This is a genomic window from Streptomyces sp. NPDC048291 (assembly GCF_043201715.1).
Classification (GTDB): Bacteria; Actinomycetota; Actinomycetes; order Streptomycetales; family Streptomycetaceae; genus Streptomyces.
In genome coordinates this window covers 340,495-398,165 of the sequence record NZ_JBICZC010000006.1, presented here as the reverse complement: position 1 = coordinate 398,165, position 57,671 = coordinate 340,495, and the positions used below count along the sequence as shown (strand labels likewise).

Sequence of the window (57,671 nt, the reverse complement as noted above, 5' to 3'; positions counted from 1 at the left end):
CGCGGCGCAGCTCCGCTACCAGGTCGACGCGAGCCGCTCCGCCGACGTCGAGCGGACCCTGGCCTGGCTGCGGAACCTGCCCCGCACCTGCGGGCAGTTCACCGCGCAGACGACCGCGGCCGGGACCGAGGCGGTCCAGATCGCCGACGCCGGGCTGTCGCAGGACCTCGGCGACGCCCGCCAGGGACTCCGGATGACCCTCACCTCGCAGCCCTCCGCCGCCGACGAGCCCACCACCCTCACCCTCGACATCGCCGTCGTCCGCGTCGGCGACGACGCGATCGTCCTCACCGCCGGCGCCCTCGGCACCCTCCCCGACGACACCACCGAGCAGGCCCTCGACATCGGCGTCCAACGCCTCGCCCAGGTACGGGAGAAGGGGCGGGCGCAGGCCTGACCGGCTAGCTCCGGGTCTCGTACGGGTCCGACGGCTGCCGCACCGTCCGCGCCGACGTCGCGTCCAGCGCGGGCGGCCACGCCGCGTCCGAGCCCAGCTTGCCCCTGGGGTGCCAGGTGCCGGTGACGGTGACCCAGGTGTCGGTGGGCGGCGCGTCCGCGCCCCGGATCTCGACCTTGCTGGTGGTCGCGTCGGCGGCGCAGCACGTGACCATCAGGCGGGTCAGGTACCAGGTGCCGCCGGAGCCCCGCGTCACGAAGCCCGTCATCCGGACGGTACGGCCGGTCAGCGAGCGCCCGCTGTCGTAGATCGCCCGCGAGCTGAACCCGGCGAGGGTCAGCTCCACCGGGTTCCCGGCCGGCAGCGCCGGGAACCTCCCGACCCCCTGCGCCGCCCGTTGCGCCGCCTCCCGCCCCGCGCTGTACGAACCCAGGGCCGGGGGAGGGAAGAGGAGCAGGGCGAGGGCGGGGAGGGTGAGCAGCCAGGCGATACGGGGGCCGGCGGCACCGTGATGGCCGTGGTCGTGGTCGTGGCCGTCGTCGTCCTCGTGGTCGTGGCCGTCGTCGTCGGGAGCGTCCTCGTGTTCGTCGGCCGGTGTGCGGCCTCCCCTGCCGCGCAGGAGCGCCGTCGTCACGCCCAGCAGGGTCAGGGCGATGCCGGAGGCGATCAGGCAGGGGCGCAGCGCCGCCTGCACGTACCTGAGATACAGGTCGCTGAAGAGCGTGATCCGCAGGACCGCCACGCCGACCAGGCAGAGCAGGACGGGTCCGCCGTAGCGCCTCACAGCAGCCACCACCCCACCAGGACACTGGACGACAACGCCACCAGCCAGGTCGCCGAGGAGAAGCGGAGCGCGAAGCCCCTGCCGAAGGTGCCCGCCTGGAGGGCGATCAGCTTCAGGTCGACCATCGGGCCCACCACCATGAAGGCCAGCCGGGCCGTCGCCGGGAACGCGCTGAGCGAGGCGGCGACGAAGGCATCGGCCTCGCTGCACACGCACAGCACGACGGCGAGCAGCGCGAGGAGGGGTACGGCGGTCCACGCGGAGCCGGTGAAGACGTCGAGGACCGATCTGGGCACCGCGATGTTGAAGGTCGCCGCGGCCGCCGCGCCCAGGACGAGGAAGCCCCCGGCGTGCAGGAAGTCGTGCTGGAGGCCGGTGAGGAAGGCGCGGGGGCCGGTGGCGGGGGAACCGGTGGCACGGGGGCCGTGGGCGGGGCGGGGCGGGCGCAGCCAGTCGTCGCGGCCGAACCGGGCCCACAGCCAGCCCATCACCACCGCCGTGCCGAGGGAGGCGAGCAGCCGGGCCAGCACCATCTTCGGCTGGCCGGGGAACGCGATCGAGGTCGCCACCAGCACGACCGGGTTGATCGCGGGGGCGGAGAGCAGGAAGGCGAGGGCGGCGGCCGGGGCGACCCCGCGGCGCATCAGGCTGTCGGCCACGGGCACGGACGCGCACTCGCAGCCGGGGAGGACTACGCCGGCGGCCCCCGCCACGGGGACGGCGAGGGCCTGGTTGCGGGGGAGGAGGCGGGTGAACACCCGTTCCGGGACGAAGGCGGAGATCGCCGCGGAGACGACGGTGCCGAGGAGGAGGAAGGGGACGCCCTGGACGGCGACCGCCGTGAACACGGTCCACCAGGCGGCGACGGGCGGGGTGTAGAGGTCGAGGGCGAGGGTCGGGCCCAGGACGGAGACGACGGTCGCGATGGCGAGAAGGGCGGTGCCGCCGAGGACGACGTGGACGACGGCCCGGGTCAGGAGACGCAGGCCGTCGGCTACTGTCCGTTGGTTTTGCACTCGGGGGACGCTAGTTTCCTGGGCTGTCGCTTTGCACAGAGATTGCTGTGTGCCGGGTGCGGGCCGGTGGGGACTGGTCGCGCCCACGCGGCGGAGCCGCACATCGAATACAGCCCCGCGCCCCTAAAGAAGGGCCGCTTCAGCCCCGCCCACGAAAGTGTGAACGGGCTTCAGGTCACGCAGCTGGTCGCCGGAGGCGGCTGCCGGGTCGCGGTCCCAGACCGTGAAGTCCGCCCAGCGGCCCGGGGTCAGGGTGCCGCGGAGGTGGGACTCTCCGGTGAGGCGGGCCGCCTGGGTGGTGTGGAGGGTGAGTGCCTCCTCGTAACCGATCGCGTGCTCGGGGCCCTTCACGCCGATGACCGTCTGCCGCGTCGTCATGCCCCACACCGAGCGCATCGCGCCGAACTGGCCGACCGGGAAGTCGGAGCCCGCGCTGACCTGGGCGCCCAGGTCGAGCCAGCCGCGGGCCGGGAAGAGGCGGGCGACCCGTTCGGGGCCCCAGAAGCCCTCCTCGACCTCGGCGGTGTCGTGCAGCAGCGGCTGCTGGATGGTGACCGGGATGCCCAACGCAACGGCGCGGGCGCGCTGTTCGGGGCCGGCCAGGCCGCCGTGCTCCATCACCAGCGTGCCGGCGGGCAGACCGGGGTTGCGGTCGAGGACGCGCTCGTAGACGTCGAGCAGGACCCGGACCGCCCGGTCGCCGTAGGCGTGCGTGCCGACCCGCCAGCCGCGCCGGACCACCGCCTCGATGGCCTCGACCAGGGCGTCCGGCTCCCAGATCAGCATTCCGGAGAAGGAGTGGTCGCAGGCGTACGGCTCCTCGGTGGCACCGGCCTCCAGGCCGCCGTCGAGGCCGAACTTCACGCCCCACACCGACAGCCGGGGGTCGGAGGTGTCGCGCCACTCCTCCATGGTGTCGAGCAGGTCCTCCACCTGGGCCGCGCTGGTCATGCCGAGCGCGGAGATCAGCGCGCGCACCCTGGTGTGCAGGGCGCCGGCCTCCCGGGCGGCCCGGAGCACCCGGTAGTCCTCGGGAGTCACCGCGCAGTCCCGGACGGTGCCGACGCCGGTGGCGGCGTAGTCACGGGAGGCGATCCGGAGGCCTTCGACGCGCTGGGCCCGGTCGGGGGCCGGGACCAGGTGTTCGACGAGGTGGAGGGCGTTGTCGATGAGCCGGCCGTCCAGTCTGCCCTCGGCGTCGCGGCCGATGGTGCCGCCGGGCGGCACGGGGGTGTCCTCGGTGATGCCCGCGAGGCGCAGCGCGTAGCCGTTGACGACGTCGTTGTGGCCGCCGCGCTTGACCAGGACGGGGTGCCGGTCGGTGGCCGTGTCGAGTTCGGCCGCGGTGGGCATGCGGCGCTCGGCCAGGTTCAGCTCCTGCCAGTTGGTGGTGGTGCGGATCCACTCGCCCTCGGGGGTGACCGCGGCCCGCTGCCGGATCAGGTCGAGGAACTCGGGGATGGTGCGGGCCCGGTGGACCGGGACGTCCTGGGCGCCGAGCGCGGCGAAGACCAGGTGGGTGTGGGTGTCGTCGAAGGCGGGCAGCACGGTGGCGCCGGGCAGGTCACGGACCTCGGTCCCGGCGGTCACCAGGTGGTCGAGGCCGTGCGGGTCGGCGGACACGGCCGTGATCCGGTCGCCGCGCACCGCCAGGGCCCGTTGCGGGGCCCGGCCGGGCACCAGGGTGTGCACCGCGCCGGCGCGGATCAGCAGGTCGGCTCCGTGGTCGGTCGTCGTCATCGTCTTCTTCTCCCTCAGCCCGCGGCTTCTCGAAGGTTTCGTGTGTCGCTGACGAGACCGTTCTAGAAGCCGATCGCCGGTTCACCGCCATACCGAGGGAGTGGATGCAGGAAACACGCCACGCCCGCCGCCCGCCATACGGATCATGCGACAGGCGGCGGGCGGCGGGCAGGCGGCGGAACGGAAGGGGACCCCGGGCCCCCTACAGCGGCGGCTGCGCCGGGGCCGGTCCCAGGGTGGTGGTGCCCGGGGCCGTACGGTGGCCGAGGCCGGTGCGGTACGCGTCCAGGGCCGCCTCCACCCGGCCGGTGCGGCGCAGCAGGTCGCCGAGCATGCGGCACAGGTCCGCCAGGTCGCCGGCCGCGCCCGCCCGCTCCAGCAGGCTCAGCGCCCGTACGTAGTGCTCCTCGGCCGCCTCCGTGTCCCTGGCGTCCTCGGCGATGATGCCGAGCAGCCGGTGCGCGGCGGCCGAGTGGACCGCGCCGCGCTCGGAGGAGAAGTCGCCGAGCACGTCGTGGAGGAGTTCGGCGGCCTCGTCCGACTTGCCCCGGCGGTGCAGGACGTCGGCCAGCTCGACCGCCGCCTGGCTGCGGTACAGGGCGGCACGGGTCTCGGACAGCATCGCCAGGGCCTCCCGCAACTCCCCTTCCGCACGCTCCAGTTCGCCGTTCTGCGCGTAGACGTAGCCGCGCATCCAGTGGCAGTTGGCGAGTTCGGTGCGGAGCTGGAGCTGGCGATACAGCTCGGCCGCCTTGGCCAGGGAGGCGTCGGCGTCGGCGACCCGGCCCTCGGCCAGCAGGGTACGGGCGACGGACCGGTGCATCCGGGCGATCAGCGCGGGGTCGCCGGCCTGCGGGGCGAGGGCGAGGGCGAGTTCGGCGGCCTGGGCGGCACGGGCGTGGGCGCCCATGTCCATGTACGGGCCGATGGCGGAGGCGTAGAGGAGCAGGAGGGCGTCCGGGTCGTGCAGGCCGCTGCGGTTGAGTTCGTCGAGCGTGGTCTCGAGGAGGTAGACGGCGTACCGGAGTTCGCCGGCGAGGTAGTGGCTGACCGCCCGCCCGCGGATCGCCGGGACCCGCACCGGCAGCGGTTCGTCGGCCGTCCACAGCTCGGCCCGTTCGAAGAACTCCCTGGCCTGCCCGAGCTCTCCGGTGTCCAGGGCGCACTCGCCCATCCCGAGCAGCGCGGTGGCCTGCTCGACCGCGAGCCCGTGCGCCTCGGCCTCCGCGAAGAGGTCCGCGTACTGGGCGGCGGCGGCCTCGGCCGCGCCGGTGGCCAGGGTGCGCTGCGCCTCGGTGAGCCGTAGCCTCAGGTCGGTGGCGATGTGGGCGGGGCGCCCGCTGGCCAGCTCCTCGTAGCCCACGCCGAGCCGGCCCGCGATGTGCCGCAGCGCCTCGTCGGAGGCCCGTACCCGCCCGGCCTCCAGCGTGGAGATGTAGGCGGGCGTGTAGGCCGGTTCGGCCAACTGTCGCTGGGTCAGCCCCCGTTCGGTGCGCAGTTGCTGCACCCGTCGCCCGATGGTCTCCGGGTCGTCCCGTTCCTGCATCTCGTCATTACCCCCAACTCCCCCTGGACCCCTTGCCGTTGCGCTCTGCCAACCCCTAGGTTAAACCGCGAATTAAACGTGCTTAACCCGCCCCTGTTGTTGCGAGGTCGCCGTGCTCGGACGCACATCCGCACGCCCCACCGCACGCGCCCGGTCCCGGGTCCGCTCGATCGGGTGGACCCCCACCGCGCGGAGTGTCGCGGCAGCGGTGATCGCCGTGGCCGCGCTCATCACCGCGGCGAACGCCGGCCCGGCCCGGGCGACGGACAACTCCCCCGATTCCCCCGCCGCGGCGACCGCGACCGCGCAGCACACGAGCGGCCACTAGCCGCTCCACCGGCCACGCGGTTCCGGACCCCCGCCCCACGACCGCCCGACCCCCACCCCACGACCGCCCCCGGCGAGACCCTCCCCCGGTCTCGCCGGGGGCTTTCCGCTGTGGACGGACGTTGATCAGTTCCGCGAATTGCCGCCCCCTGTTTGACAGAAAGCCCTTCCATTGAACTCTCAACTTGCCACTCTTGGTCAGCACCCGGATGTCATGTCCGGGACGAAAAGACCGTACCAACGGACCGTGCCCCCGCACATCCGAACCCCCGAACACGGAACTTCCGAACCCGGAACGTCCGCCCCCTCGAACCCCCGAACCCCCCGAACCCCCCGGACCCCCGAATTCCGGACCGTCGACTGGAGCCCCCGATGTCCCGAACCAGGACCCGCCGTCTCGGCCGAGCCGCCGCCGTCGCGGGCAGCGCAGCCGCGCTCACCCTCGCCCTCCCCTTCACCGCCTCCGCCGGCGTGCTCCAGAACCTCCCGGAGAACGCGACCACGTACGAGAAGAACTTCGAGCCGCTGTACGACTACGACACCGACAGCTGCTACCCGGCCGCCGCCATCGACCCGGACGGCAACCTCAACGGCGGCCTCAAGCCGACCGGTTCGGTCACCGGCAGCTGCCGCACCGGCCACCTCGACCACGCCAACACCTACTCGCGGACCAAGTGCAACAACGGCTGGTGCGGGACCATCTACGCCAGCTACTTCGAGAAGGACGAGGCCTCCCCCGGCATCGGCCACCGCCACGACTGGGAGTGCATCGTCGTCTGGGTCAAGCAGGGCGACTCCACCCCGTCGTACCTGTCCGCCTCCCAGCACGGCGACTTCGAGACCGAGGCCGTCGCCGACGTGCCGATGAGCAGCCAGCGCGTCCAGGTCGTCTACCACAAGGACGGCCTGAGCACCCACGACTTCCGGTTCGCCAAGTGGGGCGAGACCCCGGAGAACGACGACGGCGCCTGGCACCAGGAGAACCTGCTCACCTGGGAGAACATGGCGTCCAACCTGCGCACCGTCCTGAACGCCTCCGACTGGGGCGACGCCAACTTCCCGCTCCAGGACGCCAAGTTCGACGACCACCTCAACAAGGCCAAGCCGAGCGCGATCACGTTCGACCCGTACGCCTGAGCCGGACGACACCCCGCGGCCGGCCCGGAGTCTCCCCGCCCCCGGGTCGGCCGCCCCGGCCTTTCACCGCACGTCAACGCATGGTTCACCCCGTAACTCGACACCCTCGATGAAGTGTTCACGCCACATCTGAGGCGACAGACCGTCACAGCCACCGACCCAGCTGGCACTTCACGACCGGAAACGGCAGTCCGCTTGCTCGTTTCGGCCACATGCGCAAGCCGCGCGTTAGGCCGCGTGTGCACTGACCAAAGATCATCCCGGCGCTTCGTTCACCGCCTCCACACAAGGGATGCACAGTGCACACACGAGCACGAAGACCACTCATAGCGATCCTGACCCTGGCTCTGATAGCCATCGCGGGCGTGGTACCGGCCTGGGCTCTCCCGGCCGGCCCCGCCGCCGTGTCCGCGGCTGCCCCGGCCAAGGTCCGGACGGCCGCGGACCTGCCCAAGCCACCCAAGGCCATGACGCTGGCCGAGCGGCGAAAGCAGGTGAAGCAGTCCCGGGACGACCTGTCGCCGATGGGGAAGTTCCGGTCCGCCCACGGCAAGGGCCTGGGAAAGCCGTCCCGTAAGCCGCACGCCCGGCCGAAGCAGCTCCCGAAGCAGGGGCCCGCCGCCAAGAGTCCCTCGGCCGGGAGCCGGGCAACGACCCTGGCCGCCGCGGCCACCGCCGACCCGGCCTGGGTGTCCTCCACCGCCGTCGCGTATCCGGATTACCTGACGATCGGCGGACATCTGCAGTTCGCCGCCGGCACCACCGCCTCCTCGTACTCCGGGCTGTGGATGTACCTCGTGGACGAGGGCGGCAACATCGTCTACCAGCACGAGGTCAAGAAGGCCACCGACAATCCGGTGGGCGACACCCCGGACAACGGCGCCTGGTGCTACGGCTGGTGGCCGAGCAACTCCTACCCGGCCGACCAGTGCTTCTGGTGGGTCTCCAACCACCTCGGCGGTCTTCTCCAGGACGGCAAGAAGTACTACGCCTGGATCTTCATGACGGGTGCGGACGGCACCTACAGCCCGAAGGGGACCACCTCCCCGCCGGTGACGGCCTTCTACACACCGGGCATTCCCGGCGCGCAGGCGGGCATCTGCTCCTGCTACGGGCAGGCCCACCGCGCCGACCCGGTCAACACAGCCACCGGCATGTTCTACGAGCAGCTCACCGACGCCAGGATGGTCGGCGTCGGCACCCAGGTGTCCCTGGACCGCACCTACCGCTCCGACTCCACCACGACGGGACTGCTCGGCCGCGGCTGGGCGACACCGTTCGACTCGAAGCTGACGGTCTCCTCCGGCTCGGTGACCTACCAGGCCGACGACGGAGCGAGCTTCGTCTTCACACAGGCCAGTGACGGCACGTACACCACACCGGCCGCGTCCACGGTGAAGCTCGCCAAGAGCGGTAGCACCTACACACTCACCACCCCGGACCAGACCAAACGCACGTTCAGCGGTTCCGGTCAGCTGACATCCGTGGTCGACAAGGCCGGCCAGGGCCTGACCCTGACCTACAGCTCCGGCAAGCTCTCCTCGGTCAAGGACGCGGCGGGCCGTTCCACCGGCTTCACGTTCAACACCGACGGCCTGCTCAGCAGGGTCGACCTTCCCGACACCACGTGGGTCTCCTACGGCTACGACGGCGGCCTGCTGACCTCGGTCACGGATCCGGCGGGCAGGACCTCCCACTACGCCTACAACACGGACAAGAGGTTGTCCTCCTACACCGACCCGGCGAACGGCACGGTCTCCAACACGTACTACCCGGACGGGCGGATCAAGACCCAGACCGACCAGAACAACAAGACCACCAACTTCACCTGGGACGACACGGACGACAGCAGCCGCGAGTCGTACACCACCGCGCCCGACGGGGGCGTGTGGACCGACTTGTACTCCGGCAACGTGCTGATGCAGAGCATCGACCCCTACGGCAAGACCGTCTCGTACGACTACGACCAGAAGCTGCGGCCGGTCGACATCACCGACCAGCGGGGCAACACCACGTCGATGACGTACGACAGCGCCGGGCACGTGCTCTCCCGGAGCTCCCCCAGCTCGCTCGGGTACTCCGAGAGCTGGAGCTACGACAGCGCGGGCAACGTCAAGAGCCACACCGACGGCCGCACCTACACGACCTCGTACGGCTACAACACGTCCAACCAGCTGACCTCCAGCACCGACCCGCTGAGCGGGAAGACGTCGTACACGTACACGGCGCAGGGCGCCCTGCACACCGTCACCTCCCCGCGGGGGAACCAGACGACGTACGACTACGACAGCGCCGGCAACCGGACGTCGGTGACCACTCCGCTGAGTGAGAAGACCACCTTCACCTACGACGCCGCGGGCCGCGTCCTGACCATGACCAGCCCACGCGGCAACGTCACCGACGGCCACCCGGACTGGTACACCACCCACTACACCTACGACGGACGCGGTCTGCTGAAGACTGTCACCGACCCGTTGGGCCACACCACCGGCTACGAGTACAACGGCGCCGAACAGCTCACGTCCATCAAGGACAACCAGGGCAACGTCACCGGCTACGAGTACGACGACGCCGGCAACCTCACCAAGACCACGGACGCGCTCAAAAAGTCGATCATCCGGACCTACGACACGTACGGCAACGTCACCTCGGAGACCGACCCGCTCCAGAACAAGACGGTCTGGAACTACGACAAGCTCGGCCGGCTGAGCAGCACCGTCTCCGCACGCGGCAACCTGCCCGGCGCCGACCCGGCCGCCTACACGACGAGTTACGAGTACGACGACGCCGGCAACCGCACCAAGGTCACGGACCCGACCGGCGCCTACGTGACCACCGAGTACGACGCCGTGAACCGGCCCGTCAAGGTCACCGACGCGCTGAAGAAGTCGACCCTCTACGAGTACGACGCCGACGACAACGTCACCAAGGTCACCGACCCGTACACCAAGACCGTCGTCTCGGCCTACGACAAGAACAACCGGCTCCACACCACCACCGACCAGCTGACCAAGACCACCACCTACGAGTACGACGCCGACGGCAACATGCTCAGCACCACCTCCCCGCTGGGCAACAAGCAGAGCTGGACCTACGACGCCGACGGCCGCCTCGCCTCGACCACCGAACCCCGCGGCAACGCAGCCGGTGCCACAGCGGACAACTACACGACCTGGTACGACTACGACGCCAACGGCAACCCGCAGACCGTATGGAACATATCCGGTCAGACCGACACCACCTACGACGCGAACGGGCACCTCGCATGGCAGCGTGACCCGGACGGCGCCACCGCTTCCTACTACTACGACGACCTCGACCGGCTGCACCGGCTGGACGCCGTCGGCCAGGGCACCACGCTGTACGAGTACGACGAGGTCGGCGACCTCAAGACGCGCACCGACGCGAACAACCACGTCACCGCCTACGGATATGACGACGACCACCGTCTCAACTCGGTCACCGATCCGCTGAACCGGAAGACCACCTACTCCTACGACCCCGACGGCAACCAGAACGGCACGACCACCCCGCGCGGCACCACCACTCTCACCTACGACGCCCGCAACCTGCTCAGCAAGACCGACTACTCCGACTCCACCCCTGACGTCAGCTACGGCTACGACGCCGTCGGCCGGCTCACCTCCCGCGTCAACAGCTCCCTCACCGAGGACTTCGGCTACGACTTCGTCGGCCGGCTCACCAAGAACCGCGGCTTCTCATACACCTACGACGCCGCCGGCCACATGCTCAGCCGCACCCTCGGCGACGGCAACACCATCGGCTACACCTACGACGACGACGGCCGCACCAAGACCATGACGGCCGACTCCAAGACCACCGGCTACGCCTACGACCCGGCGGGCAACCTCACCACCACCACCCTGCCCAACACCGAGACCGAGACCCGCGCCTACGACTTCGGCGGACACCTGACCGGGGTCACCTCCGCGAAAGCCGGCACCACCGTCACCAGCACCTCCCTCAGCCTGTCCCCCGGCGGCCTCCCGATCCACGTGAACGTCTCGCGCGCGGGCGTCGGCACCGGCGGCTGGGACCAGACCTACGACGACGCCGGCCGCCTGACCTCCGGCTGCGCCCCGCAACCCACCGACGTGGGCTGCCCCGCCGCCCGCGCCACCGCCTACACCTACGACAAGGTGGGCAACCGGCTCACCTCGACCCTCGGCACCACCAGCACCAGCTACAACTACGACGCGGCCGACGAGCTGATGTCCAGCACGACCGGCTCCACGACCACCGCCTACGCCTACGACACCGAGGGCAACCAGACCAAGGCCGGCGCCGACACCTACACCTACGACCTCGCCGGACAGATCTCCGCCGCCACCATCGCCGGCACCGGCTACACCTACACCCACGACGGTGCCGGCAACCAGCTCACCACCAGCAAGTCAGGCACCGTCCAGGGCCGCCTCGACTGGGACCTCAGCGCCTCGGTCCCCCAGCTGGCCACCGAGTACGACAGCGCCGGAGCGATCAAGCAGTCCTACCGTTACGACCCCCTGGGCCAGCCCGCCGCCACCGAGACCACGTCGGGCGCTCTCTTCTACTACCACCACGACATCCAGGGCTCCCCGGTCGACGTCACCGGCAGCACCGGCACCCTCTACCAGCGCTGGACCTACGACCCCTACGGCACCCGCACCCTCAACACCGTCACCACCGGCGCCCCCGCCAGCACACCCGGCTACACCGGCGCCCGCTACGAGACCACCACCGGCAACCTCGACCTCCACGCCCGCCAGTACACCACCACAACAGGCCGCTTCAACCGCCCGGACCCGGTGACTCCGGGCCTCGACAGCGCCTACACCTCGGCCTACGCCTACGCCAACGACGCACCCACTCTCTACACCGACCCCAGCGGGCTGACTCCTCGTGACCCCGACGACGGGCACGTCCACAGCCTCAGCGAGGGCCTGAAGGTCTTCGGCGACGGCTTCTTGGAGGGGCTCAAGTCGCCCTTCGACTTCATCGGTGACACCTACGACGCCCTCACCGGAGCGAACGGCGGCGCCGGCGCCTACCTCGACAAGTACCTCCCCGTCCGCCCCGCCTACCGCCTCTACCGCGCCGCATACATGCTCCGCCAACAGGGCTGCGACGCACTCGCCGACCAGTACGAGGACGCGGCGGACGAACTCGCCCAGCAAGTAGGCGTGACCGTCATCGGCGGACTGAGCGGATGGCGCCGAGGGGCATATGAGTCCGAGACGTCGGTCCTGGAATCCGAGGGGCTGCCGGGAAAGCCCGCCGGTGGTGGCTTGTTCTACCACGGATCCGACGTGCAGTCGTTGGTAGATATCCTCAACAAGGGCCTGGACGCGACTGCGGCTACCGCAGGTCACACCGACGGGCCAGGAGGTTTCTTCGTCGCCACTCATTACGCCGATGCGGAATTCTTCGCCATTCGGAAGGGGAAAGGGCCCGGAATCATCAAGGTCAAGATCACGGACGCCGCAATGAGTAAGCTGGAGGAGGCAGGAGCGGTGACCCGGAAGATTCCTGAATCGCCCAAGTCCCCAAAATTCGAAGGCTACGAGTTCCACATCCCCTCATCTGCCTTCAATCTCTTCAACAAGCTCAGGCGGGATGGCGAAATTGACATACGGCCCTGACGACGTCACCCCGCTCGACGTGCTGGACTACCTGCGCGGGAACGAGAGCCGGTTCTTCCGCTCGGGCGCCTATGACGCCGTCGAACTGGCGGGAATGATCGCCACCGAGGCGCTGCTCCTGGGCGCGGAGGACATCCGCATCAGGTCCGACGGGGACTGGCTGACCGTGTCCGCGGACCGGGACTGGCTGGAAGCCCATGAGCAGGAGGCGTTCCAGACGGTCCTGCCGTTCCCCGAGGCGGGCGTCAACAGCATGATGGCCGAGATCCTCGCCGTCGCCTTCTCGGCGGGCGTGGCAACGGCCACCGGCGACACGTCCGAGGTGGTCAAGGGGGAACTCGCCTTCCCCGCCCGCCCGCTCGACCGGAACACGGCGAGGGCGGTCTCCTTCATGCGCCGGCGAAGCGAATAGCCCGCGCACGAGTGCCACGCGGCCGCACGAACCACAGCAGGTTCGTGCGGCCGCTTGTCGTGAATGGCTAGTTCGTCTGCAACTGCCGCAGGTGCTGCTGGACGTTCTCCAGCGCGCCCTCCCGGCGGCCCGGCACCCTGAGTCTCAACTCCGCGAGCGCGGGCCCGAGTTCGCGGGCCCGCGCCGTGTCCTTGATGGCGCCCCACTGGTGGTGGGCCCGGTCCACGGCCGCCTCGACGGCCGGTGCGTCGGCCGGCTGCCCCGCGGCCAGCCGGGCGTGCGCCACGGTCAGCCAGGTACGGCAGCTGCGGGCCGCGTCCCCCGCGAACATCGCGAGGTCGGCCCGTACCTCGGACCAGTGCAGGGCGTCCTCGGAGGCCGGCCCGTGCGCTCGTGCGGCCGCTTGCTCCCAGCGGGCGGCCAGATCGTCCGCCTCGGTGTACCGGCCGTCCCGCACCGCCGCGCTGATGGCGTCGTGCGGATCCCCGCTGTCCGGGGTGTGCGTGCTGAGCAGGAAGTCGGCGGCGGCCTCCGCCCCGAGCCGCGCGAGCACCTGCCGGTGCAGCTCCGCCATCGCCGGCCGGTGCCCGCTCCGCAGCACGGTCGCCACGGCCTTCATGTACGACGGTACGGCGACCCCCCGCCGGGCGGGCGGCGGCGCGATCCGTCCGTGCACGGTGTTGTTCCGCCCGCAGTCGAGCGGAACGGTGTGCAGCTGCTCCCAGGTCTCCGGGTCCGCGTGCAGGTCGAGCACCAGCGTCGTCGCCCCGGCCGGCCGCAGCCTCAGCTCCTCCCGGATCCAGTGCCAGGGCAGGCCGGTGTAGCGGACGGTGGCGGGCGTGGTCCGGGCCAGCGCGAGGTGCGGCAGCCGCTGCTTGCGGTCCAGGTGGAGCTGGCCCGTGACGAAGACGGTGAGCGGGCCGGGGGCGGCCGCGGCGGCCCGCAGCCGGGTCAGGACGGCCTGCGGTTCCAGGGGGTCGGCGAGTTCGACGACGTTCGCGGTGTCGGTGCCGGAGAGTATCGCCGGGGGCACGGCCGCGAGCACGGACAGCACGGAGGCCGCGTCCACCATGCGCGCTTTGCCTGTCGGCGAGGCCGCGATCAGCAGCACGGTTCCGGGCATCCGGCCCTCCCCCTTTGTTCCCCGTTTTCACTTACGCCAGCACGGTAACCGCTGCGCTTGCAAAGCGGGTGCCACAGGGGAGCTTTGACCCGGGTAACAACCGGTACGCCCCCCACACCCTCCCCCCACGACCACCCTCACTCCCCTTGACACCCCGGCTCCCCCTGACACCTCGGCTCTCCTCGACACCCCGGCTCCCCTTCACACCCCCGCCCCCCTTGGCATCCCCGCTCTCCTTGGCACTGCCGCCGCCTTCTTTCCCCGCCGCGACGGCGCTCAGCCATGACGGTGCGGCTCGGCGGTGCCGAACTGCCGCTACCCGCCATTGGACTCCCGGCCGGTTGCGGAGTGCAGCGCCATCGTGGCCGGTCGCGCAGTTCCCCGCGCCCCTAGGGAGCTGCGTCGCGGCGTGCTGCATTGTCCCCGCCCGCCCCCGACGGCCGGCCGGTTGCGGTGCGGCGTGCTGCTTTGTTCCGGTCCGCCCTCCCCTTGCCCCGCGGCCCTAGGGGGTTGCCGTGCGGCGTACCGCGAAGATTGTGGTGTCGTCGGAGAGGTGGTTGTGGGTGTGGTGGAGTACGGCGTCGCGGATGTGGGTGACGAGGAGGGGCGGCGCGGGGGTCGGGGCGAGGGTTGCCGTCCTGGTGAGGTCGAAGAAGGTGTCGGCGGCGTTTCTCGCCTCGGTCACGCCGTCCGTGGTGATGAGGAGGGTCTCGCCGGGGGCGAGGGTGACGGTCAGGGTGGGTGGGGGGCCGGCCGTGGTCGTCAGGTCGGCCATGCCGAGGGGGAGTCCGTGGCCCGGGGGGAGGGGGCGTACCCCCGTCGGCCCCACCGCCAGCGGCGGCTCGTGACCGAAGTTGATCAGTTCCACGACGTCCGGGGAGTCGGGCGGAAAGCTCAGCAGGACCGCCGTGGCGAAGCGGTCGCCGTCGTCCCGGCCCAGCGCCACCGTATGGCCCCGGTGCCGGACCATCCGGGTCTCCAGCCGGTCGGCCACCGTCGCCAGGTCCCGTTCGTGGTACCCCGCCTCGCGGAACGTCCCGAGCAGCGCCGCCGCCGTCTCCACCGCCCCCAGCCCCTTGCCCTGCACGTCCCCGACCAGCACCCGCGTGCCGTACAGCCCCGGCTGGATGTCGTAGAAGTCGCCGCCCACCCGGGCCAGGCTGTCGGCGGCCAGGTACACCGCCGCGTGCTCCAGCCCGGCCCACCCCTGCGGCAGCGGCCGCAGCACCGTACGCAGGGTCGTCTCGGCGATGTCCCGCATGTGCAGCATCCGCCGCTCGCCCTGCCTGCGGACCACGCAGGCGAGGATGGCCAGCAGCCCCGCGAAGGTGACCAGGATGAAGTCGGGCAGACCGGCCTGGTGCTGCTGGGGCCAGGCGCTGTCCACGGCGACGTAGTCGAGGACCGAGAGCACCGCGAAGACCGCCGTCGTCCACACCCCGCAGATCGCCGCCGCGATACCGGGCACCAGGACGATCCAGGAGACGATCCGGAACCGCTCCGTGGTGTTGAGGTCGACCGCCGTGATCCCGGCGAGCAGCAGGAGCGGCGCCGCCCATGCGATGCTCCGGCCCCTGACCCACAGCAGCTCCTTGAGCCGCCGCAGGGCCTGGTGGTCGGTCACGAGAGTCAGGGAAACACGGGCGGGGACGCGTCGCACGTCGTACGGGACGCCGTGCAAGCCGTCGTACGGAACGCCGTACGGGACGCCTACGGGACGCCGTCGAGATGTGCCGACCGACTTGCCAGGGGGTACCCGCAGGTGTGCTCTGGAAGGTGGGGGCGAGGAGAGAGGAGCACGCTCATGGCTCAAGCTGCACCCACGTCCGGCGGTATGCCCCGCAGCGGCCGGACGCCCGACGTGTTCAGTACGCGGATGCACGCCAGGGCCCGGATGGCCGTACCGGTCGTGACCGGGCTGATCTACGGCTACTGGGCCGCGGCCAACCGGCGCATGGGCGGGCCCATCACCGGCTGGAACCTGCTGTTCGGCTTCCTGACCGCGCTCGTCTTCGCGGTGGTGCTGTTCGCCGTGCTGACCATCGCCCCCCGGCTGCGGCGCGAGCTGCACGCGGTGGTGTGGACCGCGTTCATCGGCATCGCCTTCGGCTTCCTGTACAGCCAGAGCGGCGACTCGGTCCTCCGGTCCGTCGGCATGGCGCTCGCGGTCGCGGCGGTGACGTTCATCGTCATGTTCTACCGGTTCTACACGCACGAGGACGCGACCGGACACCGCATCCGGTAGCCCCGCGTCCCGCGCGCGGTCCCGAGCGTGGGCCCCGGCCCCCACGGCCGGGGCCCACCTGTTTCCCCTGTTTCCCCTCACCAGTCGCCGAGGCACCGCGGGCGCCCGGCGACGCTCCCAAACCAGGAAACACCCGTTCGGGTCAACCCTCCACCGGAGCGCGGCGCCCCAAGGGATTCCGGGGGCCCGCACCGTCGTCGCCGCCGTCGCCGCCGCCGTCGTCACCACCGTCACCGCCGTACCGCCCGTTCGCGCGCCGCTCCGCCCCGCGATACCCCCGCATGCCCCGAATGCATCACCCCGCTCGCCTGACCGGCCCTCAGGGGCTTGCCTGGAACCGTGCCCTCAGTGCCCCCGGGGTCCCCGTGGCCCGCGCCGCCCTCAGGTCTCCGGCGCGCCCTGTCGGCCCTGCTGATCGCGCTGGGCTGCCTGCTGCTGCCGTTCGGCGTGCTCGCGGCCTGGGCCGCGTACGGGCTCGCGGACACCGGACAGTACGTCAGCACGATGGCGCCGCTGGCCGACGACCCGGACGTCCGGGACGCCGTGGCGGACACCGTCGGCGACGGCATCATGCGCGAGGTGGACGTCGGCCGGCCGATGCGCGGCACGGTCGCGCCGTTCGTGCGCGACGCGGTCCGGTCCTTCACCCAGACCCGGGCGTTCCGGCTGGCCTGGGACGCCGGCAACCGGGCCACCCACGACGCCGTGCTGCGCGCGCTCCAGGACGAGCGCGAGGAGCCCGTCACCGTCGACCTGGCGCCGGTCACCGCCCAGGTCAAGGACCAGCTCACCCAGGACCATGTGCCGCTCGCGGCCCGCATCCCGGTCCAGCACACGGCCGTCGCGGTACTCCCGGCGGCCGAACTGGACCGGCTCCGGAAGGGGTTCCACGTGCTCGAGGTCGCCGGCTTCTGGCTGCCCGTCGCCGCCGTCGTCTTCGCGGTCGGCGGCATCGCCCTCGCCGTCCACCGCCGCCGTGCCGTCATGGCGACCGCGCTGGGCACGGCCCTGGGCGGCGCCCTGCTCGGCCTCGCCCTCGTGATCGGACGCCGGCTCACCCTGGCCGACCTGCCGCCGGACGTCCCGCACCCGGCCGCCGCAGCCGTCTACGACGCCCTGACCTCCACTCTCCGCACGGTCTCCTGGCTGCTCCTGGCCCTCGGCCTGACGGTGGCCGCGATGGCCTGGATCGGCGGCCGCCTGCGCCGGTCCGGTCCGGAGGAGCCGGACGAGCCGGTGCGAACGGCCGCCGGCGCGGCCGACTCCGGTTCACTCAGGGCCGATTCACAGACTCCTGACCAGAACATGCCAGTCATGTAACCGGCTGCTTCTCCGGGAGTCACCCGGCGGGCGCACCGGCCGACCACCGTGGCGCAACGACGGCCACCGGTACGGAACACCGGCGGCCGACGTGAGCTGAGGAGCCCCCACCGATGAACCGTCCCGCCGCGCGCCGAGCCGCCGTCGTCCTCACGGCCGGCCTCGCCCTGTCCTTCGCCGCCGCGCTGCCCGCCCAGGCCGCCGACTCGACCGTCACCGAGGCCCAGTGGCTGTCCGACGTCGCCGCCGTCACCGGTCCCGCGCAGACCTACATCGACAACCGCGCCGCCGCCAACACCTCCGGTGCCAAGCAGGCGATCGTCCTCGACATCGACAACACCTCGCTGGAGACCTACTTCGAGGGCGGCATCACGATCCCCGCCACCCCGCCGGTGCTCGCCCTCGCCCAGGACGCGCACGCCAAGGGCATCAGCGTGTTCTTCGTCAGCGCCCGCAGCGACCTCTACAACGTGGTGACCAAGGCGAACCTGAAGTCGGTCGGCTACACGGTCGACGGCCTCTACGCGCGCACCGTCGCCCAGCTGCTGACCGAGTCCGTCGCGGACTTCAAGACCTCGCAGCGCAAGGCGATCGAGGCGAACGGCTACGACATCATCGCCAACATCGGCAACAACACGACGGACCTGACCGGCGGTTACGCCGACACCACCTACAAACTGCCGGACTACGAGGGCCTGCTGGACTGACCGTCCGCCGGGGGCTGCCGCGGGCCGCGCGCCGCGAGGGCGGCCAACGTCCGCAGGGCCGCCGCCAGTTCCGGTTCCGCCGCCGACGCCAGTCCGAGCCGTACCGCGTCCGGCGTCCGCTTCGGGTCCACGCGGAAGGCGGTACCGGGGGTGACGGCGATCCCGCGGGCCGCCGCGGCGGCCGTGAAACCGTCCGCCCGCCACGGCTCGGGCAGCTCCCACCAGGCGAAGTACCCGTGCGGGTCGGCCCGTACGGCGAACCCGGCCAGCGCCTCGCGGACGAGCCGCTGCCGCCGTGCGGCCTGCTCCCGTCTGGCCGCCACGAGCCGTGCCACCGTCCCGTCCCCGATCCACCGCACCGCCGCCTCCAGCGCGAACGCCCCCGCGCTCCACCCGCCGGACCGCACGGCCGCCGCCACCGCGCCCACCCGGTCCTCCGGTACGACGGCGAACCCGGCGGTGAGACCGGGCGCGACCCGCTTGGAGAGCCCGTCGACGAGATGGACCAGCCGTGGCGCGAGGGCGGCGAGCGGCGGCTCGGGACCGTCGTGCAGAAACGACCAGATCCGGTCCTCGACGACCGGAAGCCCCACGTCGGACACGGCTCGCGCCAGTCGGATCCGGCGCTCGGCCGGGACGGTCACCGACGTCGGATTGTGCAGGGTCGGCTGGAGGTAGAGCGCGGAGAGCGGCGCGGACCGGTGCACGGCGAGCACGGACTCGACGACCGGCCCGTCCTCGTCCGCCCGCACCGGGACGAGCGTGACACCGAGCCGGCCTGCGATCTCCTTGACCAGCGGATACGTCAGCGGCTCCACCCCGACCCGGCCGCCCGGCCGTACCAGGGAGCCGAGGGTGGCGGCGATCGCCTGCCGGGCGTTGCCCGTGAAGAGGATGCGGCCGGGGGCGGGCCGCCAGTCGCCGGTGGCCAGCAGCGCGGCGGCGGCCTCCCGGGCGTGCGGGGTGCCGTCGGCGGCGGCAGGCCGCAGGGCGACGGTGAGCGCGTCGGGCCGCAGCAGCGGCGCGAGGGCCGGGGCCAGCAGCTCCGACTGCCCCGGTACGGAGGGGTAGTTGAGCTCCAGATTGACCCGGGCGGCACCGTCCTCGACCAGCGCCCGCCCCTGCGGCACGGCCTGCGCGGCCCGCACGAAGGTCCCCCGGCCGACCTCGCCCACCACCAGCCCGCGCCGCACGAGTTCGGCGTACACCCGCCCGGCGGTCGAGGCGGCGATCCCGTGCCGGCGCGCGAACGCCCGCTGCGGCGGCAGCCGTTGTCCGGCCCGCAGCCGCCCCCGCGCGATGTCCAGCGCGATCCGGTCGGCGATCCCCCGGAAGTCGTCCACGCGGTCCCCTCTCCGACGGCATCTCTCATTGCACCGAGCGCAAAGATTTTATTGCACCGAGAAGTTGTGGATCCCTAGGGTCGTCCGCATGCCCCCCTTCCTCGCATACGACGACAATGCCCGGCAAACACCACACAACCCGCACACCCCGCGCCACCCCCTCCCGCCCGCTCTCCCTCTCCTCCTCATCCACGGCCACCCCTTCGACCGCACGATGTGGCAGCCCCAGGTGGCCGAGTTCGCCCCGGCCCGCCGGGTCGTCGCCCCCGACCTGCGCGGCTACGGCGCCTCCCCGGTCACCCCCGGCAGCACCCCGCTCGCCCGCTTCGCGGCGGACCTCGAGGAACTCCTCGACGCACTGGACATAGGGACCTGCGTGGTCGCCGGCCTGTCGATGGGCGGCCAGATCGCGATGGAGTGCTACGACCGCCTCGGCCCCGACCGGGTCCGCGGCCTGGTCCTGGCCGACACCTTCCCCGACCCCGAGACCCCGCAGGGCAGACGGGCCCGCAACGCCATGGCCGACCGGCTGCTGAGCGAGGGCATGCGCGGCTACGCCGACGAGGTCCTGGAGAAGATGGTCGCCCCGCACGCCCACCCCGACGTGAAGGCCCACGTCCACCGCATGATGACGGCCACCCACCCCGAGGGCGCCGCGGCAGCCCTGCGGGGCCGCGCCGAACGCCCCGACTACCGCCCGCTGCTGGCCGGGGCGACGGTCCCCGCCCTGATCGTGGTCGGCGCGGACGACGCGTACACCCCCGTCTCCGACGCCGAGGCGATGCACGCCCTCCTCCCCGACTCCACACTCCGGATCATCGACGGGGCGTCCCACATGCCCAACCTGGAACAGCCGAAGGAGTTCAACCGGGCGCTGGGCGAGTTCCTGGCACGACTCGACGAAGAATCACGCCCCCCGAAAGCCCGGCAGCACCCATCCCAGCCCGCCCGGCATTTGACGACGAGGCCCTTCAGCACCCACCCCAACCCGCCCGGCATTTGACGACGAGGCCCTTCAGCACCCACCCCAACCCATCCGAAACCCAAACCCGAAAGCCGGACAGCACCCACCCCAGCCCGTCCGGCGTTTGAGGACGAGGCCGTTCAGGCCGATGCGGGGGGGCCGGGGGCGGCAGCCCCCGAAGCGGTGCCCGCAGCCTCGTTGCTGCCGTCGCCGACACCGGCCACCGTGCCCTCGTCGTGGAGATCACGCTCCACCGGCACAAGCCCTGATAATGGGCGCATGTCCCGCGAGTTCCCCATCGGCCTCACCCCTCCCGACTGGCTGGTAAGGAACCTCCGGCCCCAGCAGGCCGCCCCCCTCAACTGGGCCGCCCTCGCCCGCGCCGCGCTCGCCATGAGCCTCCCGCTCGTCGTCGGGCTCGCGGCCGGACAGCCCGCGTACGGGGCGCTCGCCTCGATGGGCGCCCTGTCCGGGGTGATCGGCGACACCGCCGACGCCTACCGGATGCGGATCCTCAACATCGCGGTCCCGCAGCTCTTCGGCGCCGTCGGCGTCACCGTCGGCTCGCTGGTCTACGGCCAGGGCTGGCTCACGGTCGCCGTGATCACCGGCATCGCGCTGCTCTCCGGGATGATCTCGACGATCGGCGCGGTCTCCTCCGTCTCCGGCCTGCTGCTCCTGCTCAACTCCGTGATCGGCGCCGGCCTGCCGCTGCCCGGCGCCTGGTGGCTCACCCCGGTGCTGATGACCGGCGGCGGCCTGCTCGTCCTGCTCCTCGCCCTGCTGGCCTGGCCGCTGCGCTCGGGCGTACCGGAACGCTCGGCGGTCGCCGCCGCCTACCGCACCGTCGCCGACCTGCTGTCCGTCAGCGACGGCGACGACGACGAGGCGTACGACCGCGCCCGGCACACCGTCACCCAGTCGCTGAACGAGGCGTACGACCTGATCCTGGCCCGGCGCGCCCGGTACCACGGCCGCAGCAGCGAACTCACCCGCATGCTCGCCCAGTTGAACGCGATCACCCCGGTGGTGGAGGCCGCCCCCGCCGTCCGGCTCGCCCGGCGCGCCGGAAAGCCGCTGCCGCCCGAGGTCCCGACGGCGGTCCTGCACATCGCCGACGCGATCGAGACCGGCTACACCGGCCCGACAGGGCTGGACCTGCCCGCGCCCGGCAACGAGACCGGCCGGGCCGTCGACCACGCCCTGCGGCACGTCGCCGAGGTCGCCACCAGCCCCGACGTCGACCCCCGCGGCATCGACGACCGCCTGGGCCGCCCCGCCGCCCTCGGCATCCGCACCGCACGGGCCGCCCGCAACGTCGTGCTCTCCGCCAACTCGTGGCGCTACGGCATCCGCCTCGCCCTGTGCATCGGCATCGCGCAGGCCCTGGTCTCCCTGGTCCCGGTCCCGCGCTCCTACTGGGTCGCCCTCACCATCACCTTCGTCCTCAAGCCCGACTTCGGCTCGGTCTTCTCCCGGGCGCTGCTGCGCGCGCTCGGCACGGTGGCGGGCCTGGTGGTGGCGGCGACGGTCCTCACCGTCGTACCGCGCGGCTGGTGGGACGTACCGGTGATGATGGTCCTGGCGCCCCTGGTCCCGGCCCTGACCCCCCGGGGCTACGGCTTCCAGACCGCCGCCATCACCCCGGTCATCCTGCTCCTCTCGGACAACCTGAACCACCAGGGCACGGCCCTGCTGCTGCCCCGGCTCCTCGACTCCCTGATGGGCTGCGCGATCGCGCTGATCGCCGGGTACCTGCTGTGGCCGGAGAGCTGGCGCACCCGGGTCGGCGACCGGCTGGCCGACGCGGTGGCGGACACGGCGGCCTATGTCGAGCTGGCCTTCAGGCCCGGCGCGGAGCCGGCTGCCCGCGCCCGGCTGCGCCGCCGCCTCTACCGGGACCTGTCCGTGGTCCGCACCGAGTTCCAGCGCGCCCTGACCGAGCCGCCGCCCACCGGCCGCCGGGCGGCGGCCTGGTGGCCCCTGGTCGTCGCGGTGGAACGCATCGTCGACGCGACGACGGCGGCCCGGGTCCGGGTACGGCACGGAGCGCCGCCCCCGGACCGGGCCGAGGTCGATCAGGTGACCCTGCAACTGCGCGAGCTGGCGGAGGGCGTCCGCAGCTCGGAGACCCTGGTCGCGGTACGCACCGACCTCACGGGCCCACCGGACAGCGTCCTGGAACCACTGCGCCAGGAGGTGGCGGCGGCAAGAGCGATCGCCTCCCCCCACTGATCACTGTCACTGACCACAGCCACCGGCCAACGCCACCGACCACAGTCACTGACAACTTCCGTCACACGCCGATGTCGCACCCGTCCTTGCGCCACACGGCGACGACGGCGGGCCGCACGATCTTGCCGGGCCCGTCGGGCCAGGTGCTCGCGGGGTTCTCCACGCTCGCGCCCGTGATCTCACCGGGGTGCTGCACGGCCACCAGCACCCGCCGGTCCTGCACCAGCGGACCGCAGGTCTCGGCGCCGGTCGGCACGGTCAGGAACTGCTTCAGCTCACCGCGCCTGGCCCCCGTGGTCGCCACGCCGAACAGGCCGTCGTGCGAGCCGAGCTGGTTGCCGTCGGTGGAGATCCACAGGTTGCCGTGCGGGTCGAAGGCGACGTTGTCGGGGCAGGAGATCGGGCTGACGTCGTCCTTGGGGAAGCCGGCGAAGTAGGTCGCGGGGTCCTCCGGGTCACCGGCGACGAGGAAGAGCGTCCAGGCGAACCCGGTGCTGTCGGCGCGGTTCCAGCGCTCGGTCAGCTCCAGGATGTGCCCGTGCTTGTTGGCGTTGCGGGGGTTGGCCTCGTCGGCGGCGGCGTTCGCGCCGACACCCCGGTTGGTGTTGTTGGTGAGCGCGACGTACACCTTGCCGGTGCGCGGGCTGGGCTCGATGTCCTCGGGCCGGTCCATCTTCGTCGCGCCGACCTTGTCACCGGCGAGCCGCGTGAAGACGTACACCTCCTCGGCGCTCATCCCCTCGACGTGCGAGACGGCACCGCCCGCCGTCGCCGTGGCCAGCGGAATCCACTCCCCGCTCCCGTCGAACTCCCCGTCCGCGGGCAGCTTCCCGGTCCCGTCGATCTCGATGGCGGGCGAGTCCCCGGTGAGCCGGGCGACGTACAGCGTCCCCTCGTCGAGCAGCGTGGCGTTGTGCTCCCGCACGCCCCGCCCGTTGCCCCGCTTCATCTTCTTGCTGCCGACGAACTTGTAGAAGTAGTCGAACCGTTCGTCGTCACCGGAGTAGACGACGGGCCGCCCGTCGTCGGTCATGCGCACGGTCGCGCCCTCGTGCTTGAACCGCCCGAGCGCGGTCCGCTTGCGCGGCGTGGACTCCGGGTCGTACGGGTCCAGCTCGACCACATACCCGAACCGGTGCGACTCGTTCGGCTCCTGGGCCACGTCGAACCGCTTGTCGAAGCGTTCCCACTTCCGCTCGGTGGCCCCGGTCCCGAGCCCGTAGCGCTTGTCCGTGGCCCGCGTGCCGTTCGCGAAGTACTGGTTGAAGTTCTCCTCGCCGTGCAGGGTCGTCCCCCACGGGGTGGTGCCGCCGGAGCAGTTGTTGAGCGTCCCGAGGACCTTGCGGCCGCTCGGATCGGCGGAGGTCCGGAGCAGACCGCTGCCCGCGGCGGGACCGGTGAGCCGGAACTCGGTGGTGGCGGTGACCCGCCGGTTGAGCGCATGCCGCGATACGGCGGTGAGCGCCCCGGTCTTCCGGTCCTCCTCCACGACCACCACCCCCAGCCCGTGCGCGGCCCAGGCCACCTCGACCTGGTTGCGGGTCGGGTTGGCGGCGTCGTACCCGCGGAACATCAGCACTTCGTCGGTGTACTCGTGGTTGGCGACGAGGATCTGCCGGCGCGGCTCGCCGGGCAGCGGCAGCAGCGCGAGGAAGTCGTTGTTGTACCCGAACTGCCCCGCCTGGGAGGCCGCCGTCTGGTTCTCGGGGTCGAACCTGGGCGCCCCGCGCAGGATGGGCTCGCCCCACCGCACGACGACGTTCTGCCCGTAGCCGTCCGGAACGGTGACGGTGTCGGCGGTGTTGGGCGCGACGGAGCCGAACCGGAGCCCCCGGGCCCCGGCAGCGGGTTTGGAGGCACCGCCGCCGGTGGCGGCACTGGCGGACACCGCACCCGCACCACCCACGCCACCCACCGCACCCACCGCGACGGCCACGACCGCCGCGGCCCGCACCACGCTCCGACGGCTCACGGCGTCGGCGATGACATCGCCCACGTAGGCGTTGGAGCTGGTGTTGGGCACCTCGTGGAAGCAGGCGTCACCGCACCGGAACCGGCAGGTGAGGGCGGACCGCCCGCCCGGATGCGAGTGGGCCCGTGTTCCTACGATCGGCAGCAGCTTGCGCACTTTACTCTCCCCTTGCGAACTCTTGGCGTGAGCGTGACGGTAGGGGCGTGGCTGTGCACGCGAACAGCCGCCGAATGAACGGGAGATGAACTGACCTATGCCGACAGGTACTTGGAAACGGGCTGGGACTCGACCGCCGCTCGCCCGACAGGAGTCATCGACCCTCCCCAAGATCGCAACCTGGGGCCGCTAACCTTACGTGTCCGTCCTGGCCAGCGATTGACGGGTATCAACTCACGCGAAGGGTTGCGCACATGGGCATTCTCACTCTCCTGCGGAACGCATTCGGCAGGTCGCGAAAGCCGCGCCCTGCCGAGGCAGAGGGTGCGGACCAGCTCCCTTCGCAGTCGAAGCAGCAGGCGCCGAAGCCGGAACCGGAAGCCTCGGCGGCAGTTCCGGAGCCCCGCCCTGCATCGACCGACGAACACGATCTGGTCTCAGCAGCTTTCGACAACGTAACGGTTCCGAAGCAGGCAACCCGCCTGATCGAACCAGAGGTGGAAATCAAGCCGGAAGCAACACCGGAGCCCACCACGACAACGGACCCCAAGTCCGCCCCTACGGCAGAGGCAGAGCCGACGACCGAATCCGCGGCCGAGCCTGCGGCTGAAGCCGAGCCGACGACCGGGCCGGAGACCCCGGAGGCGGAGGCAGAGCCGACGACTGAGCCCGAGACGCCGGAGCCCGTGGCCGAGGCCGAGCCGACAGCCGAGCCCGAGGCATCGGAGCCGACGGCCGAAGCAGAGCCGGTCATCAAGGTCGAGGCCGAGGTGACGGTGGAGCCGGTGGAGCCGGTGGAGCCGACGGCGGAAGCCGAGGCCGAGGTCAAGGCTGAGGTTGAGGCCGAAGCCGAGGTTGAGCCCGAAGCGGCAGCCGAGCCGGAGCCGACGACGGAAGCGCCCGAGGAGACGGCCTCGGAGCCGACGGCCACGGCCGAGGCAGAACCGGCGGCGGAGCCCGAGATGGTGGCGCAGCCGGAGACGGAGCCCGCGTCTGTGACCGAGCCGGAGCCGGCGTCGGAGCCCGATTCCGAGCCGGAGCCGGCAGCCGAGGCGACCGCCGAACCGGAGCCCGCAGCCGAAGCGGCAGTCGAACCGGAGCCGGCGGCCGAAGCAGCTGTCGAACCGGAGCCCGCAGCCGAAGCCGCCGCCGAACCGGAGGCCGAAGCCGCCGCAACACCCGCGCCCGAGCCCGAGCTCGCGTCCGCGCCCGAGCCGGCAGCCGAATCCACCCCGGAACCCGTGGCAGCCGCCGCAGCCGCCGACGGCGAATCCGCCCCACAGGGGCCACCCGCACCCGACAACGAAACTGTCACGGGTGGTGCGGGTGGGAACACGGAGGCCGAAGGCGAAGCCGAGGCCACGGCCCCCGGCGACGCCGCATCCAGCGCCCTCGCCAAGGCCGCCCTCACCGGCACCCACGCCGCCACCTACCTCGTCCTCGACCGCTCCGCGAGCATGCGCCCGTACTACAAGGACGGCTCCGCCGCGGCCCTCGCCGACCAGACCCTCGCCCTCGCCACCCGCCTCACCCCGGCCGGCGAGAACCCCACCGTCCACGTCGTCTTCTTCTCCACCGAGGTCGACGGCACCACCGACCTCACGCCCGCCTCCCCCGAGAACGCGATCGACGAGGCGCACGCCGGTCTCGGCCGGATGGGCCGTACCAGCTACCACGCCGCCGTCGAAGCCGTACTCGCGCACTACGACGAGAACGCCGGCGCCAAGGCCCCCGGCACCCCCGCCCTGGTCGTCTTCCAGACGGACGGCGCCCCGGACGCGAAGACCCCGGCCACCCAGTCCCTCACGGACGCGGCGAAGTCCCACCCCAGCGTCTTCTTCTCGTTCGTCGCGTTCGGCGAGCACGAGAACAAGGCCTTCGACTACCTCCGCAAGCTGAAGACCGACAACGCGGCCTTCTTCCACGCGGGCCCGACCCCCCTGGAGCTCACGGACGCCGAGCTCTACGACGGCCTCCTGATCGACTGGCGCCCGTAACCCCACACCGCACCACACCGCACGGCCCCATGCCGCCCGCTTCTCACCCAATAAAACGGGAAGCGGGCGGCATACACATGTCGGCTACGATTTCAAGGTTCGCAATAGCAGCAACAGACCGACCTGGGAGCAGCCCCCGATGGCTCGACACCTCATCACCAGCGCCCTTCCGTACATCAACGGGATCAAGCACCTGGGCAACATGGTGGGGTCCATGCTCCCGGCGGACGTGTACTCCCGGTACCTCCGCCAGCGCGGCCACGAGGTCCTCTACATCTGCGCGACGGACGAGCACGGCACCCCCGCCGAGCTCGCCGCGAAGGAGCAGGGCCTCCCGGTCGACGAGTTCTGCGCCCAGGCGCACGACGCGCAGAAGGCGGTCTACGACGGCTTCGCACTCGCGTTCGACTACTTCGGCCGGAGCTCCTCCGCCGAGAACCGCGAGATCACCCAGCACTTCGCCCGCCGTCTGAACGAGAACGGCTTCATCGAGGAGCGGTCGATCCGCCAGGTGTACAGCCCGGTCGACGGCCGCTTCCTCCCGGACCGCTACGTCGAGGGCACCTGCCCGCACTGCGGCTACGACAAGGCCCGCGGCGACCAGTGCGAGAACTGCACCCGCGTCCTGGACCCGACCGACCTGATCAACCCGCGCTCGGCGATCTCCGGCTCCACGGACCTGGAGATCCGCGAGACCAAGCACCTCTTCCTCCTCCAGTCCAAGCTGGAGAACGAGGTCCGCGAGTGGGTCTCGAAGCACGACAAGGACTGGCCGCAGCTGGCCTCCTCCATCGCCCACAAGTGGCTGACCGAGGGCCTGCACGACCGAGCGATCACCCGTGACCTGGACTGGGGCGTCCCCGTCCCGGCCGACACCTGGCCCGAGCTGGCGGCCGAGGGCAAGGTCTTCTACGTCTGGTTCGACGCCCCGATCGAGTACATCGGCGCGACGAAGGAGTGGGCGGACGCGGCACCCGCCGGGGAGACCCGCGACTGGAAGTCCTGGTGGTACGACGTCGACGCCGACGTCCGCTACACGGAGTTCATGGCGAAGGACAACGTCCCCTTCCACACGGTGATGTTCCCGGCCACCGAACTCGGCGTCCGCGAGCCGTGGAAGAAGGTCGACTTCGTCAAGGCCTTCAACTGGCTGACGTACTACGGCGGCAAGTTCTCCACCTCGCAGAAGCGCGGCGTCTTCACCGACCAGGCCCTCGACATCCTCCCCGCCGACTACTGGCGCTACTTCCTCATCGCCAACGCCCCCGAGTCGGACGACTCGTCCTTCACCTGGGAGCACTTCACGGCGACGGTGAACAAGGACCTGGCCGACACCCTCGGCAACTTCGTCAACCGCGTCCTGTCCTTCTCCAGGAAGCGCTTCGGCGACGACGTCCCGGCCGGCGGCACCCCCGGCGAGGCGGAGGCGAAGCTCGGCACGGAGATCGCCGCGCTCCTCGCCGAGTACGAGTCCCACATGGAGTCCCTCCAGTTCCGCAAGGCCGCCGCGGCCCTGCGCGCCCTGTGGTCGGCCGGCAACTCCTACCTGGAGGAGAAGGCCCCCTGGCTGGAGATCAAGACCGACAAGGACGGCGCGGCGCTCACCCTCCGCACCGCGATGAACCTGATCCACCTCTACGCGGTGGTCTCGGAGCCCTTCATCCCGGCGACGGCGAAGACGATGCGCGAGGCGTTCGCCCTCGCCGACGACACCGCGTCCTGGGTCACCGCCGACGAGGCGAAGGCACTGGCCGCCGTCCCGGCCGGCACCCCCTTCACCGTGCCCCCGGTCCTGTTCGCGAAGCTCACGGACGAGGACCTGGAGACGTACAAGACCCGCTTCGGCGGCGAGACCACCGCATAGAGCCACCCCCCGAAGGGCCGGCCGGAGGACCCCTCCCGCCGGCCCTTCGGCGTACGTGAGCCATATCGCAGGTAAGAGACCGACCAGTCTCTTACTTCTTCTTCACTCTGCATTTACCTCCGGGATAAGGTGCCGTTCGTGAAACGCATCCTGATCCGCTCCGGCAAGAGCCCGTTCCGCGTCGCCACTCCGGCGGAGTTCATCCACCAGGACCTGATCGGGACCAACACCGGGAACCTGATCTTCAGCGACTCGGCGCACAAGATGCTGACCACCCCGGACACCGAGGTGACGTCCAACGGCATCCGCACCGACCCCTCGGCCCGCCGCGCCGCGGAGATCAACGAGCGGTACGACGTGTTCGTCGTACCGCTCGCCAACGCCTTCCGCCCGACCTTCCGCGCCTCCCTCGACCGGCTCTCGACGCTGATCGAGCAGCTCACCATCCCGGTCGTGGTGTTCGGCGTCGGCGCCCAGGCCCCCGCGGACTACGACACCGAGTGGCTGAACCCGATGGCCGACTCGGTCCGCCGCTTCGCCCGAGCGGTCCTGGACCGCTCCGCCTCCATCGGCGTACGCGGCGAGCTGACCTCGGACTACCTCAAGAGCCTCGGCTTCCACGACGTCGACATCATCGGCTGCCCGTCGATGTTCCTGTACGGCGACACCTTCCCGGAGATCCGGGCCACGGAGCTGACCGCCGCCTCCCGCATCGCCCTGAACCTCTCCCCGGACGCGATACCCGTCGGCGACATAGCGGGCATCGCCCGGCACGCCTGGGAGCGCTACCCCCACCTCACCTACTACGCGCAGAACTCCGTCGACGCGGAGCTGCTGCTGTGGGGCGACACCTCCCCGGAGTCCGGCCACACCGACCCCTTCCCGCTCCAGCTCAGCCACGCCCTGCTCCAGGAGAACAAGGTCCGCATGCCGCTGGACCCGGCCACCTGGATCGACGAGCTGCGCGGCTACGACTTCGCGTACGGCACCCGGATCCACGGCAATGTCGCCGCCCTGCTGGCCGGCACCCCGAGCGTCGTCCTCACCCACGACTCGCGCACCCTCGAACTGTGCCGCTACTTCGACATCCCGCACCGCCCGATCACCGAGCTGGACGCCGGCACCGACCCGCGTGACCTGTACGAGGACGCCGACTTCTCCGCGATGGTCAAGGGACACGGTGAGCGCTTCGAGCGCATCATCGCCTTCCTCGACCGCAACGACCTGGAGAACACCTACACCCACGGCGACGGCGGCGCCGCCTTCGACGCCCGGCTGGCCGGCCTCGACCTGCCCCCGTCGATGCCGGTCTGGGACGGCGGCGACGACGGCCAGCTGCGCTACCGGTTCAGCCGGCTCCGCGAGCGGATCACCGCGGCGGACGCCAAGGCCGACCGGCACGCCAAGGAGAACAGGGAACTGCGCACCCGGCTGACCACCGCCGAGAAGCGCGCCACCGAGACCACCCGCCAGCTCGAAGCACTCCGCAAGGAGCTGAAGGCCGCCGCCAAGCAGCTGTCCGCGATGGACCGCCGCGTCACCGGCATCGACAAACGCCTCCTGGTCCGCCTCGGCCCGGCCCTACGCCGCCGCGTCCGCCGCTCCCAGCCCAAGTCCCCCCAGACCTGACCCCCCGGCCCGTCAGCTCACCGGCCCCAGCACCAGCACCGCCGCGAACAAGTTCTCAGCTCGCGGTCAGCACACCCGCCCCCGCCGACTTCGCCAGCTCCGCCGGCAGGTTCTTCGCGCTGGACTCCAGGCCCGCCGTCAGGGTCGGGGTCCAGTTCACGGTCGTCTTGATCTTCTTGGAGTTCGCGGCGTTGTAGGCGGCGACGAGGTCGGTGGTCGTGCCGTTGACGAGGTTGCCGCTGCCGGCGACCGAGCCGGTGCCGTCGCCGCTGAGGAGCTTGGAGACCTTGATGGAGCCGGGCACGGTCCAGTAGTTGTTCTGGGCCACGACCTGGGCCTTGGCGCGGGAGTTGATGCTGTACTGGAGCGCGTAGCCGTTCAGGGGCGTCACGTCGTAGACGTTGTTGTAGAGGTGGACCTGGCCGACGCGGGTGAGCGGGGCGCGCTGGACGATGCCCTTCCAGACGTTGTGGTGCAGGGTGACGCGCAGCTTGCCGCTCGGCTCGCTGTCGCTGCTGCCGATCAGCATCGTCTTGTCGTGGCTGGTGAACCGGTTCTGCTCGACGGTGACCAGGTCCGAGCTCTTGGTGATGTCGAGTTCGCCGTCGTGCACCTGGTACTCACGGCCGTAGTACTTCGGGTTGAGGCTGTCGAAGTGGCCGGCGTCGCTGAACGTGTTGTGGTCGGCCCAGACGTGCGTGGCCCCGCGCAGGGTGACCGCGTCGTACTCGGAGTTCCAGTTGCCGCTGTCGCCGTCGGTCGGGTCCCACTGCGGGAAGCAGTCCTCGGTGTCGGCGAACGTCAGGTTGCGGACGATGACGTTGTCGACCTTCTGGATCTGGAGCATGCCGCCGGTGATCCCGGCCTTGGTGCCGGGGACGCCGACGATCGTGGTGTTGGCGGGGACCTTGAAGACGATGTTCGCCGCCTGCTTCTTCTGCGCGGCGGCCCGGGCGGTCTCCTGCGTACCGGAGGGCAGCTTGGAACGGCCGTACGTCGACGGGTCGAACGCCTTCAGGTACGAGGTGAGCGAGTAGCCCGTGCCCGCCGCGTAGTCCGCGCACGTCAGCTTCTTGCCGCTGTCGTCGGTGTTGGCGTCGATGGTGCCCTTGACCTTGATGATGCGCGCGGTGGTGTCGCTCGCCGACCCCAGCGCCTTCACCAGCTGGGCGCGGGTGGACACCGTGAAGGTGTGCGCGGAGTCGGCCTTCGCACCACCGGTCGTGCCCGTACCCGAGGACGCCCAGCCGTCCTTCGCGGCGAGCGTCTGGTGATACAGGTCGGCACCGGACGCGTTCGCGCTCAGCACGAGCGCCCCGGCCCCGACCCCGGCCGCCACCACGGCGGCGGAGACGACGAGAGTACGACGCTTGCGAAGGGACCGACGGTGAGAGACAGAGGCCACGGGGGAGTCCTTACGTTCTTCCGGGTGTTGGGGGCGAGCCCGCGTGAACGGGCTTCCGACTCCTCTGTGGTTGTGGAGATCCAAAAGGTTGCCGTGAATTTTTCCGCCGTACGGTGCCCGTATCGCGGGCGGGCGGCGAAAGTTGACCCGGGCAGCCGTTCCCTGCCGGAGAGACCGGTGGCACCCGGCCGCCCCCGATTCCTCCATGCCCACGACACATCCGTATGGTTTCGCCATGGCACCCCCTGAGCTCATCCCGATCGCCTACGAGCCCCACGGCCGTACCGAGGCCATCGGTCACTACACCGGCGGCCAGTTCCTGGCGTCGGTCACCTACGCGTTCCCCGAGGGGTTCCGGCTCGACGAGGGCTGGGAGGAGCAGAAACGGCTCTACGCGGTGCTCCATCTCTTCGACGCCGAGGGCCGCTACCGCGACTCCCAGATCTGGTGCGCGGGCAGCTGGGCCGAGCAGCAACTCGATCCGGAGGGCGCCGGTTCGGTGCTGGCCCGGGCCCGCGCGCACCTGGCGGGCATGCTGCGCAGCCTGCCCCGGCGCACGTACACGGACATAGCCATCCGCCCGTTCCAGCTCACCGTGGACGGCGTGTTCTTCGGTCTGGTGGCGAAGGAGGACGAGGACGGGGGATGGGCCGAGCTCTACCCCGACCACCTGGGCTTCGGCGAGCCCTGGGACGGCCGGTACGACACCTGACCAGCGTGTCCACGTCCAACTGCTGCTAATGTCCGCTCACTTGTGCGAGGGCAGGGGACCCTCGCAGGGAGGGACACTCACGTGGGCAGATACGCCCTGCCGCGCCGCCGGCTGGCGGTCGCGATCTCTTCGGTGGCACTGGCGATGGCGGGTGGCGCCGTGCTTCCTACGACGGCCGTGGCGGCCCCGGTCGTGCCATGGACCTCGGCCACGGCTCTCACCGGCACCGATGTCTCCACCTCGGTGATGGATCTCGTCACCACCCCGGACGGGTCCGCCGTCGCGATCTGGGACCAGTTCGCGGCCGCGGGATCCGCCGAACGCAAGGTGTACGCCGCCGTCAGGCCGGCCGGCAGCGACACCTGGGGCACCCCGGCGCTGCTCGCCACCACCCCGGACGAAGCGGGCAAAGCCAAGCTGCACGCCTCCGCCGACGGCACGGTCACCGCGCTGTGGCGGGAGTACCCCGACGAGACCGCGCCGGGGTCCGGGCCCTTCGACACCCGGGTCGTCAGCTCCGTGCTCGCGGCCGACCACTCCGGTTGGTCCGCGCCCGTCGATGTCGTCGGCACCGACGCCTCCTGGGGCGACGGCGGCCTCGACCTCGCCGAGGCCCCCGACGGCACGCTCACCGCCGTATGGAGCTCCAGGTCGCCGGGTTCCAGCGCCCCGTGGGAGGTGTACGGGGCCACCCGGGGGACCGACGGCACCTGGTCGGCTCCCGCGCGGCTCAGCGACACGGTCGCGGACGGTGCCGACGGGGCGACCTCGCCGAGCGTCGCGGTCACCTCCGACGGCACCACGGTGGTCGTCTACAAGCAGACCGACGGCCCGTCGGCCTCGGTACGGACCGTCTCCCGCGCGGCCGGTGCCGCCGGCTGGACCGCCCCGGCCGCCGCGAGCCCCACCTACCAGTCCGTCAGCGCCCCCGAGGTCGGCGCCGCCGACGACGGCACCGCGACGGTCGCCTTCAAGGCCACCGACGAGTCCGAGGACCAGACCATCCGCACCGCCACCCGCGGCGGCGACGGCACCTGGTCGGCGCCCGACGCGGTGACCCCCACCGAGAACCTGGCCGGGACCCCCGAACCGCTCATCGCCCCGGACGGCGACGTCACCCTGGTCTGGGTCGACTACACCACGACGTTCAGCACCCGCACCGCCACCCGTGACGCCGCCACCGGCGCCTGGTCGGCCGTGCGGACGCTCTCCACGTCGTACGTGCCCGAGGCCTGGGACGCCGTCATCGCCGACGACGGCACCGTGCACGCCCTGTGGCCGCAGGACGTCGGCAGCAAGCGGAACCTGGTGGAGTCCGTGGGCAGCGACGGCGCGTGGAGCGCCCCGACGGCGCTGCCGGGCTCGTCGGCCGCCTACGTCCTCGGCCGGGTCAGCGTCGGCGAGGACGGCAGCGCCACCGCCGTCTGGTCCGGCGCCCCGAACGGCAGCGCCAACGCCCAGCTGTGGGGCAGCCGCACCGCCTGGCCCGCGCTCGCCGTGAGCGGGTCGAGTGTGCCGGCGACCGCCGCCCTCAAGGGCACCACCGCCGCGAGCAAGGTCTGGGCGCCCACCTGGACGCTCAGCCGCCCCACCTCGTCCTGGACGGTGGCGCTCACGGACGCGGCCGGGAAGACCGTCCGGACGCTCACCGGCTCGACCGACGGCCTGACCGTCGCGCCGAGCTGGAACGGTCGTACGGCGTCCGGGGCTTATGCCCTCAACGGTCCCCTGAACTGGACGCTGAGCGCCGCCCAAGAGGGTGCGGCGACGGCCGTGAAGCTGGCCTCCGGCAAGGTCACGGTGACCGGCGGCGCGGCCGTCGCCCGGGACTTCGGCGGTGCGGCGGCGACCCCGGACGGGGCAGGCGACCTGCTCGCGCTCAGCTCCTCGGGCGGGCTGACGTACCAGCTGGGCACCCGCACCGGCACGTTCTCCGGCAAGGTCACCGGCTCCGGCTGGGCCACGTCCACCAGGTTCGTGCCCTTCGGCGACCTCAGCGGCGACCGCTGCAACGACGTCGTCGTGCGAACCGGCGGCGGGGCCCTGCGCCTGTACAAGCCGGCCTGCGGCAAGGCGCTCACGCCGTCGACCTCGTACACGACCCTCGGCAGCAGCGGCTGGACCCAGTACGACGTCCTCACCTCGCCGGGTGACGTCACCAAGGACGGGCGGCCCGACCTGCTCGCCCGCAACGCCTCCACCGGCGCGGTCTACCTCTACAAGGGCACCAGTACCGGCAAGCTCTCCGCGCGCGTGAAGCTGTACGACGACTGGAAGACGTACAAGAAGATCGTCGGTGTCGGCGACCTCGACGGGGACGGCGTCGGCGACCTGCTCGCCCAGGACAAGTCCAACAACCTGTACCGCTACAGCGGCACCGGCAAGGGCACCTTCAAGGCGCGGGTGAAGCTGTCCGGCGCCTGGGGCGGGTCGTACAACGTCGTGGTGGGGGTGGGTGACATCACCGGGGACGGAAAGGCCGACCTGGTCGCCCGCGACACCTCCGGAAACGTGTACCGCTGCAGCGGGACCGGCAAGGGGTCGTTCGGGGTGCGGGTGAAGATCGCCTCCGGGTGGGGCTCGTACAAGTCCCTGTCCTGACCGGCGCGGGGGGGACGGCCGGTGCGACGGGTGTCGTACCGGCCGTCCCCCCGGATCGGCTGGATCAGCTTGCCGAGGCCGACGGTGATGCCGAGGCGGACGGGGCCGGGCCGCCGCCGTCCTCGCCGTCGTTGGTGGCGTCGGAGTCCACGGTCATGGTGATCGAGCCCAGTACGCCCTTGGCGATGTCGTCCTTGCGGTAGCGGAGCTTGAGCAGACCGCCTGCGGTGCCGGACTGGTCGTAGATCGTGTCCTCGGTGAGCGTGGTCCGCTCGGTGGTGTTGGTGACGTACGGGTCGAGGGTCGTCGTCGCGATGACGGACTCCTCGTCGAAGAAGAACTGGCCGGTGTGGCAGGTGTGCCCGCCCTCGTACCCGGCGTCCGTCCACTCCCCGTCGACGTGCACCTTGACGTGGACGTGCACGCAGCGGCCCCGGTACCAGCCCGGGAAGACGGTCTTGAAGGTGACATGGCCGTGCCGGTCGGTGCGCCAGGTGCCGCGCAGGTAGCGCTTGTCGTCGGTGGGGTCCTGGTGGCCGCCGCCACCGCCGGGCGGGGGTCCGGTCGGGGCGTCCGTGGGCGTACCGGTCGGGGAGCCGGTCGGCGCGGGGCCGCCGCCTCCGCCGCCTCCGCTGGACGCCTCGTAGCCCGAGTAGTAGCCGATCGCGTCGCAGTGCCAGATGTCCACCGCCGCGTTGCGCACCGGGCGGCAGGTCTCGGTGTCGATCACCCGCAGGGCGAGGGTCAGCGGGATGCCCGTCCGGTCCTCGGTGATGTCCTGGCGGATCTTGTCCGCGTCGATGTAGTAGGGGCCCTCGGTGGTCTCCGAGGTCAGCTGGTAGCAGTCCGCCGGCGGTTCCGGCCGGGGCCCGTGCCCCGGGCCCTTTCTCTCCCCGGCGACGGCGTTCACGGCGAACGCCCCGCCCAGACCCACCGCCGCGACCGTGCCCGCGCCCACGACGACGACCTTGCGCCGGGTCGGGTCGCCCGGACGCCGCTCATCGAGCTGTTCGTTGTCTGTCATGCGGCTGGAAGCTAGGTAGGAAAGCTGGGAGCGAGCTGAGAAAGCGGTGCTCTTTTTCCAGCACGGGGAATTAAGGCCGGAAACCACCGCCCGACCCGTCGGACAAGTCTCCGAAAAACATTGGAAAAGGCGCCGTAACCGAGTACGACGCCTTTTCCGGGTGCAGGGTGTGTACGTGTGTCAGCTGGACGTGGCCGACGCCGAGGCGCTCGGCTGGACCGAGTCGTCCGTGCCGTCGTGCGTCGCGTCGGGCTCGACGCCGACCGTGAGGGACGCGCGGACGCCCTTCGCGATGTCCTTCTTGTGGTACTCCAGCTTGAGGAGACCGCCCTGGGTGCCGGACTGGTCGTAGATCGTGTCCTCGGTGAGCGTGGTCCGCTCGGTGGTGCTGGTGGAGTACGGCGTGACGGCGGCCGAGGCGATGACCGCCTCCTCCGCGAAGAAGAACTGGCCGGTGTGGCAGGTGTGCCCGCCCTCGTAACCGGCGTCGGTCCACTTGCCGTCGACGTGCACCTTGACGTGGACGTGCACGCAGCGGCCCCGGTACCAGCCCGGGAAGATGGTCTTGAAGCTCACCCGGCCGTGCTGGTCGGTCTTCCAGGTGCCGCGCAGGTAGCGGGTGTCGCTGGTGGGGTCCTCGTGCTGGCCGCCACCGCCGGTGCCACCGGAGGGCGCGCCGGACGGGGGCTCACCCGTGGGGGTGCCGGAGGGGGCGTCCGAGGGGGCCGAGCCGCCGCCGGTGGACAGGCTCTCGTAGCCCGAGTAGATGCCGAGGGCGTCGCAGTGCCAGATGTCGACGGCCGCGTTGCGCACCGGCTTGCAGGTCTCGGAGTCGATCACCCGCAGGCTCAGGGTGAGCGGGATGCCCTCCTTGTCCTCGGTGATGTCCCGGCGGATCTTGTCCGCGTCGATGTAGTAGGGACCCTCGGTGGTCTCCGAGGTCAGCTTGTAGCAGGTCTCCGCCGCGCTGCTGGACGCGGTGGCGGTCGTCGTCGTCTCGTCCGCGAAGGCGCTGGCGGCGAGGGTGCCGCCGACGCCCGCGACCGCCACGGCCGCGCCGCCCGCCACGACCACCTTGCGCCGCGTGAGATCCCGTTTGTGTGCCGGCTTCTGTGTTCCCGTCATGACCGGGACGCTAGGTAAGAACACTGTCCGGGCGATGGGAATGACCTGTGGCAGACCAAGAAATCTGAAGACACCCGCGGGCACAAAAAGAAGAGGGCCGGAAATCTACGGCGATTTCCGGCCCTGCTTCAGAATCCGGCTTACTTCGGCTGCGGCTTCCGGATGGAAAGGTGCAGCTCGCGCAGGCGGGTCTCGTCCAGCTCGGTCGGGGCGCCCATCATCAGGTCCTGGGCGTTGCCGTTGAGCGGGAAGGCGATCGTCTCGCGGATGTTCGGCTCGTCGGCGAGGAGCATGACGATGCGGTCCACGCCCGGGGCGATGCCGCCGTGCGGCGGGGCGCCGAAGCGGAAGGCTCGGAGCATGCCGGCGAACTCGCGCTCGACGGTCTCCTCGTCGTAGCCCGCGATGCCGAAGGCCTTGAGCATGATGTCGGGCTCGTGGTTCCGGATGGCGCCGGAGGACAGCTCGACACCGTTGCAGACGATGTCGTACTGCCAGGCGAGGATGTCCAGCGGGTCCTGGGTCTCCAGGGCCGCCATGCCGCCCTGGGGCATCGAGAACGGGTTGTGCGAGAAGTCGATCTTCCCGGTCTCCTCGTCCTTCTCGAACATCGGGAAGTCGACGATCCAGCAGAACCGGAAGACGTTCTCCTCGAAGTGCCCGGCACGCTTGGCGGCCTCGACCCGCACCGCGCCCATGATCTTGGAGACCTCGTCGAACTCGCCCGCGCCGAAGAAGACGGCGTGCCCGGCGGCCAGCTGGAGCCGCTTGGTGAGCTCGGCGACGTTGTCCTCGGTGAGGAACTTGGCGATCGGGCCGGTCAGCGAGCCGTCCTCGCCGACGCGGACCCAGGCCAGGCCCTTGGCGCCCTGCGAGACCGCGTAGTCGCCGAGCTGGTCGAAGAACTTGCGGGGCTGGTCCTGGACCGCCGGGACCGGCAGCGCGCGGACGTGCTTGCCGGCGAAGGCCTTGAACTCCGAGCCCTCGAAGATGTCGGTGATGTCGACGAGCTCCAGCTGGGCGCGGAGGTCCGGCTTGTCGGAGCCGTACTTCAGCATCGCCTCGCGGAACGGGATCCGCGGGAACGGGGACGTCACGTGCCGGCCGTTGCCGAACTCCTCGAAGAGCTCGGTCATCAGCTGCTCGATCGGGCGGAAGACGTCCTCCTGCTCGACGAAGCTCATCTCGACGTCGAGCTGGTAGAACTCGCCGGGCGAGCGGTCGGCGCGGGCGTCCTCGTCGCGGAAGCAGGGCGCGATCTGGAAGTAGCGGTCGAAGCCGGAGATCATCAGCAGCTGCTTGAACTGCTGCGGGGCCTGCGGCAGGGCGTAGAACTTGCCCGCGTTCAGACGGGAGGGGACCACGAAGTCACGGGCGCCCTCGGGGGAGGTCGCGGTGAGGATCGGGGTGGCCATCTCGTTGAAGCCGAGGGCGACCATCTTGTGGCGGATGGCGGAGATCACGGCCGTGCGCAGCATGATGTTGCGGTGCATGCGCTCGCGGCGCAGGTCCAGGAAGCGGTACTCCAGGCGCCGCTCCTCGTTGACCCCGTCCTCGGTGTTGATCGTGAACGGCAGCGGGGCCGCCGCGCCGAGCAGCTCGACCTCGCCCACCTCGACCTCGACCTCGCCGGTGGGCAGGTCGGCGTTGATGTTCTCGGTTCCACGTGAAACAACGCGGCCGTCGACGCGGACCGTGGACTCCTTGGAGAGCTTGTCCAAGGCCTCGTACGCCGGGGTGCCGGGGCGGGCGACGAGCTGCGTGATGCCGTAGTGGTCGCGCAGATCGATGAAGAGGATGCCGCCCAGGTCGCGCCGATTGTGCAGCCAGCCGCTCAGCCGGACGTCGGTGCCGACGTCAGAGGCGCGGAGCTGGCCGCAGGTGTGGGACCTGTACCGATGCATCGTCGGGTTTTCCTCTTCTTCGTGGTCTGCCGAGGTGCTCTCCTCGACCGGGACGGGCTACGGGGCCCGGACCCGTCAAGGGTACCGGGCAGGCAAAGATCGGCTCCCCACCATTTATCCCACCGGAAACAGTGGCAGTCTTCGATCTCATCTTCTTAAAGTGGGGCAATGCGAACTGGCGAGCCCCTGCCCGCCGTGGAGGACGTCCTCGCCGCCCTCGCGACCGGGCTGTGGCACTGGGACACCGCCACCGGGCTGGTCACCGCGGACGCGGAGGCGGCCCGGCTGATCGGGCTGCCGGCCGAACCGTCCGTCCTGTCGGAGGCCCTGGTCCGGTCCCGTTTCCACCCCGTGGACTGGAACGAGAACACCAGCATCACCCGGCTGGCCGCGGTCGAGGGCACCCTCGGCGAGGTCCGGCTGCGGGTCATGGACGAGCGGGGCCGGCTGATCCGGACCGTGCGCAGCCGTTTCCGGCCGGTGTACGACTCCGAGGAGCGCGTGTACCGGGTGACCGGCACCATCCAGGAGGTCTCCGAGCCGTCCCCCGGCACCGCCGTGCAGCATCCGGTGACCGGTGACTGGCGGCGCTCCCGGGAGGCGTTCCTGCTGGACGCGGGCCGGGCGCTGGCCGAGGCGCGGTCCACCGAGGAGGTCCTGCGGGTCGCCGCGGGCCTGTCGATGCCGGGGTTCTCCCCGGACGGGCTGGTCGTCTTCGGGGTCAAGGGCGACCGGCTGATGATGATCGGCCACCACGGCCAGGACATCGACGAGGACAGCCCCTTCACCAGCATGCCGCTGGACACCGACTACCCGGCGGCCGAGGTGGCACGGACCGGCCGGGCGGTCTACCTCTCCTCCGCCGACCAGTACAGGTCCCGCTACCCGGTGAGCTGGCCGCTCGCCGAGCGCTTCGGCCGGCAGTCCTGGGCGTTCCTGCCGCTGACGGTGGCCGGGCGGACGATGGGCGCCTGGATGGCGGGCTTCACCTACGAGGTGTCGTTCACCCCCGACGAGCGGTCCGTGCTCACCACGGTGGCCCGGATGCTGGCGCAGGCCCTGTCCCGGGCCGGGATCGCCGACTCGGAGCGGGAGCTGACGGACGGCCTGCAGCGCTCCATGCTGCCGACGCTGGGCCCCGACATACCCGGCATGGAGACGGCCGCCCGCTACATCCCGACCGGCGGCGGGCTCCAGGTGGGCGGCGACTGGTACGACATGATCCCGCTGCCGTCCGGCCGGCACGCCCTGGTCATCGGCGACGTCCAGGGCCATGACGTACGGGCCGCGGGGCTGATGGGCCAGCTGCGGATCGCGCTGCGCGCCTACGCCTCCGAGGGCCACCGCCCGGACGCGGTGCTCTCCCGGGCCTCCCGTTTCCTGCACGGGATCACCTACGCCGAGGACGACGCCGACCTGCGCTTCGCGACCTGCCTGTACGTCGAGGCGGATCCGGCGACCGGGGTGCTGGAGATCGCCCGTGCGGGCCATCTGGACCCGACGATCCGGATGGCCGACGGCACGGTGCTGCGGCGGCCGACGGCGGGCGGGCTGCCGCTCGGCATCGACCCGGACGCCGACTACCCGACGACGCGGTTCGCCCTCGAACCCGGCGAGACCATGATGATCTGCACCGACGGCCTGATCGAGACCGGCGGCCACGACATCGAGAGCGGCTGGCAGCGGATCCGGACGATCATGGAGGAGCACGGCGACGGCAACCTGGAGAAGCTGGCCGACGGGCTGGTCCAGGCCGTGCACGGGCCCTCCTCGCACCACACCACCGGGCCGCTGGCCGACCGCCGCGAGGACGACATAGCGGTGCTGCTGCTGTCCCGGCCGGGCGGCGGCCGGGGCGACGAGCTGCCGGCCGTACGGCCGCGGATCCGGCGCACCCTGCTGTCGGTGGCGCAGGACGAGCCCGAGCGGGTCGCCGAGGCCCGCCAGCACGTGCGCGAGCTGCTGCACGACTGGGGCTCGCCCGACCAGGTCGACTCGGCGGTGCTGCTGGTCTCCGAGATGCTCACGAACGTCCTCGTCCACACCGACGCGGACGCGCTGCTGCTCGCCGAGGTCTCCGGCCAGGCCCCCGAACGGCGGCTGCGGGTCGAGGTCACCGACGCCGGCGACGACCTCCCGCACAAGCGCCGCCCCGGCGAGCTGGCCTCCTCCGGCCGCGGCCTGGTCCTGACCGAGATCCTGGCGGACGCCTGGGGCGTCGACCCGCGCGGGCAGGGCAAGAGCATCTGGTTCGAGCTGTACGAGGCCGACAAGCCGTAGCGGGGGCTGCTGCCCGAACCGGCCGCCGGTGTCAGCCGGTGGTGTACCGGGCGCGCAGTTCGTGTACGACCCCGAAGGCGGCCGCGGTGAGCGGTACCGCCAGCAGCATGCCCAGGATCCCGGCGACGGAGGCGCCGGCCGTGATGGTCAGCATCACCACCGCCGGATGCATCTGCACGGTCCGGCTCTGGATCACGGGCTGCAGCACGTGCCCCTCCAGCACCTGCACGGCGAGTACGACGCCCAGCGCCCACAGCGCGATGACGAAGCCGCGGTCGGCGAGGGCGACCAGGACGGCGACGGCGCCGGAGATGAAGGCGCCGAGGTAGGGGATGTAGGCGCCGACGAGGACGAGCGCGCCGAGCCCGACGGCCCCCGGTACGCGCAGGACCAGCAGGCCGACGGTGATGCAGACGGCGTCGATGAACGCGATCACGGTGGTGCCGCGCATGAAGCCCTCGATGCCCTCGAAGGCCCTGCGGGCCATGGCCTCGACCATGTCGGCGCTGGAGCCGGGCGCGACGGCCCGGAGGGTGGAGACGACCCGGTCTCCGTCGCGCAGGAAGAAGAAGACGAGCAGCAGCGCGAGGACGGCCATGGCGATGCCCTCGCCGACCACGCTGACTCCGCTGATGACGTTGGAGGCGGCGGTGCCGCCGAACTTGGCGAGCAGCTCCTTGGCGCTGCCGGCCAGGTCGCCGACCGAGGTGCCGGCGGCCCCGAAGTGCTCGGCGAGGGACTTCGCGGCGTGTTTGAGGGAGGCGACGATCTCGTCGCCGGTGTCGACGAGGGCCGCGACGACGATGTAGACGGCACCGCCGGCGACGGCGACGACCGCGACGCAGGTGAGGCCGGCGGCGAGGGAGCGGTGCACGCCGACCCGTACGAGCCGTCGGTACAGCGGGCCGAGCAGGGCGGTGCCGAGCAGGGCGAGCAGGACCGGGGTCACCGCGGTGCGGAACTCGGAGCAGAGCCGGATGCCGACGTAGCCGACCCCGGAGGCCAGCAGCAGCACGGCACACCATGCCGCGAAGCGGCGTACGGGCTCGGGCAACAGCTGCACGAGTCCTAGCGGACCATGCGAGGCCGACGGATGCCCCGCTGTACACCTCCTCCCGGGTGAACGCACCTCCAGCCCCCGCACCAGGGGGCTCCGCCCCCTGGACCCCCGAAACCATCGCCCACCCACCACCCGAATCGGTCAGTAAAAAGGCGAGGCCGAAGGGAGATACCCGACTCGGTCGGTGAAAGAGCGGGGGCGAAGGCAGGAGGGCGACTCGGGCGGTGAAGAAGCGCAAGTGACAAGCAGGTAGGTGACACGGTTGGCGAAGAGGTGTCGGCGAAAGCAGAAGGCCTGGCGCCTAGGGGCATCAGGCCTTCTGGGAGGGGCTGTCGGTTAGGCCTGCGGGCCGGTCTCCGTCATGCCGTGGACGGCCGGGACCGTGCCCAGGCGGCCCTTCTGGAAGTCCTCGAAGGCCTGCATGAGCTCGTCCTTGGTGTTCATGACGAACGGGCCGTAGTGGGCCATGGGCTCACGGATCGGCTGCCCGCCGAGCAGCACGACCTCCAGGTCCGGCGTGTTCGAGTCCTGCTTCTCGTCCGCGCGGACGGTGAGCGAGGAGCCCGCGCCGAAGACGGCCGTCTGGCCCAGGTGGATCGGACGGCGCTCCGCGCCCACCGAACCCTTGCCGGCCAGCACGTACGCCAGGCCGTTGAAGTCCTCGCGCCAGGGCAGCGTGACCTCGGCGCCCGGGGCGACGGTCGCGTGGATCATCGTGATCGGGGTGTGGGTGATGCCGGGGCCGGCGTGACCGTCCAGCTCGCCCGCGATGACACGCAGCAGCGCACCGCCGTCGGGGGTCGTCAGCAACTGCACCTGGCCGCCGCGGATGTCCTGGTACCTCGGCGCCATCATCTTGTCCTTGGCGGGCAGGTTCACCCACAGCTGGAGGCCGTGGAAGAGACCGCCGGACATGACGAGGGACTCCGGCGGAGCCTCGATGTGGAGGAGGCCGGAGCCGGCCGTCATCCACTGGGTGTCGCCGTTGGTGATGGTGCCGCCGCCGCCCTGGCTGTCCTGGTGGTCGAAGATGCCGTCGATGATGTAGGTGACGGTCTCGAAGCCGCGGTGCGGGTGCCAGGGGGTGCCCTTGGGCTCGCCCGGCGCGTACTCCACCTCACCCATCTGGTCCATCATGATGAACGGGTCGAGGTGGCGGTAGTTGATCCCCGCGAACGCCCGGCGCACCGGGAAACCCTCGCCCTCGAAACCGCTCGGCGCGGTCGTGACGGCGAGCACGGGACGGGCCACGGCGTCGGCCGGTGCGGCCACCCGAGGCAGGGTGAGCGGGTTCTCGACAGTCACTGCAGGCATGTTGGCTCCTCCTTGTGCGCCCAGTTTAGTTGAGCGTTGAACTTTCTGCTACCCCTAACGGAGAAGGCCCGGAGGACATTCCCTCCGGGCCCGGTCGTTCTCCGATCGGCGATCGGTGGATCAGTTGCTGAAGTAGAGGTAGTTCCACGCGCCGTAGGTCGTGGAGTTCACAGTGTCGCCGGACGAACCGTTGACGTACACCGAACGCATCCGCGCCCGGATGCCGGACTCGCCGGGAGCGTCGAACTGCACGGACGTCTTGCCGTTCGTGCCGAGGCTGAAGTACTCGGAGTCCGTCTGGTACCACTGCCCCTGGTAGTAGATCTCCAGGTCCAGCCGGTGCTCACGGCCCGGGTAGTAGGTCATGGTCGTGTTGAACACCGGGCCGGTGTTCTTGTGGAACCAGCGGTACGACGTCGAACCGATCTTCGCCGTCTTGTAGTACCTGGAGAGCGAGGTGGAGATCTTGACCCGGGCGTACGCCGTGGACTTCACCGTCTTCGGCGCGTAGCGGGCGTCCCCGTCGAAGACCGCGGAGACGGCCGTGTCCCGGGTCATGTCCACCCACGCGGCGATGTTCCCGTGGGAGTCCACCTTGCCGGTCTTGATCAGCTTCTTGCCCTTGTCACCGCCGAAGGGGTCCGCGTAGATCTTGACCGAGCGGTTCTTGTACGTCGTCCCCAGGTGCGCGGTGAACTTCACGTCGGCGCCGTAGTTGTACAGCTTGCCGTTGTTGTTCAGGCTCAGGCTCGTGGCCGCGCGGGAGACCGCGACCTTGTCGGAGGCGGTGGCCGAGGTGTGGTCGGCGTCGCCCGCGTAGGTGACCTTGTAGGTGACCGTGCCGCCGGCCGGCGGGGTGTCGGCGAAGGAGTAGGTGCCGTCGGCCTTGACGGTGACGGCGGGGAGCGCCTTGCCGCTGGGGCTCTCGACGTCGGTGCGGGTGACGGAGAGCTTGGCGCCGGCGGGCAGCGCGACCGTCGCCGAGAGCTTGCCGGTGACGGTGAGCTTCTTGGCGCGGGGCGCCGAGCTCGGGGCGTTGACCGTGAGCGTCGGCACGTTGAGCGTCGGCTGGGTCAGCGCCTTGAGCGTGTAGGAGCTGCCGCTCGGGACCAGCGCGAAGATCCGCGAGGAGTCCGGCGCCCAGCGCACGGTGGCGGCGTACCCGGAGCCGATGCTGTAGGTGCGCAGCGGCTTGGTGGCGTCGGGCCGGTAGACCGCGACCTTGCCGTCGCCCACCTGGGCGACCAGGCCGTTCGCCGCGACGTCGGCACCCCAGGCGCCGGGGTAGGAGCCGGCCTTGCTGAACTTGCCGTCGGCCCACGCGTCCCGGTCCGTGCCGTTGACCAGCACCTGGTCGGCACCGGGCACGAGGTCGATGTCCCCGATGCCGCTGTTCAGGGTGTAGTCGCTGAAGTACCAGGCGGTGAGCTTGGCGGTGCCGTCCGAGACGTCGAGCACCGCCATGGAGTCGCTGGAGCTGCCGGTGTCGGCGATGGCCAGCAGGCCCGGCCGGGTCGGGTCGGTGTCCAGCAGCCCCGGGTTCCAGATGCCGACCGAGGTGCCCTCGGTGGGGAACTGCTCCATCGCCACCGGGTCGGTCCCGCTCGCCGGGTCCACCGACGGGTCGACGGAGCCGATGTCGCCGTCCCACTGGTCGCCGTACGAGAACCACGCCTTGCCGCCCGCGAAGCCCAGGTGGCGGGGGCCGGTGTCGGTCGGGATGGCGTAGGTCGCCTTCACGTCCAGCGTCGCCGGGTCCAGCGCGAGGATCTGGTGGGTATTGGGCAGGGCCGCGTACAGGGTGCTGCCGTCGTCCGACAGGGCCAGGTCGCTGACGCTGCCCAGGCCGGTGTTCGAGTCGACCAGGGTGCCGTTGTAGTCGGACGCGAGGATGCGGCCGTTCGCGGCGTCGCCGACGAACACCCGCTGGAGCGGGCCGTCCACGACGAGGCCGCCGACGTTGGTGACGCTGGTGGCGGCCGCCGAGGCGGTCCCCGCCGCCACGACGCTCAGCGCCGCCGAGCTGAAGACGACCGCGAGCGCCGTCGCGACCGAAGTGCTGCGCATACGCACAGTGCTGAAACCCCCAGTGAGAACCCGGATTCGCCGGGTGGATGAGAGCGCCGCGCGGCACCCGGACACGACCGCCGAAGAGCGGTTGCGTGCGGGGCGCGGCTGCCAGGGCGAAGCCTATGGCATGGCTGTGACAACCGGGGAGTGGGTTTTCGCAGTGTGAGTTCTCGGGGTACGAGTTTTCAGCGGCCCGCAGCCGACACTCGACAGACCGCAGATCACGGCGCTCCCAGCGGAGCGTTACCCGTACATCCGCCGCATCGCGAACTCAACCATCTGCTCGACGGCCTTCGCGTCGAAGACCATCCGGTGTTCGCCCTCCATGTCCAGGACGAATCCGTAGCCGGTCGGAAGGAGGTCGATGACCTCCGCGCCGGTGATCACGAAGTACTTGGACTCCTTGCCCGCGTACCGGCGCAGCTCCTTCAGCGAGGTGAACATCGGGATCACCGGCTGCTGGGTGTTGTGCAGGGCCAGGAACCCCGGGTTGTCGCCGCGCGGGCAGTACACCTTGGACGTGGCGAAGACCTGCTGGAAGTCCTCGGCGGTCAGCTGACCGGTGGTGAAGGCGCGCACCGCGTCCGCCAGCGAGGGCGGGGACGGCTCGGGGTAGAGCGGCGGCTGCTGGCCGTACCCGCCGAGGCCGCCGGCCATCTGCTGCTGCGACGACGCGTACTGCTGCTGCGCGGCCCCACCGTCCATGGGCTGGCCGTATCCATACATGCGCGCAAGCCTACCGAGACACGCGGCGTCCGCGAGAAGGTAGACCCTTCTCACACTTCACCGGATGGGGGTTGCGTCTTATTACCGGCGGGTAGCATCATCGGAGCTACTCGTTGGTATGTGAAAGCTTGCGCGAGGATTCAGTGCCTCGCCGATCCGGATACGGAGCCGTCACCATGGGGCACTACAAGTCCAACCTCCGCGACATCGAATTCAACCTGTTCGAAGTGCTCGGGCGCGACAAGCTGTACGGCACCGGTCCGTTCGGCGAGATGGACACCGACACCGCGAAGAGCGTCCTGGCGGAACTGACCCGGCTCGCCGAGAACGAGCTCGCGGAGTCCTTCGCCGACGCCGACCGCAACCCCCCGGTCTTCGACCCGGAGACCAACACCGCCCCGGTCCCGGCATCCTTCAAGAAGAGCTACAAGGCCTTCATGGACTCGGAGTACTGGCGTCTGGGCCTCCCGGAGGAGATCGGCGGCACCACCGCTCCCCCGTCGCTGATCTGGTCGTACGCGGAGCTGGTGCTCGGCGCCAACCCGGCCGTGTGGATGTACTCCTCCGGCCCGGCGTTCGCCCGCATCCTCTTCGACGAGGGCACCGAGGAACAGAAGAAGTGGGCGCAGCTCGCCGTGGACCGGACCTGGGGTTCGACCATGGTGCTCACCGAGCCCGACGCGGGTTCGGACGTCGGCGCCGGCCGTACCAAGGCGGTGCGGCAGGAGGACGGCTCCTGGCACATCGAGGGCGTCAAGCGCTTCATCACCTCGGGTGAGCACGACATGGAGGAGAACATCCTCCACTACGTGCTGGCGCGGCCGGAGGGCGCCGGTCCCGGTACCAAGGGCCTGTCCCTCTTCCTCGTCCCGAAGTACCTCTTCGACTTCGAGACCGGCGAGCTGGGCGAGCGCAACGGCGTCTACGCGACCAACGTCGAGCACAAGATGGGCCTCAAGGCCTCCAACACCTGCGAGATGACCTTCGGCGACCGCCACCCGGCCAAGGGCTGGCTGATCGGCGACAAGCACGAGGGCATCCGCCAGATGTTCCGGATCATCGAGTTCGCCCGCATGATGGTCGGCACGAAGGCCATCTCGACGCTGTCCACCGGCTACCTGAACGCCCTGGAGTACGCCAAGGAGCGCGTCCAGGGCCCGGACCTCGCGAACTTCCTGGACAAGTCCGCGCCCAAGGTCACCATCACCCACCACCCCGACGTCCGCCGCTCGCTGATGACGCAGAAGGCGTACGCCGAGGGCATGCGCGCGCTGGTCCTCTACACCGCCTCGATCCAGGACGCGATCACGGTCAAGGAGGCGAACGGCGAGGACCCGAAGTCCGAGCACGCGCTCAACGACCTGCTCCTGCCGATCGTCAAGGGCTACGGCTCCGAGAAGGGCTACGAGCAGCTCGCCCAGTCGCTGCAGACCTTCGGCGGCTCCGGCTTCCTGCAGGAGTATCCGATCGAGCAGTACATCCGCGACGCCAAGATCGACACCCTGTACGAGGGCACCACCGCCATCCAAGGCCAGGACTTCTTCTTCCGGAAGATCGTCCGCAACCAGGGCGCGGCGCTGAACTCCCTCGCCGAGGACATCAAGAAGTTCCTGGCGCTCGGCACCGGCGGCGAGGAGCTGGCGGGCGCCCGCGAGCACCTCGCGAAGGCCGCCGTCGAGTTGGAGGCGATCGTCGGCCTGATGCTGACCGACCTCGCGGCCACCGAGCAGGACGTCAAGAACATCTACAAGGTCGGCCTCAACACCAGCCGCCTGCTGCTCGCCTCCGGTGACGTGATCGTCGGCTACCTGCTGCTCAAGGGCGCCGCGGTCGCCGCCGAGAAGCTGGAGACGGCCTCCGCGAAGGACGTCCCCTTCTACACCGGCAAGATCGCGGCAGCGAAGTTCTTCGCGGCCAACGTGCTGCCGGGCGTCACCCTGGCCCGCAAGATCGCGGCCGACGTCGAACTCGACCTGATGGAGCTGGACGAGGCCGCTTTCTGACCGTTCCGGCCGACCGGTTCCGCCACGGTGGCCCGCTCCCTCTCCGGGGAGCGGGCCACCGAACGTCGTTAAGGTGAAGCACATGAGCGAACCCTCCCGCTTCGATCGCGGTCACACCGACGACCTGATGTCCTTCCTCGCCGCCGGCCCCACGCCGTACCACGCCGTGGCGAACGCCGGCGCCCGCCTGGAGAAGGCCGGTTTCCGGCAGATCGCCGAGACCGACGCCTGGGACGGCACCACGGGTGGCCGGTACGTGCTGCGCGGCGGCGCGATCATCGCCTGGTACGTCCCGGAGGGCGCCGCGCCGCACACGCCGTTCCGGATCGTCGGCGCCCACACCGACTCCCCGAACCTGCGGGTCAAGCCCCGCCCGGACACCGGGGCGCACGGCTTCCGCCAGATCGCCGTGGAGATCTACGGCGGACCGCTCATGAACTCCTGGCTCGACCGGGACCTGGGCCTGGCCGGCCGGCTCAGCCTGCGCGACGGCTCCACCCGCCTCGTCGACGTGGACCGGCCGCTGCTGCGGGTGCCCCAGCTCGCCATCCACCTGGACCGTTCGGTCAGCAGCGAGGGCCTCAAGCTGGACAAGCAGCGCCACCTCCAGCCGATCTGGGGCCTCGGCGACGACGTCCGCGACGGCGACCTGATCGCCTTCCTGGAGCAGGAGTCGGGCCTGCCGGCCGGCTCGGTCACCGGCTGGGACCTGATGACCTACGCCATCGAACCGCCCGCCTACCTGGGCCGCGACCAGGAGCTGATGGCCGGCCCCCGGCTGGACAACCTGCTCTCCGTGCACGCCGGAACGGCGGCGCTGGCGGCCGTGGCGGCGGGCGGCGCCGACCTGCCGTACATCCCCGTCCTCGCCGCCTTCGACCACGAGGAGACCGGCTCCCAGTCCGACACCGGCGCCGACGGTCCGCTGCTCGGCAGCGTGCTGGAGCGTTCGGTGCTGGCGCGCGGCGGGTCGTACGAGGACCGGGCGAGAGCCCTCGCGGGCACCGTCTGTCTCTCCTCGGACATGGGGCACGCCGTCCACCCCAACTACGCCGAGCGCCACGACCCGACGCACCACCCCCGCGCCAACGGCGGCCCGATCCTCAAGGTCAACGTCAACAACCGGTACGCCACGGACGGTTCGGGCCGGGCGGTCTTCGCCGCCGCCTGCGAGAAGGCCGGGGTCCCGTTCCAGACCTTCGTCTCCAACAACTCCATGCCCTGCGGCACCACGATCGGCCCGATCACCGCGGCCCGCCACGGCATCCGGACCGTCGACATCGGCGCGGCCATCCTCTCCATGCACAGCGCCCGCGAACTGTGCGGCGCCGACGACCCGTTCCTGCTGGCCAACGCGCTGGTGGCGTTCCTGGAGGGGTAGTAGCGCCCGGCCCGGCCCGCCCGCTCCCGGACGACCGGTGCACAACACCCGACTTGTTGACATGGAACGGACAGATGGGCCAGAGCGGCCAGAGCCGTACCCACAGGGTCATCACAGGCAACCGTGAGCAATCCGTTACAGCGTTCAACTACCGGAGTTGTACAGATTTCGTGAAGACTCTGGATCACTGACGGGTCCGGAACATCGGTTTCCGGACCCACCGAGATCTTCACGACAGGGGGTACCGAGCCGTGCGCCGCCACGCCACGCGCCGTGCCCACGCCGCGCCCGAGGAACCGGGCAACAGACCCAGACTCGCCGTCCTGATCCCGGCCCACAACGAGCAGGAACGTATCTCCGCCGCGATCGACGGCCTCTGGGAACAGACCCGGCGCCCCGACCTGATCGTCGTCGTCACCGACAACTGCACCGACGACACGGCCGGCGTCGCCGCCGCCCACGGCGCCCAGGTCTTCCCCACCCAGGGCAACACCCACAAGAAGGCCGGCGCCCTCAACCAGGCCATCGCGTGGGTGCTGCCGCACCTCGACGACCGGGACCTGCTGCTCGTCCAGGACGCCGACACCGTCCTCAACCCCTGGTTCGTCGAGACCGCGCTCGCCACCTTCAACCGCAAGGTCGGCGCGGTCGGCGGCGTCTTCTACGGCGAGGACGGCGGCGGCTTCCTCGGCCTGCTCCAGCGCATGGAGTTCCACCGCTACGCCTGGGAACTGTCGCGCACCGGCGGCCGGGCACAGGTCCTCACCGGCACCGGCACGATGTTCCGCGCCCGCGTGCTGCGCGAGGTCCGCGCGGCCCGCCGCGCCGGCGAACTCGGCGGCGGCACCGGCTACTACAGCCTCGCCTCGCTCACCGAGGACGACGAGATGACCAAGGCGGTCAAGACCCTCGGCTACCGGGCCATGTCCCCGGCAGGCTGCGCGGTCACCACCGAGGTCATGCCGACGCTCCCCAAACTCTGGCACCAGCGGCTCCGCTGGCAGCGCGGCGCACTGGAGAACCTCCGCGACTACGGCTGGACCCGCGTCACCGCCCGCTACTTCATGCAGCAGTTCCTCATGGGCTTCGGCGCGCTCTCCTTCCTCGTCTACCTGACCTACATGGCCGCGTACACCTCGCTGTACGGCTGGCCGGGCCTGTCGCCGTTCTGGACGGCGATCGGCCTGATCTTCGTCGTCGAGAAGACCGTCTCGGTACGGCGAGCGGGACCGAAGGCCGTCCTGATCGCCGCGCTGATGGTTCCAGAGATGCTCTACGACCTCTTCCAGCACGCCGTCTACTTCACCTCGCTGTGGGGGCTGGTGCGCCGCAGCGAGGAGAAGTGGGTGGCGACGTGAGCCCGTTGCCGGGCACCCTCACCGACCCCACCCCCCATATGGCGACCACCCTCATAGGAGAAGCACGATGTACGGACGAGTGATCGGCGCGGGTACGGCGGGCGCGGGCGGTGCGACCCTGGCCGCCACCGGGCTGTGGATCAACAGCATGGCGATGGTGGTGGCGGCGACGACGCTGGTGGCGGCCGGGGTGGCGGTGTTCAAGCTGGTGCCGCGGAGGCGGTAGCCGGTTGGCCGGTCGTGTTCTGGCTGCGGGTGCGTGGGGGCTGGTCGCGCAGTTCCCCCCCCCAGCCTCCGGCCGGGGGTACCCCCAGCGCCCCTTTCAGGGGCGCTGATCCATACCGGCGAGGATGAGCGGAAGCCGGTCCGCCCCGCCCTCCGTGACCCGTACCGGAACTCCCCAGTCCTGCTGGTGCACATGGCAGGCCGGGTACTCGATGGCCTCGTCGTCGTCGCAGGACGCGGCCATCGCCGAGACGTGCAGGACGCCTTCCGGCACGGCCGGGTTCAGGTCCAGCTCCCTCGACAGGTCGGTGTCGGCGCCCTCGCCCTTGAGGAGCAGTTCCGGCGGGGTCGAGGAGACCAGGAGCCGCGTCGACGGGCCGTAGCGGGTGTCCAGCTTCTGGCCCGCCGGAGCCTGGAAGACCACGTCCAGCCGGAGCCTGCCCGGGGCGACCTCGGTCGCCGCGCGCCGGGTGCGGTGGGCGACCGACGCCACCCGGACCGCCTCCTCGGGCAGCCGCAGCCGGGTCAGCCGGTGGCGGGCCGACTCGACGACCACGATCTCGTCGCCGGCCAGCACCGCGTCGCTCGGCTCCCGCAGGTCCGTCGCCAGCGTGGTGACCTCGCCGGTCGCGGGGTCGTAGCGGCGCAGCGCGTGGTTGTAGGTGTCGGACACCGCGACCGAGCCGTCGGGCAGGGCCGTGACGCCCAGCGGGTGCTGGAGGAGGGCCTGGCCGGCGGCGCCGTCCCGGTGGCCGAAGTCGAAGAGGCCGGTGCCGACGGCCGTGTGGACCTGCCCGTCCGGGTCGACCCAGCGCAGGGCGCTGGTCTCGGAGTCGGCGACCCAGAGCCGGTCGGCGGTGGCCGCGAGGCCGGACGGCTGCGCGAACCAGGCCTCGGCCGCGGGCCCGTCGACCAGTCCCTCGTTGGTGGTACCGGCGGCGACGGCGACCGTCCCGCTCTCCGGGTCGTAGGTCCACAGCTGGTGGACTCCCGCCATGGCGATCCACACCCGGCCGCCGAAGACGGCCACGTCCCACGGGGAGGACAGGTCGATCGCACGGGCCGGACCCGTGGTCGGGGAGCCCTGCCACCACTGGCGGCCGGTGCCGGCGAGCGTGCTCACCTCACCGGTGGCAGGGTCGAGCCGCCGCAGCGCGTGGTTGACCGTGTCGGCGACGACCACCGAGCCGTCGTCGAGGAGCGCGAGGCCCTGCGGCTCGTTGAAGGAGGCGGTGTCCGCCGTACCGTCGGCGAAACCGCGGGTGCCGGAGCCGATCCGCCGTACGACCGTCTCCGCGTCCTCGGCCAGTTCCACCAGCTGGTGCCGCGTGGTGTCGCTCACCAGGAAGTTCCCCGAGGGCAGCAGCAGTGCCTTGCCGGGGAAGCGCAGGGCGGTCGGCTCGGGCTCCGGCGGCACGTACGGCCCGTCGCCGCGCCGCAGGGTGCCCTTCGCCTCGTGCTCCGCCTCCAACTCCTCGACCAGCCGCGCGATGGCATGCGCGTGGCCCTCGCCGGCGTGCTGCGCGACGACGTACCCCTCCGGGTCGATCACGACCAGCGTCGGCCAGGCCCGCACCGCGTACTGCTTCCAGGTGGCGAGCTCCGGGTCGTCCAGCACCGGGTGCTCCACGCCGTACCGCTCCACCGCGTCGACGACCGCCCGGTGCTCCGCCTCGTGCACGAACTTCGGCGAGTGCACCCCGACGATCACCACCGTGTCCCGGTGCCGCTCCTCCAGCTCGCGCAGCTCGTCGAGGACGTGCAGGCAGTTCACGCAACAAAATGTCCAAAAATCAACAATTACGATGCGGCCCCGGAGCTCCGCGAGGCTGAGCTTCTTGTCACCTGTGTTGATCCAGCCGCCCTTGCCGACCAGCTCGGGGGCCCGGACACGTACGCGTTTTGCCATGGTTCAAGCCAACCACACGCACCCCTGAGGCTATTCCGTGTGCCCCTCACCGACCCAGACGATGCGAAGCCGCTTCCCGGGATCGAACCGGCACCCCCGGCCGGGAGCCCTCGCCACCCAGACCGTCTCCACATCGCCGGACAGCAGTGCACGCCTCTGCATGACGTCGCCGCACTCCCACTCCGTGGCGAGCGCCGGATTCCGCCGCAGAAAGACCGCGGTCACGGCGTGCTCGACAGGCGTCGCCATCGCTCTCGCTCCCGGGCAGGTGTGTCCGAGGCGGACGCCCTGGCACACATATGACGTGCCGTTCCTGCTCATACGGGCTCCGCAGCCCTCGACATCACAGTGCAGGAACCCCGTCAGCAGGTGGGCCGGTCCACGGGTGGGTTGCTTGAGTCCGTCGCCTCGCGAGCGAGTCCTGGACTCCAGCTCCCGCGTGATCCGACGCTGCTCCTCCACGGTCACAATTCCCTCTCCGACGACCACGGAACTTCCGGTCTCCGGATCCCTGTAGGGACGAACAGAACCCGTGTACCTGCGGCAGCCACGCTTCTCGTCCCAGACGGTCTCCGTCTCCGGAAGCAGCCCCGCGAACGCCGGCGCCCTGAGCAATTGCGAGAGCGAGCCGACCTGCCACAAGCCGCCTCTGGGTGCAGGGATCCCGTACTCGTTGAGCAGCCTGGCGATGCGCACGAGTGGTCGGCCCGCAAGGGCTTCGTCAGCGATCAGACGCGCATACACCGCAGTGTCGGGATCAGGCGCAAGGCGTCCCGAATCGGCATCGATACGAAGGCCGTAGGGCGGCTGTCCGCCGATCCATCGCCCTCGGCCGCGGAGGTACTGCTCGGCATGGCGGATGCGCTCGCCCTGGGTTTCCGCCTCGGTACGCGCCCACTCCGACAACGAGGCCATGGCGAGCCTGTCACCGGGCCGACTCGAATCCAATCCGTCCATGACAGAGATCAGACGCCCGCCGACCCTGTCAAACTCCGCCAGAATCGGACCGACTTCGACCGTGCCCTTACGGCTGAGCCGATCCAGCTTCCAGACGATCAGCGTCCGGGCTGCGCCTGAAATGACCGCCTGCGTAGCCGTCTCGAAGCCCTTTCGGGCCACGTCCTTGTACCCGGACTTCCCGCGATCGACATGCACCTGGCGCACGGTCAGACCATGCCGAGCCGCCCAGGCCCGGCAGTCGGCCTCCTGCCGTTCGATAGGGGTCTTGCCCTCACGATCGAGCGAAAGCCGAAGGTGGAGGTCGGCGCAGAGGCCTCCCTGCTGCATGTCCCCTCCCAGAGTTGCTCACTCTGTGAACGAACAGCAGAGTCAAAGGCAATGAACTCCTCCGTCGATCAGCTAAGGGCATGGCCCGTCGTCGCATCCACGTGGTCCGGGATGTCGTCGTGGCGGTCGCCGACCGTGGACGTGCCGGTCGGTTCGAAGAGGAGGATCGACGCTCCGGCCGGGGCGCCGGGCTTGTGCTCGGTACCCCGGGGGACGGTGAAGACCGAGCCCTTGGGGAGGACGACCGTGCGCTCGCCGACCGGCTCCCGCAGGGCGATGCGCAGTTCGCCCTCGAGGACCAGGAAGAACTCGTCGGTGTGGTCGTGGACGTGCCAGAGGTGCTCGCCCTCCACCTTGGCGACGCGGACGTCGTAGTCGTTGACGGCGGTGACGATGCGGGGGCTCCACAGGTCGTCGAAGGAGGCGAGGGCGCGGGCGAGGGAGACGGGTTCGCTGGTCATGGCGATCATCCTGGGGCGTCGACCGGCCTTCGCGTGAGTGCTAGAAATCGCATATGGCGCAAGGATCCTCTCAAGCGAACAGGTCGACCCATCGTGTCGCCGTGATCGTCGACGCGGGCACCAATCCGTTCGAGGTCGGGGTCGCCACCGAGTTGTTCGGGCTGCCGCGGCCCGAGCTGGGGCTGCCCGTGCCGCCGTACGAGGTGACGGTGTGCGCGCCCACGCGCGAGGTGCGTATGAACCACGGCTTCTTCACCCTCAGCGGGGTGGCGGGGCTGGCCGCCCTGGACGAGGCGGACACGGTCGTCGTACCGGGACGGCCCGACAACGTCGTACCGCGCGGTGCCGACGTCCTCGACGCCGTCCGGCGCGCACACGCTCGGGGAGTGCGGATCGTGAGTTTCTGCACCGGGACCTTCGCGCTCGCCGAGGCCGGGCTGCTGGACGGACGGCCCGCCACCACGCACTGGCGCTGGGCGGACGCCTTCCGGGAACTGCATCCCCGGGTGCTGCTCCGGCCGGACGTGCTCTTCGTCGACGACGGTGACCTGCTCACCGCCTCGGGCAGCGCGGCCGCGCTCGACCTGGGGTTGCACATCTGGCGGCAGGACCACGGCGCCGAGATCGCCAACGCGGTGTCCCGGCGGCTGGTGTTCGCCTCGCACCGCGACGGCGGGCAGCGTCAGTTCGTGGAACGGCCGGTGCCCGAGGTGCCGGACGAGTCGCTCGGCCCGCTGCTGGCCTGGGCGCAGGAGCGGCTCGGACAGCCGCTGACCGTGGCCGGCCTGGCCGCGCGGGCCGCCGTCTCCCCCGCCACCCTGCACCGCCGGTTCCGCGCCCAGCTGGGGACCACCCCGCTGGCCTGGCTGACCGGGGAGCGGGTGGCCCTCGCCTGCCGTCTGATCGAGCGCGGCGAGGCACGGCTGGACGTGGTGGCGGCACGCAGCGGGCTCGGTACGGCGGCCAATCTGCGCGCGCGGCTGCGGCGCGAGACGGGACTCAGCCCGTCGGATTACCGCCGGCGTTTCGGGCCGGTGGGGCGGGAAGGGGTAATGGCATGAGATTCCTGGTACGCGACCGGCTCCTCGGCTTCGGGGAGGACTACTGGATCGAGGACGAGCACGGCGACAAGGTGTTCCTCGTCGACGGCAAGGCGATGCGGCTGCGGGACACGTTCGAGCTGAAGGACCGGCACGGGCGGGTGCTCGTCGACTTCCACCAGAAGATGTTCGCCCTGCGCGACACGATGGTGATCGAACGCGAGGGCGAGCCGCTGGCCACCATCAGGCGCAAGCGGCTGTCGCTGCTGCGCAACCACTACCGGGTGCGCCTGGCCGAGGGCACCGAACTGGACGTCAGCGGGAAGATCCTCGACCGGGAGTTCGCCGTCGAGTACGACGGTGAGCTGCTGGCCGTGGTCTCCCGGCGCTGGCTGCACGTGCGGGAGACCTACGGCCTCGACGTCGTACGGGACGACGCGGACCCGGCGCTGCTGATCGCGGTGGCGGTGTGCGTGATCCACCTCGCCGACCGGGAGCGGGACGGGGACTAGGAGCGGGGGGCCTGGCGGTGGGGCGGCGGGTCCAGGCCGAGCAGGCGGTCCTTGAGGGCCGGGAACTGTTCGCGGGTGGCGGCGACCTTGGCCGGGTCGAGGTCGACGGTGAGGATCTCCTCGCCGGAGCCTGCCTCGGCCAGCACCTCGCCCCAGGGATCGACCACGATCGAGTGACCGGCCTGCGGAACTCCGGCATGCGTCCCGGCCGTTCCACAGGCGAGCACGAACGCCTGGTTCTCGACCGCCCGTGCCTGGGCCAGCAGCGTCCAGTGCGCGCGTCGCCGCTCAGGCCAGCCCGCCGAGAGCACCAGCGTCTCGGCGCCGGCGTCGACGAGTCCGCGGAAGAGTTCGGGGAAACGGAGGTCGTAGCAGGTGGCCACGCCGAGCGTGGTCTCCGGGAGCCGGACCGTCACCAGTTCCTGTCCCGCGCCCATCAGCACCGCCTCGCCCTTGTCGAAGCCGAAGCGGTGGATCTTGCGGTAGGCCGCGGCCAGCTCACCGGAGGGGGAGAAGACGAGCGCCGTGTTGTAGAGGGGGCCGTCCGGGTCGCGCTCGGGGATCGAGCCGGCGTGCAGCCAGACGCCCGCGTCGCTCGCCGCCTTCGCCATCGCCTCGTACGTCGGACCTTCGAGCGGTTCGGCCTCCGTGGCGAACTCCTCGTAGGCGAACGCGCCCGTCGTCCACAGTTCGGGCAGGACCACGAGGTCGGCGTCCG

Annotated in this window: 42 protein-coding genes (2 of these 42 only partly in view); 22 read left to right on the top strand and 20 right to left on the bottom strand. The window is 71.0% G+C overall.

Annotation, left to right across the window (positions count from 1 at the left end):
* On the top strand, positions 1–397 hold the final stretch of the coding sequence (locus ACGF5O_RS18535) for a hypothetical protein (protein WP_393810920.1). The gene continues 398 nt to the left of window position 1, outside the view; the window shows 397 of its 795 coding nt (coding positions 399–795); its start codon lies off the left edge, out of view; the stop codon is at positions 395–397.
* Positions 398–401: 4 nt separating this feature from the next.
* Here the strand turns inward: ACGF5O_RS18535 and ACGF5O_RS18530 are convergent, their stop codons facing one another.
* From ACGF5O_RS18530 to ACGF5O_RS18515, 4 genes are all read right to left on the bottom strand, one after another.
* Positions 402–1,181, bottom strand: a complete 780-nt coding sequence (locus tag ACGF5O_RS18530) for a TIGR03943 family putative permease subunit (protein WP_393811091.1) — start codon at positions 1,179–1,181, stop codon at positions 402–404.
* Positions 1,178–2,197 carry a permease gene (locus tag ACGF5O_RS18525; RefSeq protein ID WP_393810919.1) on the bottom strand — a complete coding sequence of 340 codons (1,020 nt, stop codon included), beginning with the start codon at positions 2,195–2,197 and terminating at the stop codon, positions 1,178–1,180. The genes ACGF5O_RS18530 and ACGF5O_RS18525 overlap by 4 nt, the downstream gene beginning before the upstream one ends.
* A 123-nt stretch (positions 2,198–2,320) precedes the next feature.
* Entirely contained in the window at positions 2,321–3,937 is a 1,617-nt protein-coding gene (locus tag ACGF5O_RS18520) for an amidohydrolase (RefSeq protein WP_393810918.1), read from the bottom strand.
* Positions 3,938–4,139: 202 nt separating this feature from the next.
* Entirely contained in the window at positions 4,140–5,483 is a 1,344-nt protein-coding gene (locus ACGF5O_RS18515) for a tetratricopeptide repeat protein (RefSeq protein ID WP_393810917.1), read from the bottom strand.
* Between the two features lie 112 nt (positions 5,484–5,595).
* Here ACGF5O_RS18515 and ACGF5O_RS18510 point away from each other — a divergent pair, with 112 nt between their 5' ends.
* The 4 genes from ACGF5O_RS18510 (at position 5,596) to ACGF5O_RS18495 (ending at position 13,001) form a co-directional block, all read left to right on the top strand.
* The gene (locus tag ACGF5O_RS18510; protein WP_393810916.1) at positions 5,596–5,811 is read left to right on the top strand and encodes a hypothetical protein; all 216 of its coding nucleotides are present in this window, start codon (positions 5,596–5,598) and stop codon (positions 5,809–5,811) included.
* Between the two features lie 371 nt (positions 5,812–6,182).
* Entirely contained in the window at positions 6,183–6,947 is a 765-nt protein-coding gene (locus ACGF5O_RS18505) for an NPP1 family protein (RefSeq protein ID WP_393810915.1), read from the top strand.
* Between the two features lie 467 nt (positions 6,948–7,414).
* Positions 7,415–12,589 (top strand): DUF6531 domain-containing protein, encoded by a 5,175-nt coding sequence (locus ACGF5O_RS18500; protein WP_393811090.1) that lies wholly within the window; start codon positions 7,415–7,417, stop codon positions 12,587–12,589.
* Positions 12,564–13,001, top strand: a complete 438-nt coding sequence (locus tag ACGF5O_RS18495; RefSeq protein ID WP_393810914.1) for a hypothetical protein — start codon at positions 12,564–12,566, stop codon at positions 12,999–13,001. Before ACGF5O_RS18500 ends, ACGF5O_RS18495 begins: the two co-directional genes overlap by 26 nt.
* Positions 13,002–13,068: 67 nt before the next feature.
* Here ACGF5O_RS18495 and ACGF5O_RS18490 read toward each other — a convergent pair whose 3' ends face one another.
* Positions 13,069–14,124, bottom strand: coding sequence for a hypothetical protein (locus ACGF5O_RS18490; RefSeq protein WP_393810913.1), 1,056 nt, complete (start codon positions 14,122–14,124; stop codon positions 13,069–13,071).
* Between the two features lie 502 nt (positions 14,125–14,626).
* Positions 14,627–15,748: a PP2C family protein-serine/threonine phosphatase gene (locus tag ACGF5O_RS18485; protein WP_393810912.1), complete on the bottom strand. Its 1,122-nt coding sequence runs from the start codon at positions 15,746–15,748 to the stop codon at positions 14,627–14,629.
* Between the two features lie 180 nt (positions 15,749–15,928).
* On the opposite strand from ACGF5O_RS18485, the gene ACGF5O_RS18480 reads away from it, so the two are divergent.
* The 3 genes from ACGF5O_RS18480 to ACGF5O_RS18470 all read left to right on the top strand — a co-directional run bounded on the left by ACGF5O_RS18480 (position 15,929) and on the right by ACGF5O_RS18470 (position 18,396).
* Positions 15,929–16,369, top strand: coding sequence for a hypothetical protein (locus ACGF5O_RS18480; protein ID WP_393810911.1), 441 nt, complete (start codon positions 15,929–15,931; stop codon positions 16,367–16,369).
* A 339-nt stretch (positions 16,370–16,708) separates the two neighbouring features.
* Entirely contained in the window at positions 16,709–17,689 is a 981-nt protein-coding gene (locus ACGF5O_RS18475; protein WP_393810910.1) for a hypothetical protein, read from the top strand.
* A gap of 113 nt (positions 17,690–17,802) precedes the next feature.
* Complete coding sequence (locus tag ACGF5O_RS18470) at positions 17,803–18,396, top strand: HAD family acid phosphatase (protein ID WP_393810909.1); 594 nt, start codon at positions 17,803–17,805, stop codon at positions 18,394–18,396.
* Here the strand turns inward: ACGF5O_RS18470 and ACGF5O_RS18465 are convergent.
* Complete coding sequence (locus ACGF5O_RS18465; RefSeq protein ID WP_393810908.1) at positions 18,375–19,739, bottom strand: PLP-dependent aminotransferase family protein; 1,365 nt, start codon at positions 19,737–19,739, stop codon at positions 18,375–18,377. The two genes, ACGF5O_RS18470 and ACGF5O_RS18465, sit on opposite strands and share 22 nt — an antisense overlap.
* A gap of 88 nt (positions 19,740–19,827) precedes the next feature.
* Between ACGF5O_RS18465 and ACGF5O_RS18460 the strand changes: the two genes are divergently transcribed.
* Both ACGF5O_RS18460 and ACGF5O_RS18455 read left to right on the top strand, forming a co-directional pair.
* Positions 19,828–20,742, top strand: a complete 915-nt coding sequence (locus ACGF5O_RS18460) for an alpha/beta fold hydrolase (RefSeq protein ID WP_393810907.1) — start codon at positions 19,828–19,830, stop codon at positions 20,740–20,742.
* A 240-nt stretch (positions 20,743–20,982) separates the two neighbouring features.
* Positions 20,983–22,938 carry an FUSC family protein gene (locus tag ACGF5O_RS18455; RefSeq protein ID WP_393810906.1) on the top strand — a complete coding sequence of 652 codons (1,956 nt, stop codon included), beginning with the start codon at positions 20,983–20,985 and terminating at the stop codon, positions 22,936–22,938.
* A 61-nt stretch (positions 22,939–22,999) separates the two neighbouring features.
* On the opposite strand, the gene ACGF5O_RS18450 is transcribed toward ACGF5O_RS18455, so the two are convergent.
* Positions 23,000–25,066, bottom strand: a complete 2,067-nt coding sequence (locus ACGF5O_RS18450; RefSeq protein ID WP_393810905.1) for a PhoX family protein — start codon at positions 25,064–25,066, stop codon at positions 23,000–23,002.
* Positions 25,067–25,752: 686 nt separating this feature from the next.
* Between ACGF5O_RS18450 and ACGF5O_RS18445 the strand changes: the two genes are divergently transcribed.
* The 3 genes from ACGF5O_RS18445 (at position 25,753) to ACGF5O_RS18435 (ending at position 30,556) form a co-directional block, all read left to right on the top strand.
* The gene (locus ACGF5O_RS18445) at positions 25,753–27,063 is read left to right on the top strand and encodes a VWA domain-containing protein (protein WP_393810904.1); all 1,311 of its coding nucleotides are present in this window, start codon (positions 25,753–25,755) and stop codon (positions 27,061–27,063) included.
* 139 nt (positions 27,064–27,202) lie between these two features.
* A complete protein-coding gene (metG, locus tag ACGF5O_RS18440; RefSeq protein ID WP_393810903.1) occupies positions 27,203–28,927 on the top strand; it encodes a methionine--tRNA ligase in 1,725 nt (574 codons plus the stop codon).
* Positions 28,928–29,065: 138 nt separating this feature from the next.
* A complete protein-coding gene (locus tag ACGF5O_RS18435) occupies positions 29,066–30,556 on the top strand; it encodes a polysaccharide pyruvyl transferase family protein (protein ID WP_393810902.1) in 1,491 nt (496 codons plus the stop codon).
* Positions 30,557–30,611: 55 nt separating this feature from the next.
* Here the strand turns inward: ACGF5O_RS18435 and ACGF5O_RS18430 are convergent, their stop codons facing one another.
* Positions 30,612–31,961, bottom strand: coding sequence for a polysaccharide lyase family 1 protein (locus ACGF5O_RS18430; protein ID WP_393810901.1), 1,350 nt, complete (start codon positions 31,959–31,961; stop codon positions 30,612–30,614).
* Positions 31,962–32,196: 235 nt separating this feature from the next.
* Here ACGF5O_RS18430 and ACGF5O_RS18425 point away from each other — a divergent pair, with 235 nt between their 5' ends.
* Together ACGF5O_RS18425 and ACGF5O_RS18420 are read left to right on the top strand one after the other, a co-directional pair.
* The gene (locus ACGF5O_RS18425) at positions 32,197–32,673 is read left to right on the top strand and encodes a hypothetical protein (protein ID WP_393810900.1); all 477 of its coding nucleotides are present in this window, start codon (positions 32,197–32,199) and stop codon (positions 32,671–32,673) included.
* An 81-nt stretch (positions 32,674–32,754) separates the two neighbouring features.
* Positions 32,755–35,274, top strand: a complete 2,520-nt coding sequence (locus ACGF5O_RS18420) for an FG-GAP-like repeat-containing protein (RefSeq protein ID WP_393810899.1) — start codon at positions 32,755–32,757, stop codon at positions 35,272–35,274.
* A 64-nt stretch (positions 35,275–35,338) separates the two neighbouring features.
* On the opposite strand, the gene ACGF5O_RS18415 is transcribed toward ACGF5O_RS18420, so the two are convergent.
* The 3 genes from ACGF5O_RS18415 to aspS form a co-directional block, all read right to left on the bottom strand.
* On the bottom strand, positions 35,339–36,298 hold the full coding sequence (locus ACGF5O_RS18415) for a dioxygenase (protein ID WP_393810898.1): 960 nt from the start codon (positions 36,296–36,298) through the stop codon (positions 35,339–35,341).
* Positions 36,299–36,478: 180 nt separating this feature from the next.
* Positions 36,479–37,423, bottom strand: a complete 945-nt coding sequence (locus tag ACGF5O_RS18410; RefSeq protein WP_393810897.1) for a dioxygenase — start codon at positions 37,421–37,423, stop codon at positions 36,479–36,481.
* 140 nt (positions 37,424–37,563) lie between these two features.
* Positions 37,564–39,327: an aspartate--tRNA ligase gene (gene aspS / locus ACGF5O_RS18405; protein WP_362580487.1), complete on the bottom strand. Its 1,764-nt coding sequence runs from the start codon at positions 39,325–39,327 to the stop codon at positions 37,564–37,566.
* Between the two features lie 168 nt (positions 39,328–39,495).
* On the opposite strand from aspS, the gene ACGF5O_RS18400 reads away from it, so the two are divergent.
* Positions 39,496–41,607, top strand: coding sequence for a SpoIIE family protein phosphatase (locus ACGF5O_RS18400; RefSeq protein WP_393810896.1), 2,112 nt, complete (start codon positions 39,496–39,498; stop codon positions 41,605–41,607).
* A 31-nt stretch (positions 41,608–41,638) separates the two neighbouring features.
* On the opposite strand, the gene ACGF5O_RS18395 is transcribed toward ACGF5O_RS18400, so the two are convergent.
* The 4 genes from ACGF5O_RS18395 to ACGF5O_RS18380 all read right to left on the bottom strand — a co-directional run bounded on the left by ACGF5O_RS18395 (position 41,639) and on the right by ACGF5O_RS18380 (position 46,777).
* A complete protein-coding gene (locus tag ACGF5O_RS18395; RefSeq protein WP_393810895.1) occupies positions 41,639–42,670 on the bottom strand; it encodes an AI-2E family transporter in 1,032 nt (343 codons plus the stop codon).
* A 333-nt stretch (positions 42,671–43,003) separates the two neighbouring features.
* Positions 43,004–43,981 carry a pirin family protein gene (locus ACGF5O_RS18390; protein ID WP_393810894.1) on the bottom strand — a complete coding sequence of 326 codons (978 nt, stop codon included), beginning with the start codon at positions 43,979–43,981 and terminating at the stop codon, positions 43,004–43,006.
* A 120-nt stretch (positions 43,982–44,101) separates the two neighbouring features.
* On the bottom strand, positions 44,102–46,048 hold the full coding sequence (locus ACGF5O_RS18385; RefSeq protein WP_393810893.1) for a YncE family protein: 1,947 nt from the start codon (positions 46,046–46,048) through the stop codon (positions 44,102–44,104).
* 246 nt (positions 46,049–46,294) lie between these two features.
* A complete protein-coding gene (locus ACGF5O_RS18380) occupies positions 46,295–46,777 on the bottom strand; it encodes an SseB family protein (RefSeq protein WP_351486434.1) in 483 nt (160 codons plus the stop codon).
* A 176-nt stretch (positions 46,778–46,953) separates the two neighbouring features.
* Here ACGF5O_RS18380 and ACGF5O_RS18375 point away from each other — a divergent pair, with 176 nt between their 5' ends.
* The 4 genes from ACGF5O_RS18375 to ACGF5O_RS18360 all read left to right on the top strand — a co-directional run bounded on the left by ACGF5O_RS18375 (position 46,954) and on the right by ACGF5O_RS18360 (position 51,745).
* Positions 46,954–48,780 (top strand): acyl-CoA dehydrogenase, encoded by a 1,827-nt coding sequence (locus ACGF5O_RS18375; RefSeq protein ID WP_393810892.1) that lies wholly within the window; start codon positions 46,954–46,956, stop codon positions 48,778–48,780.
* Positions 48,781–48,862: 82 nt separating this feature from the next.
* Positions 48,863–50,161 carry a M18 family aminopeptidase gene (locus ACGF5O_RS18370; protein ID WP_393810891.1) on the top strand — a complete coding sequence of 433 codons (1,299 nt, stop codon included), beginning with the start codon at positions 48,863–48,865 and terminating at the stop codon, positions 50,159–50,161.
* Positions 50,162–50,412: 251 nt separating this feature from the next.
* Entirely contained in the window at positions 50,413–51,519 is a 1,107-nt protein-coding gene (locus ACGF5O_RS18365) for a glycosyltransferase (protein WP_393810890.1), read from the top strand.
* 67 nt (positions 51,520–51,586) lie between these two features.
* Complete coding sequence (locus tag ACGF5O_RS18360; RefSeq protein ID WP_294008171.1) at positions 51,587–51,745, top strand: hypothetical protein; 159 nt, start codon at positions 51,587–51,589, stop codon at positions 51,743–51,745.
* Between the two features lie 96 nt (positions 51,746–51,841).
* On the opposite strand, the gene ACGF5O_RS18355 is transcribed toward ACGF5O_RS18360, so the two are convergent.
* The 3 genes from ACGF5O_RS18355 to ACGF5O_RS18345 form a co-directional block, all read right to left on the bottom strand.
* Positions 51,842–53,653 (bottom strand): NHL domain-containing thioredoxin family protein, encoded by a 1,812-nt coding sequence (locus ACGF5O_RS18355; protein ID WP_393810889.1) that lies wholly within the window; start codon positions 53,651–53,653, stop codon positions 51,842–51,844.
* Between the two features lie 30 nt (positions 53,654–53,683).
* Positions 53,684–54,940: a recombinase family protein gene (locus ACGF5O_RS18350; RefSeq protein ID WP_393810888.1), complete on the bottom strand. Its 1,257-nt coding sequence runs from the start codon at positions 54,938–54,940 to the stop codon at positions 53,684–53,686.
* Positions 54,941–55,008: 68 nt separating this feature from the next.
* Positions 55,009–55,401 carry a cupin domain-containing protein gene (locus tag ACGF5O_RS18345; RefSeq protein WP_393810887.1) on the bottom strand — a complete coding sequence of 131 codons (393 nt, stop codon included), beginning with the start codon at positions 55,399–55,401 and terminating at the stop codon, positions 55,009–55,011.
* A 53-nt stretch (positions 55,402–55,454) separates the two neighbouring features.
* Between ACGF5O_RS18345 and ACGF5O_RS18340 the strand changes: the two genes are divergently transcribed.
* A complete protein-coding gene (locus tag ACGF5O_RS18340) occupies positions 55,455–56,462 on the top strand; it encodes a GlxA family transcriptional regulator (protein WP_393810886.1) in 1,008 nt (335 codons plus the stop codon).
* On the top strand, positions 56,459–56,953 hold the full coding sequence (locus ACGF5O_RS18335) for an LURP-one-related family protein (protein WP_362580513.1): 495 nt from the start codon (positions 56,459–56,461) through the stop codon (positions 56,951–56,953). The genes ACGF5O_RS18340 and ACGF5O_RS18335 overlap by 4 nt, the downstream gene beginning before the upstream one ends.
* Here the strand turns inward: ACGF5O_RS18335 and ACGF5O_RS18330 are convergent.
* Positions 56,950–57,671 carry the 3' portion of a carbon-nitrogen family hydrolase gene (locus tag ACGF5O_RS18330; protein WP_393810885.1) on the bottom strand. Its footprint extends 91 nt past the window's final position, so the window shows 722 of its 813 coding nt (coding positions 92–813); the start codon falls outside the window, past its right edge — the gene reads right to left on this strand; it ends in the stop codon at positions 56,950–56,952. The two genes, ACGF5O_RS18335 and ACGF5O_RS18330, sit on opposite strands and share 4 nt — an antisense overlap.

What these genes read in the sequence shown, in the direction of transcription:
- ACGF5O_RS18520 (WP_393810918.1), bottom strand. Translation starts at nt 3,937, where the DNA reads ATGACGACGACCGACCACGGAGCCGACCTGCTGATCCGCGCCGGCGCG.
- ACGF5O_RS18515 (WP_393810917.1), bottom strand. Translation starts at nt 5,483, where the DNA reads ATGCAGGAACGGGACGACCCGGAGACCATCGGGCGACGGGTGCAGCAA.
- ACGF5O_RS18505 (WP_393810915.1), top strand. Translation starts at nt 6,183, where the DNA reads ATGTCCCGAACCAGGACCCGCCGTCTCGGCCGAGCCGCCGCCGTCGCG.
- ACGF5O_RS18500 (WP_393811090.1), top strand. Translation starts at nt 7,415, where the DNA reads ATGACGCTGGCCGAGCGGCGAAAGCAGGTGAAGCAGTCCCGGGACGAC.
- ACGF5O_RS18495 (WP_393810914.1), top strand. Translation starts at nt 12,564, where the DNA reads ATGGCGAAATTGACATACGGCCCTGACGACGTCACCCCGCTCGACGTG.
- ACGF5O_RS18490 (WP_393810913.1), bottom strand. Translation starts at nt 14,124, where the DNA reads ATGCCCGGAACCGTGCTGCTGATCGCGGCCTCGCCGACAGGCAAAGCG.
- ACGF5O_RS18480 (WP_393810911.1), top strand. Translation starts at nt 15,929, where the DNA reads ATGGCTCAAGCTGCACCCACGTCCGGCGGTATGCCCCGCAGCGGCCGG.
- ACGF5O_RS18470 (WP_393810909.1), top strand. Translation starts at nt 17,803, where the DNA reads ATGAACCGTCCCGCCGCGCGCCGAGCCGCCGTCGTCCTCACGGCCGGC.
- ACGF5O_RS18460 (WP_393810907.1), top strand. Translation starts at nt 19,828, where the DNA reads ATGCCCCCCTTCCTCGCATACGACGACAATGCCCGGCAAACACCACAC.
- ACGF5O_RS18455 (WP_393810906.1), top strand. Translation starts at nt 20,983, where the DNA reads ATGTCCCGCGAGTTCCCCATCGGCCTCACCCCTCCCGACTGGCTGGTA.
- metG (WP_393810903.1), top strand. Translation starts at nt 27,203, where the DNA reads ATGGCTCGACACCTCATCACCAGCGCCCTTCCGTACATCAACGGGATC.
- ACGF5O_RS18425 (WP_393810900.1), top strand. Translation starts at nt 32,197, where the DNA reads ATGGCACCCCCTGAGCTCATCCCGATCGCCTACGAGCCCCACGGCCGT.
- ACGF5O_RS18415 (WP_393810898.1), bottom strand. Translation starts at nt 36,298, where the DNA reads ATGACAGACAACGAACAGCTCGATGAGCGGCGTCCGGGCGACCCGACC.
- ACGF5O_RS18410 (WP_393810897.1), bottom strand. Translation starts at nt 37,423, where the DNA reads ATGACGGGAACACAGAAGCCGGCACACAAACGGGATCTCACGCGGCGC.
- aspS (WP_362580487.1), bottom strand. Translation starts at nt 39,327, where the DNA reads ATGCATCGGTACAGGTCCCACACCTGCGGCCAGCTCCGCGCCTCTGAC.
- ACGF5O_RS18400 (WP_393810896.1), top strand. Translation starts at nt 39,496, where the DNA reads ATGCGAACTGGCGAGCCCCTGCCCGCCGTGGAGGACGTCCTCGCCGCC.
- ACGF5O_RS18390 (WP_393810894.1), bottom strand. Translation starts at nt 43,981, where the DNA reads ATGCCTGCAGTGACTGTCGAGAACCCGCTCACCCTGCCTCGGGTGGCC.
- ACGF5O_RS18385 (WP_393810893.1), bottom strand. Translation starts at nt 46,048, where the DNA reads ATGCGCAGCACTTCGGTCGCGACGGCGCTCGCGGTCGTCTTCAGCTCG.
- ACGF5O_RS18380 (WP_351486434.1), bottom strand. Translation starts at nt 46,777, where the DNA reads ATGTATGGATACGGCCAGCCCATGGACGGTGGGGCCGCGCAGCAGCAG.
- ACGF5O_RS18375 (WP_393810892.1), top strand. Translation starts at nt 46,954, where the DNA reads ATGGGGCACTACAAGTCCAACCTCCGCGACATCGAATTCAACCTGTTC.
- ACGF5O_RS18370 (WP_393810891.1), top strand. Translation starts at nt 48,863, where the DNA reads ATGAGCGAACCCTCCCGCTTCGATCGCGGTCACACCGACGACCTGATG.
- ACGF5O_RS18360 (WP_294008171.1), top strand. Translation starts at nt 51,587, where the DNA reads ATGTACGGACGAGTGATCGGCGCGGGTACGGCGGGCGCGGGCGGTGCG.
- ACGF5O_RS18355 (WP_393810889.1), bottom strand. Translation starts at nt 53,653, where the DNA reads ATGGCAAAACGCGTACGTGTCCGGGCCCCCGAGCTGGTCGGCAAGGGC.
- ACGF5O_RS18350 (WP_393810888.1), bottom strand. Translation starts at nt 54,940, where the DNA reads ATGCAGCAGGGAGGCCTCTGCGCCGACCTCCACCTTCGGCTTTCGCTC.
- ACGF5O_RS18345 (WP_393810887.1), bottom strand. Translation starts at nt 55,401, where the DNA reads ATGACCAGCGAACCCGTCTCCCTCGCCCGCGCCCTCGCCTCCTTCGAC.
- ACGF5O_RS18340 (WP_393810886.1), top strand. Translation starts at nt 55,455, where the DNA reads ATGGCGCAAGGATCCTCTCAAGCGAACAGGTCGACCCATCGTGTCGCC.
- ACGF5O_RS18335 (WP_362580513.1), top strand. Translation starts at nt 56,459, where the DNA reads ATGAGATTCCTGGTACGCGACCGGCTCCTCGGCTTCGGGGAGGACTAC.